Here is a 56249-nt window from a genome sequence, read left to right as displayed (position 1 = left end):
TTGTTTCGCCGGCCGCAAGGGGCAGGTCCCAGGACAGGACAGCCCCGACGAAACGGCCGGCCACCGGCTCGCGGCGGACCGCGGGAGTGAGGCTTGCGGTCACCCGCACCCCCGCTTCGAAAGTGCGGCCCCCGAAGGTGTGCGTGTAGTCGAAGGTGAGGGAGCCGTCGTCGAGCACGGTGAGGCTGCTGGCCGCGGCACTCAGGTCAAAGGTCCTGCCGTCGGTCCGGACCGTGAACTGGTCCGCGAAATCGGTGCCGGCGCGCAGGACCAGGCGGGCGTTCGCGGCCTCCCGGCTGAGGTTCCGGATGGTCAGGGTTTCGGTGAGCCCTGGTGCGTCCAGTTGCTGGGTGCGGACCACAAAGAGGTCGTGGGTCTGGTTCCGCCGCCCGGCCGGGCTCAGGGCGATGTCGCGGCGGTCCGGTTCACGGACGCTGCCGACATCCCAGAAGGTGGACTCGTCGATTTCCAGGATCCAGCGCGACAGCAGCCGGGTGTCCGCCACATACAGGCCCTCCGTTCCCAGCGCCGGCGCGTCGGCGCGGCCCACGCTCCCGTCAGCGGAGCCGCGCATCATGGCTCCGTGGGCCACCAGGACGGAGACTGCGGATGGCGGTGCGACGGCGGTCATGGGGTGCTCCGGTGGTAGGTGGTTTCGAGGGCGAGGGCTGCGGTCCAGCTGAAGCTGCGGGTGCCGTGCGCCTCACCGGTCCAGGGGTTCACGTATTCGGGGAAGTCATGCTCTGCGGCCAGCCGGCCGATGTTGCGGCGCAGGTAGGCCGCCCTTTCGGTGTCACCGTGCTGCTCAAGGGCTTCGGCCACCAGCCAGGACATGTTGAACCAGGCCGGGCCGCGCCAGTAGAGCGCGGGGTTGTGGTCCTCGGCGGTCGCGTCATAGCTGGGTACCAGCAAGGCGCCGTTGCCGAGGAACCGCGGGCCTTTCAGGGTTTCCAGAAGTGCTTCGGCATGGGGCTGGCCGGGCAGGAGCAACGGCACCAATCCGTTGATGGTGGCCCGGGCAACCACGCTGCCGTCGGTGGCGTCCCGTGCGGAGTAGCAGCCCAGTTCCGGGACAAAGAGTCCTTCCATCGCTGCGGTGATCCGGCGGGCACGTTCTGCGTGGATTTCGGCGGGCAGGCCGAGTTCCGTGGCGATGTCCGCCAGCGCCAGCTCGGAGAAGGCCAGGAGCGTGTTGAAGAGGGGGTCCTCCATCAGGAACGGGTAGTCCGGGTCCGCGTCGTCGCAGTTGTGGTCGCGGTAGCGTTCGGCCATCCAGAAGTACTTCCCGTACTCCTTCTGGCTGGGGCGCTCCCCCGGGTCGGCATGCAGCAGGTCGGGCCGCTCCAGCGCTGTTTTGCAGTCATCGGAGATCCGGGTCATCACCGTGTCCCACAGCGGTGAGTTGTCGGTGCCGGACTCCCAGGGGTGCACGATGCAGGCCAGTCCGGAGCCGCCGCGGTCCCGCCGGCCGGTGAGGTAGTGGTGCCAGTGCACGAGCTTGGGATAGTTCCGTTCCAGGAAGGACCGGCGGCGGGATTCTGCCGGGTCTGCCTGGTGGATTTTCCACACGGCCCAGGCGTGGTTGGGCGGCTGGACCAGGCCTGCAGTGTCCACGCGCCGCGGGGCTCCGGGGATGGACCGGGACTGCCAGAACGAGGCGCCGGGGGCATAATCCTGGTCGCGGTGGGGGTCGAAGACGATCTGCGGCAGCCGGCCGTCATCCCATTGCCCGGCAAACAGGGCGTCCATCTCCTGGCCGGCCCGCCGGGGCGAGACCCGGCTCAGACCCACAGCGATGAAGGACGAGTCCCAGCTCCACTGGTGCGGGTAGAGTCCCGCCGCGGGGACGGTGTGGGTGCTGCGCCAGTTCGCCTCCAAAACGGCGGTGGAGCGCGCAGCGATGGAACGGGCGGCGATGGACTTGACTGCCGGGCTGAGGTTGGAGTCCGCGCCAGTCACAGGTACCGCCCCAGCAGGGAGGGCACGCGTGGCAGGACCTCGTCGGCGGGGCCGGACAGCCGCGATTCCAAGGCAACGGTGCCCTGGTAGCCGATGGAGCGCAGGGTGGCGCCGAACAGGGCCCAGTCGATGTGGCCGGCCCCCGGCTCCAGGCGGTTCGAGTCGCTCGCCTGTACGTGGCCGATGTAGTCGGCAGCATCCTGCAGCGCGGCGGCCGGATCACTTTCCTCGATGTTCATGTGGTAGGTGTCCGGCGCCAGGCGGACAGTGTCCAGGCCTACATACTTCAGCAGCCGCACGCCGTCCGCGAGCCGGTTGACCATGTGGTCCTCGTACCGGTTCAGCGGTTCCAGGTAGATCTCCACACCCTCGCTGGCCGCGTGTTCGCCGAGGGCCGTGAAGGCCTCCACCAGCACGGCGGTGTCTTCCTCTTCGGAGCGCGGCGGCACGAACGGAGGCAGCCGCTTCGAGAACATGCCGTACGAGGCGGGCGTCATCACGCCGCGGCCGCCGATCTCAGCCATCACACTGAGCTGGGATTTGAGCTGTACGACGGCATCCTGCCTGAGTTCGTCGTCGAAGGCCCCAACGAAGTGGGACATCTCCACGCAGGCGGTGGGCATCACCACCCCGGCCTTGCGGGCCCGTTTCAGTTCGGGCAGGCGTGCCTCGAACTGAAGGTTCCCGGCGGAGCGCAGCTCGATGCCGTCGAAGCCCCAGGCGAGCGCGTGTTCGAATTTCTCCTCCAGGCTGCCGCCGGGAAGGTGCTGTTCCTGCACCGTGATGAGGGTCATGAAAACTCCAATACAACCTGGAGCGCGGACGCCGGGTCCGTGTCCAGGAGTTCGTAGGCCTTGGCGGAATCCTCCAAGGGGAAGGTGTGGGTGACGAGGGAAGGGGCGTCCACCAGCCCGCTGGCCAGGTGGTCCACCACTGTCTGCTGAAGCCGGGGCACGGTCCATCGTGAACGGAGCCGGTTGGGAACGGACCCGATTTGCGAGGCCAGGAGCTGGACGCGGTTGTGGTGGAACTCCTCGCCGAAGCGGACGCCGGCGGCCTCGCCCTGGTAAAAGCCGGCGGCGATGACGGTGCCGTCCGCTCCGACGGCGCGGGTGGCCTCGTGCAGTGCCCGGTAGTTGCCGCTGAGTTCGATGGCAACGTCGACGCCCGCGCCGCTGGTGATCCGCCGGATGGTGTCGGCCAGTTGCGGGGACGGGTGCAGTGCGTGCGATGCGCCCCATTCGAGGGCCTTGGCGCGCCGGGCTTCAAGACCGTCCACCACAATGACCGTGGCGCCGTTCAGCACGGCGAAGCGGGTGGCCAGCAGTCCGATGACACCTTGGCCGAAGATCGCCACAGTGGATCCGGGGCCGAGGTCTGCGGCCAGCACCGCACTGAGCGCAATGGCCCCGACCCGGACAAAAGCCCCGGCCATGGGGTCCATGCCAGGCGGGAGCACGTGGCCGCGCAGGGATTCCGCAGCGAGGATGCCCTCGTCCCGGTGGCCCCAGATGCCCCAGACAATGTCGCCCGGCTGCACGGCGGGGTCTGATTCCGCGGACCCCGCTGGCTGGCCTGCGGGCGGGGCGATCTCCACCACCTCGCCCACTTCCGAATACCCCCACCCGTCCAGCGGGTAGCCGAGGGATTCGTGGCCTGGCTGGAACAGCCGCGAGGTGGGGTCCCACACAGAGGTCAAGTACGGGTTGGTGCCACGGTAGGCCGTCAGTTCCGTTCCGGCAGAGATGCCGGAGTAGATGGTCCGGACGCGGGCCTGGCCCGGCTCCAGCGGGTCAGCGGGATGGTCAATGATTTCGACGCTGCGGGGAGCGGCGATGCGCAGGAAGCGGGACACTTTGCGGTTGTTCCTTAAGTGTGGGAAGTGCCGGTAAGTATGTGATGCAAACGACATTAGCATAGTCGCTAGCCAACTTGTGTATAGAAGTTATGCAGAATCTGCAGTATGTTCATCACATGCTTCCAGACGCACCAACACCTGTCCTTGAAGTGGGCGGTACGCATGTCACCGCAGCCCTGGTGGAGGGGGGCCACGGGACCGGAATTCCGGGCCCAGGGAGCTGGCGGATCCTGCCGGACAGCATTGTCCGCCGGGATCTTGACGCCCATGCCCCGGCCAGCCGGCTGCTGGATGAGCTCGCCCGGGCCGCCGGGGAGGCCACCGCACGGACGGGCAGGGAGCACACCGGCCGCTGGGGCGCTGCCGTCCCCGGGCCCTTCGACTACCGGCACGGCATCGCCCGCTATGAGGGCGTGGGCAAGTTCGACTCCCTGAACGGGGTGGACGTCGGCGCCGGCCTGGCTGACCGGCTGGGGGACGCCGCCGCCAGCATCACGTTCCTCAATGACGCGGACGCTTTCGGCCTGGGCGAGTTCGCGCTCGGCACCGCCGGGGCGAGCCGCCGCTGCGTGTGCATCACCCTGGGCACGGGCGTCGGGTCGGTGTTCCTGGCGGACGGACTGCCGGTCAAAAGCGGCGCCGACGTCCCGCCGGACGGCAGCTGCTACCTCATCGAATTCCAGGGCAAGCCGCTGGAGGATACCGTCTCGCGGCGCGCCATCCGCCGGGCCTACGCGGCCGCGGCGGCTATCGGTCCCGGCCCGGCCCGCAGCACGTCCGACGGCGGCACGTCGCCCGGGCTGCCGGACGTCCGGGAGATCGCCGCAGCAGCACGGGCGGGCGACCCTGTGGCGGCCGCCGTCGTGCAGCATTCCTTCGGTTCCCTGGGCGACGCCCTGGCCCCGTACCTGAAACGGTTCGGGGCTGACATCCTGATCGTGGGCGGCTCCATGGCCGGGTCGTGGGACCTCGTGGAACCGGCACTGCGGACCGGCCTGGCCAAGGCAGCGCCCGCGCTGGCCGGGCTGCCCATCACCAGGGCCGGCCACGGGGAAGCCGCCGGCCTGGTGGGCGCGGCCTACTGGGCGGGCCGGGCCGCCACGGACCGCCGGTAGTCAACCACCGGGGCCGGCAGCGCCGTTTCGGTGCCGCGGACATACGCCTTCACGGTCGCCAACTGCTGCCCCACCCCGGCACCGTGCGGGCGGATGGTGTACTCACCGACCGACGCGGGGATGATGAACGTCTCTGCATAGCTCACGACGAACGGTTCGAAGCTGCCGTCCGTGCTTTCCACCACGGCCTCGGGCCCCTCCACGAGGTTGAGCACGTTGACGGTGCCATTGGTGGAGTGCTGTACCGCGTCCGTGAACCAGTGCCGGCGGACCTCGATGAACTCCAGTTCGTGCAGGCCCGTGCGTTCCTCCGTCCAGCCGGGGCCGGAGGCCAGCTGCTGGACCTGGTCCACCAGCTGCTCCCGGGCCCATTCGGTGTCCCGGTCCCACTGGATGTTCCGGCTGGCATGCTCCACGTGGATCGGCCGGGGCCGCCCGTCCAGGCCCACCCGGTCCCAGTCCCACATCTTGAACGTAAAGATGTACGGGGTGGCCGAGATTTCCAGGACCATCGAGTTCGCCCCGGAACAGTGCACGGTGCCGGCGGGGATGGAGAAGTGGTCGTGCTTCTTCGCCGGGAACGCGTTGATGTAGTCCTCGGCCGGGAAGTGCGTGCCGCCGTCGGACGCCTTGTTCAGGTCCTTGAGCATGGAGTCCGGGTCCGTGCCGCTCTTCAGCCCCAGGTACACCACCGCGTCCGGGCCGGCATCGAGGAGGTAGTAGCTCTCGTCCTGGGTGTAGTGCATCCCGAAACGGTCCTGGATGTACTCGGTGAGCGGGTGCACCTGCAGGGACAGGTTGCCGCCCTCCATGGTGTCCAGGAAGTCGAAGCGGATAGGAAATTCCGCGCCAAACCGCGCGTACGTCTTTGGCCCGAGCAGTGCCGCGGGCTGGGTGAACACCACGTCCACCGACGGCAATTCCACCACCTGCCCGCCGACGTCCAGCAGGATGCTGTTCTCCTCCGGGACGCAGTCGAAGCACCAGGCGTAGTTGTCGGCGTCGCTGTCCAGGCCGATGACCTTCTTCATCCACTGCCCGCCCCACACACCGGGATCAAAGAACGGCACCACCCGGAACGGTGCCGCGGCGGCGGCCGCCATGCCTTGGTGGAACGCCTCCCCCGTGATCACGGCCCCTTCCCGGATGCTGCGGTTGGTATCCAGGACGTAGTCGACGGCGGGAAACAGGGCCCGCTTGTGCCGGTCCGCCACGCGCCATTCCACGAAGAAGCTGCGCTTGTATTTGCGCAGGTTGTCCTCGCCCGTGTTGCGGCAGCGCCAGTTCGGCGCACCCGCGCGCTGCCGCTGCTGCAGTTCCCAGCGCGCCATGTCCGCCAAAACCAGCGTCCGCACCGGCAGCGGGACCAGCGCCGCACCCCAGCCCACCAGGACTACGGGAGCGTCCGACGCCGACACCTGGCCGGCGAGGTCCGCCATCCTTTGCGCATCGTAGAAGTCGGCGAGGGTGTGGTGGCTGAGGACCCCAAAGACGCGGTCGTCCGTAAGGTTCGCGGCGATCAGGGCATCGATCTCGGCGATGGGCCGGGCCGCAAAGTCCTCCACGTCCAGGATGCGGTGCTGGGGCAGGACCTCCCCGAGAAAGTCCACCAGCCCGGCCAGGTCCACGCCGGGGTAGGTATCAACCACGATGGGCCGCCGCGCGGGTCCATGCGCGGCAATTTGCAGCCACGCCTCCCGCCCGGTCCAGGCCCGGTGGTCGCCGGGGATGGTGACAGTGGGGAACTTGTCGTAGCTGCGGGGAGGAGTGTGGCTCATGGTCTTCCGATCGGTGTACTGCTGTTGCTAACGTGGCACGGGCGCCCACCCGGGGCGTACTGGAGAAAGGCGGCGCCGTGGTTCGGCGGATGGTTTCGTACGGGCATTCCTGGATTGACGGGGACGGCGCTTCCGGCCCGGAAGCGTGCCTCGCCGCCCGGACAGCGGACCTGCTGGGGCTGGAGCTGGACAACCGGGGCGTGGGCGGCAGCAGCAGCACAGGAACGGCCGCCCTGGTCCAGGCCGGCCCGCCACCGGCAGCCAGCCTCTACCTGCTGATGACGGGACTGAACGACCTGCGCCTGGGCGGCGACTCGCCGTCGGCCCTCTCCGGCTACGCCGCGTCGCTGCAGACCATTCTGGACGCCTTCACCCAGGCTTCCCCGGACGCACTGGTGGTGGCGGTTGCGCAGCCGCACCTGCTGGACTTCAGCCTCCACGCGCCGCACAACCGCGGCTCCAACGATCTCGTGGACATCTACAACCGGGAGCTGCGCACGGTGGCGGCCCGTTATCCCCGCGTGGTGGTGGCGGAGCCGGACGGCTGGGATGCCGCGTCCATGCTGGACGAGGACACCGTCCACGCGAACGACGCCGGCCACGCCTGCCTGGCGCAGGCCGCCGCCCGCGCGGCTACTGCTGCATGGCAATGACAAGCCCCGCCCACGTCTGGGGTACGGCGCCCAGGCCGTGCCCGTTATTCGGGTTCCAGTACTCCGCCCAGCCGCTGGCCTCGGCGCCGGCTGCGGTGAGGTCGGCGAGCGCTGCCGCTTCCTGTTCCATGCCCTGGCCCCGAAAGGCCTGCTGGAAGAGGTAGTTCAGCGGCGGCCAGGCCGGCCCCCGCCAGTACATGTCGGGATCGTAGGCCGGGTGCTCCCGGGCCACGTTCGCAGGCCCGAACGGGGCGCCGAACCGGGCAGGGTGGGACAGCTGTGCGAGGGCCGCCCGCGCTTTCCGGGCGTCCGCGGTGACCAGCGCGCCCATAACGCCGTCGCTGATCGGGATGCGGACCGACGGCCCGCCACCGATCACTGCCTGGTCGGACCAGAGCTGTTCGTTCTCGTCCCAGAGGTGCTCGTCCATGGCCATGGCCAGTTCATGGGCGCGCGCGGCCAGTTGGGCGTCGCCGGTCACGGCGGCGAGTTCGCGCATGTTGAAGGCGGTGTAGGCGTTAAATGCTGCGGGACAGGCCACGAAGCTGGTGGACCAGGCGGCGGAGCCGTCCTCAGCAAAGGACACCTCGTTCATCCGTTCCTTGTTCCAGGCGGTCCGGGCAGGCCTGCTGTAGCCCTCCCTGGTCCGGCCGGGGGCGCCCCAGTCGTCCCAGCGGGGCGAATGGTCGTTGCCGGCCTCCCACGGGTGGACCACGTAGATGAGCCCGTCCGTGGTGCGCCGGTTGTCCCAGAGCCAGTCCAGCCCGGCCTTCGCCTTGGCCAGCAATGTTTCCGGGATGTGGATCCCGGCGTCCGTGAGCAGCCTGATGGCGTGCCCGAACATGGGTGGCTGGGTCAGCGAGGAGGTTCCCGGCAACGGGCCAAGCCACGTGTCCGGGCCCGCGCCGCCGTACCGCATGTGCGGCACCATGCCGTTCTCCAGTTGCCCCGCCAGGACGGCGTCGAGTTCCTGCAGCGCCCGCGCGTCTCCGAGCCGGGCCCAGATGATCGCGTGGAAGCAGGAGTCCCACAGCCACAGGTGCGGGTAGGTGCCGGGGTTGGGGACGGAGTAGCCGTACTCCGGACGCCAGTGCGCCTCCAGCAGGTCCCTGACGACGGCGCTCCGGCCGGCAGGCAAAGGAGGCGCGGCCGCGGTGGGCGGCACCTCCCCGAAGCCCTGAGCGGGGGCGGCGGCCGTCGTCGTCGGACGTGGTGCCTGCTCCCCCATCACCCTTTCTCAGCCCCGGCGGTCAAACCCTCGGTGAGGAGGCGCTCGGCGGCGAAGAAAATGACGATGATGGGCAGCGTGAGGATCACCGAGCCGGCCATCAGCACCGTGGTGGGCACCTCAATACTGCCCGCCAGCTGGGACAGGCCCAGGGACACCGTCCAGTTGGGCCGCGTATTTACCAGGAACAGCAGCGCGAACAGGAACTCGTTCCACGCGATCATGAAGACGAACAGGCCGTTGCTGACGATGGCCGGCATGGCCAGTGGCAGGCTGATCCGGCGCAGGACGCCCAGGCGGCTGCAGCCGTCAAGGGCGGCGGCTTCCTCAAGGCTGGTGGGGATGGTGTCGAAGTAGTTGCGGAGCATGTAGATGGTGACCGGGATGACCTGGGCCACGTACACGATCAGCAAAGCTACCAGCTGGCCGCGCAGGCCCACCCGGGTGAAAAAGGTAAACAACGGAATGGCCAGCAGGATGCTGGGGAACAGGTAGACGGCCAGGAACAGGCCGCTGACCTGGCGCCGGCCGAAAAAGTTCAGCCGGCTGATCGCGTAGGAGCCCGGGATGGCGACCAGCAGCGAGATCAGCACCGTGCCCAGGGCCACCAGGGCGCTGTTGCCCATGAACTTCAGGAAGCCGTGGCCGCCCTGGTTTTCCGGGGTCATGATGGCCGTGTAGGCGTTCCAGTTCAGTTCGGCGAACGGGATGGCCAGCGACCCCGGGTCCCGCAGCAGCGATTCCAGCGGCCGGATGGACAGGATGAACATGTAGTAGAAGGGGAACAGCGTCACAAGGAGCAGGCCGATAATGACCACCCAGCGCAGGACGCCGAACACCTTCGTTTCAATGACGTCCCGGGACCACCCGGAGCGCGGTTCACGCCGTTCCGGGGAGGAGGGCCGCCTGGTTTCAACGGGTACCGCCATCAGGAGACCTCCTCTTTCCTGGTGAAGAACTTGATGTAGATGCCGACGAACAGGCCCAGGATCAGGGCCAGCACCAGTGCCTGGGCGGACGCTGCACCGATGTCGCCGCGGGCGGTGAGGAAGTTGTAGACCGTCACGGCCACAACCTCGGTTCCGGCGCCGCCGCCGGTGAGGAGGTAGATGTCGTCGAAGCTGTTGAACGTCCAGATGAAGCGGAGGACGGAAAGCATGGCGATGGTGGGCAGCAGTTGCGGGAGGATGATGTAGAAGAACCGCTGGATGGGGGTGGCGCCGTCAACCCGTGCGGCTTCCTCCAGGCTGTCCGGCACCGCGTGGAGCCGTGCGGTGAGGAAGAGGAAGGCGAACGGGAACGAACGCCAGGCTTCGAACAGGATCACGGCCACCAGCGCCGTGGGGATCTGGAACTGCAGGCCCAGGAGGTTCACGTCCCTGGTGCGCTCACTGAGGAACGGGATGGATTCCTCCCAGCCGAACAACTGTTTGCCCCAGTAGTTGATGACGCCGAACTGGGGGTCCAGCATAGTGGCCCAGGTGAACGTGACGGCGACAATGGGCGCCACGTACGGGAGCAGCATTGACGCGCGGATCAGGGTCCGGCCCTTGAACGGCTTGCGGAGCGCGAGCGAGGCGATCAGGCCCAGGAGGATCGCGCCGGTGGTGCCGAAGATGGAATACGCCAGGGTGGTGCCCAGGGCCTGGAAGAAGCTTCCGGAAAAGACGTTGTCAAAGTTGGCGATGGTGTACGGGCCGAACAGGCCGGCCTGCCGGATGTTGAGGATCCTGACGCGCTGAAAGGCCAGCACGAGGGTCCACAGGATGGGCAGGACCACCATGACCAGCACCAGGACCAGGGTGGGTGAAAGCAGGCCAAGGCCGGCCCTCTGTTCCTCCCTGGCCATGGGGGATTTCTTGGGGCGGCGCCCCGGCAGGCCGGCGGCTGATGCCGCCGGGCCTGCCGGAACGTCCTTTTTCAGGCTCACTGCAACGAATCCTTGATGGACTTCAGGGCCTCGGCGGCCTGCTTGGCTGCCGTTGCGGGGTCGACGCCGCCGGAGGTGACGTCGCTGACGGCCTTTGCGATGGGCAGTTCGCCAAGGGCGGCACCCACCAGGTCGCCCTGGCCCTGGGTGATGCCCCAGCGCTTCAGCTCGTCCGGGCCCTGCTGCAGGACGGAGATAACGTCTTCGGAGTAGAAGTTGCCCAAGGGCTCCTTGCGGTCCACGCCCGCCGGCATGGCCTTCCACTTGTCCGCGTACTCATTGGCGTTGTCGGCGTTGCCGGCGCGGACGGGCAGGCGGCCTTCCGGGGCGATGGAAAGCCAGTCGGCGTAGCCGGTGCTCATGAAGTACTCCACGAACTTACGGGCGGAGTCGGTGGCGGAGTCCTTGGTGATGGTCCAGGAGACCACCTCACCGAACTGCGCGGGCTGGTCGCCGTCCGGGCCCTGGATGCCGGTCACGACGCCGGTGTTCTTGGCCAGGAACGTGGGGTCGGCCACGCACTCGGCGCAGGTGGGCTTGGCGTCGTCGCGCAGGCCTGCCATCTCGTCCAGCAGGAACGTTGACCAGATGGCCATGGCTGCGTCACCGGCGAAATAGGAGGCACGGACGGAGTCCACGTCCTGGGCGCCGGGAACGGAGTAGTCACGGAGCATGTCGCGGTAGAACTCGAGGGCTCCGATGCACTCCGGGCTGTCGAAGGTGATGTCACCGCTGTCGTTGACCATCTCGCAGCCGTTGCCCTGGGCGATGTGCTCGAACGTCTGCTGGGTAAAGGCTTCGCCCGGCTTGTTCGCGGCCACCAGGCCGGCCAGTTCGGGGGTGTCCAGCTTCTGGGCTGCGGCCTTGATGTCGTCGTAGGTCTTCGGCGGGGTGATGCCGGCCTTCTCGAACAGGTCCTTGCGGTAGTACAGCAGCTGCTGCCATGAGGAGTCCGGGACGGACAGCTGCTCGTCGCCCTCGCGGGTCAGTTCAAGCGCCCGGGAAGAGAAGGTGTCCTCACCCAGGGTCTTGACCACCTCGGCGTTGGCACTGCCGTCGACGAGGTCGTTGGCAGCCAGGGTGCGGACCTGCGCCAGGGAGATGGACCCGATGACATCGGGAAGGTCGCCGGCAGCCGCGGAGGACGTCAGGACCTGGTTGAACTGGTCCTCGGGAACTCCCACGAGCTCCACCTGGACGCCGGATTCGGCCGTGAACTTGGCAATGATGTCTTTGGTCTTGGCCACCCTGTCGGGAAGGGTATCGGCGGTCCACACTGTGATGGCTTCGCCTCCGGTTCCGCCCGTGGGTCCGGCGTCAGAGCCTTCATCCTGGGTACAGCCCGCCAGCATGGCCGCGGCCAAGGTTGCGGCGGCAAGCACGGCCATCTGGGACCGGCCTCTGGTTCTCATCACTTCGGTGCTCCTGTCTACGGCGGCGCCGGTGCCGGTGCCGCGGATTCGCGCGCTCAGCCTCCGGTCCCTGCCAGGACCTCTTCGGCCAGGCAAGCGGGTCGGGGCTGGATGCGTTCAGGCAGTGAGCGCAGTCACAGCCGGAACTTGTGCCTAAAGGCTATCCAAATGATGTCTAGCTGTCTAGCATTAGCTGCAGAATCAACTGGCACTAGCCGTGGCAACTTTGTGCCCATCAGGTCGCGGAACACCTAGGATTGCAAGAGTGCCTTTTTGAACGTAGGAGCCGCATATGCACGTGGGACCCGGGGATGTCCTCCACCTGATCAGGACCGGCCAGGCCCGGACGCGCGGTGACATCCAGGAGGAAACGGGCCTGTCCCGCATGACGGTAGCGCAGCGTGTGGATACGCTGCTCCGCGCTGAACTGATTCTCGAAGCGGGCAGCGCAAGGCCTTCAGGCGGCCGCCGGCCGACGGACCTGGTGTTCAACCTCAAGCACTCCTGCACCATCTCAGCGGCGGTGGAGACCAGGTCCAGCCGGGTGGCCCTCACGGACCTCGGCGGAGCCATCCTGGCTGACGAGCACCTGGACATCGCCGTCGAGGATGGCCCGGAGAAGGTGCTGCGGCTCATCACCGAGGCCGGGCAGCGGCTGCTGAAGAAGACGAAGACCCCGGTATCAAGGGTGTCCGGCGTGGGGATCTCGATCCCGGGCCCCGTGGACCCCGAAACGCTGCGGCCCTCGCAGCCGCCCATCATGCCCGGCTGGGACGCCTACCCCATTGTGGAGTTCATCCAGGAGACCTTCCCGGTTCCCGTCCTGGTCGAGAACGACGCCGACGCCATGGCCGTGGGCGAATACAGCGCGGGCTTCACCGGCACTCCGTCGCTGTGCCTGGTGAAGGTTTCCACCGGCATCGGCACGGGGCTCGTTATAGACGGGCGGATTTACCAGGGAGTGGACGGCGGCGCCGGCGACATCGGCCACGTCCGCCACCCGGCCTTTGCGGACCTGCAATGCCAGTGCGGCTCGTTCGGCTGCCTGGCGGCCGGGGCCAGTGGCGGCGCCGTCGCGCGCCAGCTGACGAGCCTGGGCCATCCCAGCACCTCCGGCCGTGACGTCCGCCAACTCCTGCTCGCGGGCAACCTGGACAGCATGCGGCTGACACATGAGGCAGGACGGCGGATCGGGGAGGTCATGGCCACCGTGGTGTGCCTGCTCAATCCGGCGGTCCTGCTGATTGCCGGCGACCTGGCCTCTGCATCACTGATTGGCGGCATCCGGGAAACCCTCTACCCGATGTCCCTCCCCCGGGCAACGCGCCACCTGGACGTCCGGCTGGCCACCCTGGGCGAGGACGCTGCGATCCGCGGCATGTCATCGCTGCTCGTCGGCCAGGTCTTCTCCCCCGCCGCGGTGAACACCCGCCTCGCCTGAAACTTACCCCTTGTACTGACCGGGCATATATGCATCCGGTGACTTCCGCGCGGAAGCCTTGTAGTGTCGGCACCGGACCCCGGATACGAGCACATAGACAAGCAAGGAGCGGACCATGGCAGTCAACGCGGACGAAGCACAGGTGCTGGACCAGTGGAGCAACCGGCTGGCCCAGGCCCTGCAGATACTGGACATCGACGTGGACCACGAACTCCTCCTGGACCTGGCCCGCAAATCTGCCGACAACGTGATCCACGCAGCCGCGCCGGTCACCACGTTCCTGGTGGGCTACGCCGCCGGTCTGGACGCGGGGACCGGGAGCGCCGGAAACCGGGAGGCCGCTGCGGCTGCCGTGGAGAAGGCCGCCCGCGTGGCCTTCCAGCTTTGCGAGGACGGGCCCGAAGGCGGTCCCGCAAGCAAGGGCTGGGCGGACACGGCGCAGTAGCCCGCACAACCGGCGCTTAAGGCCATAACCGGCCCCGGCCCGCACCGGTTATGCGGGCCGGGGCCGGTTATGCCCAAACTAGCTCAACCCTGGGCGGTAGCCTCCTCCTCGAGGACCCGGGCCGGCTCCAGGCGCACAATCACCGCCTTCGACACCGGCGTCTGGCTGCCTTCCGCCACGCTTTCCAGCGGCACCAGCACGTTCGCCTCGGGGTAGTAGGCGGCCGCGCAACCGCGGGCCGACGGGTAGGACACCAACCGGTAGTTCCGCAGGACCCGGTCCACGCCATCGCTGTAGATGCCGTGGATGTCCACGTGCTGCCCGTCCTCAAGCCCCAGTTCCGCCAGGTCCGCAGGGTTCACGAACACCACCTCGCGGCCCTTCTTGATGCCCCGGTACCGGTCGTTGTGGCCGTAGATGGTGGTGTTGAACTGGTCGTGCGAGCGCATCGTCTGCAGGATCAGTGTTCCCGCCGGGCGTTCCACGTGTTCCAGTTCATTGACGGTCAGCATCGCCTTGCCGATGGGGGTATGGAACGTCCGGGAATCGCGGGGGCCGTTGGGCAGCACGAACCCGCCTTCCTGCCGGACCTTACGGTTGTAATCCTCGCAGCCCACCACCACATGCGAGATGTGGTCGCGGATGAGGTCATAGTCCTTCTCGAAACCTGCCCAGTCTGCCGAGGTCCGGTCCCCCACCGTCGCGGCGGCCATCCGGCAGACAATGGCCACCTCGGACAACAGCCCAGGTGCCACTGGTTCCACCGTCCCGTGCGAGGCGTGAACGGCGCAGACGGTGTCCTCCACGGAGACGAACTGCGGCCCGGATTCCTGCCGGTCGATCTCCGTCCGGCCCAGGGTAGGCAGGATCAGGGCCTCCGTTCCGGTGACGCCGTGCGAGTGGTTGAGCTTGGTGGAAATCTGGACCGAGAGCTCGGTCTTCTCCATCGCTTCCTCGGCCGCGCGGGTGTCCGAAATGGCGCCCACAAAGTTGCCGCCGAGCGCGATGAAAGCCTTGATGCCGCCGTCGCGCATGGCCCGGACGGTCTGGACAGCGTCCAGGCCGTGGTCGCGCGGCGGGTCAAACGCGAACTCCTGGCCCAGCGCGTCAAGGAACGCCGGCGGCATCTGCTCCCAGATGCCCATGGTCCGGTCCCCCTGCACGTTGCTGTGTCCGCGGATGGGTGAGGCGCCGGCACCGGGCTTCCCGATGTTGCCGCGCAGCAGGAGCAGGTTGATTATTTCCTTGATGGTGGCCACACCCTTTTTCTGCTGGGTGATGCCCATGGCCCAGGTGATGATCACCTTGTCCGCGGCCAGGTACCGGGCAGCGAGCTCGTCGATCTCCTCGCTCCGCAGCCCCATGGCTTCCAGCACCGCGGCCTCGTCCAACTGCGCCAGGTGCGCCCGCAGTTCCTCAAGGCCGTCGCAGTGCTCCTCAAGGAACTTGTGGTCCAGCACGGTACCGGGGTTCGCCGCCTCGGCCTCGAGTACCCGCTTGGACACTGCCTGCAGCAGCGCCATGTCCCCGCCGATGCGGATCTGCAGGAACTGGTCCGCGAGGTCCGTGCCGCGGCCGATGATGCCCTTGACGCGCTGCGGATTCTTGTACCGCATGAGGCCGGCCTCCGGCAGCGGGTTGACGGCCACGATCTGGCAGCCGGCCTCCTTGGCCTCTTCCAGCGCCGTGAGCATCCGCGGGTGGTTGGTGCCCGGGTTCTGGCCCATGATGATGATCAGGTCGGCCTTCCCGTAGTCGTCGTAGGAGACCGTCGCCTTGCCCACGCCAATGGTCTGCCCCATGCCCCAGCCGGACGATTCATGGCACATGTTGGAACAGTCCGGCAGGTTGTTGGTGCCGTAGGCGCGGATGAACAGCTGGTAGAGGAAGGCGGCCTCGTTGGAGGTCCTGCCGCTGGTGTAGAACGCCGCCTGGTTGGGGTCCGGCAACGACTTCAGCTTGTCCGCAATGATGCTGAAGGCCTGGTCCCAGCTGACTGGCCGGTAGTGGTCCTCCCCCGCTTTCTTGTACACGGGTTCGGTCAGGCGGCCCTGCATGCCGAGCCAGTACTCCGAGCGTTCCCGCAGTTCGCTGACGGGGTGCTGGGCCCAGAACTCCCTGCTGACCACCACCGGCGTGGCTTCCCAGGTGACGGCCTTGGCCCCGTTCTCGCAGAACTCAAACGTCTTGCGGTGGCCAGGATCCGGCCACGCGCAGCTCATGCAGTCGAAGCCGTCCTTCTGGTTCAGGGCCAGCAGGGTCTTCCGGGACCGCTCCACACCCATGTGCTTGAGCGCCGGCTGCATCGAATGGTAGACGCCCGGCACGCCGGCAGCCCATGTCTTGGGGTGGCCGGTCACCTCCAGTTCGGACTCGTCGGCTTCTTCGACCTTCGGGTTCTTGCGCGTCACAGACACTCTCCTCGGCTGGTTCCTGGTCCCCATTGCCACGGCCTCCGCCGGCGGACCAGCTTCCTCCACAGTTGTTTGTCACGTCCGGGAAGTCAAGGGATGGACGACGGCGGCACGCGCCTGGCGTAGGCTGGTTCCCCACGGCTGAAGCAAGCGGCTGTGCGAATTCCTGCGTGCGGAGCTGCCCTTTCATGTCCGACGACCGTTCCCTTGCCGCCCTGGCGGCGTCCTCCTTTTCGCTGCCCGATCTCCGCGACGGCCAGCTCGCCGGCATGCGGGCCCTGGCCTCAGGGCGCGACGTCCTGGCCGTAATGCCTACCGGCTACGGGAAATCCGCCATCTACCAGGTCGCGGCGCTGCACCTGCACCAGCGAACGGGACGCCCCGCCGTCGTGGTGTCACCGCTCATCGCGCTGCAGGAGGACCAGCTGGAAGGGCTGGCCGGGGACCTGGGTGGCCAGTCCGCCGTCGCCATTAACTCCTCCCACAGCGATGCCGAGGTGGCCGCGGCTTGGGAGGCTGTGGAACGGGGGAAGGCCGCTTTTGTGTTCCTTGCCCCGGAGCAGCTGGCCAAGCAGGAGACCGTGGACCGGCTCGCGGCCCTGGACATCTCGCTGTTCGTGGTGGACGAGGCGCACTGTGTCTCCTCCTGGGGCCACGACTTCCGGCCCGACTACCTGGGCCTTGGGGCCGTCCGCGAACGCCTGGGCAACCCGCCGGTAGCGGCCCTCACCGCCACCGCCTCCCCGCCGGTCCGCGACGAGATCGTGGAACGGCTGGAGATGAAGGATCCGCTGGTGCTGGTCCACGGCTTCGACCGGCCCAACATCTTCCTGGACGTGGTCCGCCACCACGAGGACAAGGGCAAGCGCAAAGCCGTGCTGCAGCAGGTGGCCGGCCTGGCACGCGACGGGCACGGGCTCCTGTACGCGGCCACCCGGAAGGACACGGAGAAGTACGCGGCCAAACTCGCCGCCGAAGGACTGCGGACCGAGGCCTACCACGCGGGCCGGGCCGCCGCCGACCGGGAGCGGATCCATGAGCAGTTCCTGGACGACGCACTGGACGTCGTGGTGGCCACCACCGCGTTCGGCATGGGCATCGACAAGCCCAACGTCCGGTTTGTGGTGCACGCCGACATCCCGGAGTCCCTGGACGCCTACTATCAGGAAATCGGGCGTGCCGGACGCGACGGTGAACCGGCCACAGCGGTGCTGCACTACCGGTCCGAGGACCTGGGCCTGCGCAAGTTCTTCACCACCAGTACCCCCGATCCGGAGCGGCTCCTGGCGGTCCTGAAGGTTCTCAAGGCCGCGGGCGGGCCGGTGCCGAAGCCGTCGCTGGCGGAGCTGACCGATTTCCCCGCGCGGCGGGTGACCGGTTTGCTGAACCAGCTGGAGGAGGCGGGCGCCGTCACCAGCGGCAAGCGCGGCTTCCGGCTCACCTCGAAAGCCAAGCTGCCCGCGTTGGTGGACCGCGCCGTCGAACTCGCCGAAGCCCGGCAGCGGGTGGAACAGTCGCGCCTGACCATGATGCGCGCCTATGCGGAGACGGACGGCTGCCGGCGGCAGTTCCTGCTGGGCTACTTCGGCGAGGACCTGCCCGAACCATGCGGGAACTGTGATGCGTGCGCCGCGGCGGACTCACGGCAGGAACCGGCGGGAAAGAAGCACGACGACGGCGGGCAGGCTCCTGCCGGTCCCGCCGACGAGCCGTTCCCGCTGCAGTCCGCGGTGGTCCACAAAGATTGGGGTCCGGGTCTGGTGATGAGGCACGAGGACGACGTCATCACCGTCCTGTTCGAGCAGGAGGGGTACAAGACGTTGTCCCGCGCCGCCGTCGTGGAGAACGAACTGCTGCGCCCCGCATAGGTAAGCATGCTTAGGTAGGCTGGAGGGACAACCCGACGAAAGGCCCGCCGCGTGGAAGTACCGTCAATAGTCTGGACCCTCACCGTCATTGGGATCGTCGGCCTTCTGGCCTTCGACTACTTCTTCCACGTCCGCAAAGCCCACACCCCGTCGCTCAAGGAAGCCGCCACCTGGTCCGCGGTCTATGTGGGCATCGCCCTGCTGTTCGGGCTGGGTGTGCTGTGGTTCGGCGGCCCCACCATGGGGACGGAATACTTTGCCGGCTATGTCACTGAGAAGGCGTTGTCCGTGGACAACCTCTTTGTCTTCCTCATCATCATGGCCAGCTTCCGGGTGCCGCGCGCCGACCAGCAGAAAGTGCTGCTCTTCGGCATCGTCTTTTCGCTGTTCGCCAGGACGGCGTTCATCTTCCTGGGCGCGGCGCTGATCAACAGCTTCGCCTGGGTGTTCTACATCTTCGGCCTGATCCTGCTCATCACCGCCGGCAACCTGCTGCGGCCCAACAGCCACGACGACGAGTCCGAGGGCCTGGTGGTGCGGCTCGCGAAGAAGTTCCTGCCGGCGTCCGAGCACTACGACGGCGACAAGCTGTTCACCGTGGAGAACGGCAAGCGCGTCCTCACCCCGATGCTCCTGGTAATGGTGGCGATCGGCGGCACGGACATCCTGTTCGCGCTGGATTCCATCCCCGCGATCTTCGGCCTGACGCAGAACGTGTACATCGTGTTCACGGCCACCGCGTTCTCGCTGATGGGCCTGCGGCAGCTGTATTTCCTGATCGACGGCCTGCTGGACCGCCTGATCTTCCTGTCCTACGGCCTGGCCGTGATCCTGGGTTTCATCGGCGTGAAGCTGATCCTCCACGCCCTGCACGAGAACACCCTGCCGTTCATCAACGACGGCGAACACGTCAACGTGGTGGAAGTCAGCACAGGGGTATCTTTGAGCGTGATCCTGGGCGTCCTGGTGGTCACGGTCATGGCGTCCATCTTCAGCCCCAAGGGCAAAGCCAAGAACGCTGTTTCGGGTGCCCGGCGGCACGCGACCGAGTACGTGGACCTCAACTACGAAACGGACATGGCCGAGCGGGACAAGATCTTCGCCCGAATGGTCCGCGAGGAGGAGCAGATCCGCAAGCTTCCGGAGAAGTACAAGAAGCTCATCCGCAACGAGACCGAGTTCCTGGACCTTATCCGGCAAGCCCACGCCGAGCATGACAAGGCCCAGGTCCGGGCTGCCGCGACGGAGTCCTGACCCCTATCCCAACTGGGTCGCAGTACTTGTCGTTTTGGGGGCTCAAAACGACAAGTACTGCGACCTACATTGCCAAGCAGCCCACAACAAAGGAGGCGGGAGAAGGCGGGAGGTCCCGCCGTCGTCCACCCGCCCTGTCTTGGGGCTACTGGGACCTCGGGCTACTCGGGAAAGCATGCCTCCAGGGTGCCGTTGTGCAGTTTCGCACCGAACTTGACGAACTGCCCGAAATTGCGCGCATCATCTTCACGGGCAAGGCCTTTGAAGTAGTTCACGTCCAGCATCCCTGCCGACGCCTGGGTGGACACGATGATGCCGACGCAGCTCGAGGCGTCGCTGGCTGCCTGGGCGGGAGCGGCTCCCACCGCGAGGAGGGACAGGCCGGTGAGGCTGATGATGGCGGTACGGCGAAGGTGGACAGTCATGGCTGGAACCTCTTCTGGAGCAAACCGAAATTCTGTCAGCTGCCGCACGCTCCTGCGGCAGCTGTAAGGGCCATTCGTTGCCCAGCCCGCAGACCCAGACCCGGCACCCGCGGATGGAGGGGCGCCGACACTGCGGGTATCTGCCGTCCCGGCCGCCCGCACGAACAGGGTACTGCTGCGGCCTGCCGGCGTCCACGCCCGATTTTCTCCTCCGGAGGCGCAGGGGCGGCGTGGCCGCGGAACCCGATTGTCGGTGCCCCTTGCTACGTTTGAAGCAGGTGAAATCCAGGGCTGGAGGAACCGTCCCCCAGCCCGGCCGTTGATGGGGAGGCCCCGTGTTCCTGCTTGAAGCTGCCAGCGCCGGCGCCGCTCCGGACCTGGTCTTTTCTGCCAGCGACCTGGTGGCCGCCAGCGAGTGCGAATACCGCACGCTCCGGGTCCTGGACGAGAAGCTCGGGCGCAGCCCCAAGGCGGAGTTCCCCGCGGACGAGATGAAGGTCCGGGCGGGCCAGCTCGGCGACAAGCATGAGCAGACGGTCCTGGCCAGCCTCGTCCGAAAGTACGGCGAGTGGGATGCCAGCAGGGGCACCGGCGTCTACTCCCTGGAGCGGGGGCAGAACCTGCGCGGGGAACTGCAGGCAAAGCACGCGGAAACGGAGATGGCACTCCGGTCCGGTGCGGACGCCGTCTTCCAGGCCACCTTCTTCGACGGCGAATTCCTCGGCTACGCCGACTTCCTGGTGAACGAGGCCGCGGGCACCGGCAAGCCCGGCCGCTACGAGGTGTGGGACACCAAGCTCGCCCGGCACGCCAAGGTGGGAGCCCTGCTGCAGCTGGCCGCGTATGGCGACCAGTTGCTCGGCATGGGCCTGGAACCTTCCCCCGTTGTCACCCTCGTGCTGGGCACCAGGGTAGGTGAGGACTGGCTGCGCAGCAGCCATTCGCTTCCCGACCTCCTTCCGGTTTTCCGCGAGCGACGGCGGCGCTTCCGCCAGCTCACAGCCGAGCACCGTGACGCCGGAACCGTGGCGGCGTGGCAGCAGCCGGGAATCGTGCACTGCGGCCGGTGCGACTACTGCGCAGAGCAGGTGCAGGCGCACCGGGATTTGCTGATGGTTGCCGGGATGTCAGTGGTGCAGCGCAAGAAGCTTCGTGCCGCAGGCATCACCACCATCGATCAGCTCGCTGCCATGCCTGAGACTGATGCGCACAACTCCGTGGTCCGGCTGCGGTCCCAGGCGCGGATGCAGCTGGGACTTGACCCTGCGGCGGGGTCCCGGACCTTCACCAGGGACGGCCAGCCGCACACCGTCTCCTACCGCGTGCTGCCGGAGAACTCCATCGGTTCCCTGCCCGCCCCCAGCCCCGGGGACATCTTCTTTGATTTTGAAGGCGACCCGCTGTGGCAGGACCCTGCCACCGGAGCGTGGGGCATTGAGTACCTTTTCGGGGTGGTCGAGGCGCCTGTTGCGGGCGCCCAGGGCGATCCTGTGTTCCGGCCGTTCTGGGCACATTCCCGTTCGGAGGAGCGCAAGGCCTTCCTGGACTTCCTCGACTACGTGGAGAAGCGCCGCGAGCAGTACCCGGACATGCACGTTTACCACTATGCGGCGTATGAGAAGACGGCGCTCCGGAACCTTTCCCTGGCCCACCAGGCCGGCGAGGACACAGTGGACGACTGGCTGCGGCAGGGCCTCCTCGTGGACCTGTATGCCACGGTCCGGCATTCCCTGCGGATCTCCGAGGCGTCGTACTCCATCAAGAAGCTTGAACCGCTATACATGGGCAACAACCTGCGCTCCGGCGATGTGAAGGACGCCGGCGCATCCGTGGTTGCCTACGCCGCCTACTGTGCTGCCCGCGACGACGGCCGGCAGGACGAGGCGGACACAATCCTCGCCTCCATCTCGGACTACAACCGGTACGACTGCCTCTCCACGCTGCGGCTCCGCGACTGGCTGCTGGAGGTAGCGGCGCAGGCCCCCGCCGCGGCCGGTGTCGAGGCGCCGGCGGAAACGGCAGCTGCAGCCGACGCGCCTGGACATGTGGCCGCGGAGCCTCCTGCTGCCGGGCAGCGGCCCGGGGCCCCCGATGAGACCCCTGAAGAGTCCAGGCTTCGCGATTATCTGGCAGGTCTTCCGGACAACCGCCCCTGGACCAACGATGAACGCGCCATCGCCATGGTCGCCGCCGCTACGGGCTACCACCGCCGCGAGCGCAAACAGTTCTGGTGGCAGCATTTCGACCGGGTTGAAGCGCCGCTGGAAAGCTGGGCCGACCAGCGCAACGTGTTTGTCGTCGAGTCCGCTGAAGTGTCCTCCGACTGGGCGCTGGCCAAACCCCGGGAACGGATGCGTACCCGGGTCCTGCGCCTGCGCGGCACCATGACCGAAGGCTCGGACTTCAAGGTGGATTCCAGCTGGTGCCGGCTGTACGACGCTCCCCCGCCAGAGGGCATGGCCGCGCCCAATGCTGCGCCGGGTGCGCGCGCCTACGCATTCGGTACCAAAATCAGCGAGCTCATCCCGGCTCCGGACAATCCGGAGCACACCATCATCACCATCGCCGAACGCGAATCCGGCAAGGTGGCAGCCTACCCACACCTGCCTGTCGCCCTGACCGAGGACCAGCCCTTGGCCACACTGGGCATCGAGGCGGCTATCGCGGAGATCGCCCGCGCTGTCGGCTCGTCCATTCCGTCGCTGCCGGCACAGCCGGGCCTGGATATCCTGCGGAAGCTGCCCCCGCGCTTCCGGACGCTGACCGCTCCGGCAGCGGTCCCGCTCCAGGACGATGGCTCCGCCGATTACGCCGCAGGCATCACAGGCTCCCTTCGGGACCTCGACAATTCCTACCTCGCCGTCCAGGGTCCGCCGGGCACGGGCAAGACGTACGTTGGCGCGCATGTGATCGGCCAGCTGGTGAGTGAGGGCTGGAAAGTAGGCGTCGTGGCCCAGTCGCACAACGTGGTGGAAAACCTGCTGTGCCGGTCCATCGCCGCGGGCGGTGTGGACCCGGAACGGGTCGCCAAGAAGCTCGCCGCGCCGCATGACGTGCCATGGAAAGCAACAGCCGACGGCGACGTCGCCCGTTTGCTTGAATCATCCGGCGGGTGCCTGGTCGGCGGAACAGGGTGGACGATGACCGGCAAGGAAGTTCCGGCCGCCGCCTTGGACCTGCTGGTGATTGATGAAGCGGGACAGTTCTCCCTGGCCAACACGCTCGCCGTCTCCCGTGCCGCAAGGCGGCTGCTCCTGCTCGGCGACCCGCAGCAGCTTCCGCAAGTGACGCAGGGGGCGCACCCTGAGCCGGTCGACGAGTCCGCCCTGGGCTGGCTGGCCGCCGGTCACGCCACGCTGCCTTCCAGCCTGGGCTACTTCCTGGCGGACAGTTGGCGCATGCATCCGGAGCTGTGTGCTGCAGTGTCCCGGCTCAGCTACGAAGGCAAGCTCCGCTCGGCGCCGGCAGCGTCACTGCGCGAACTTGAGAGCCTTCCGCCCGGCGTCGAAACCGTCTTTGTTGACCATAGCGGCAACGCAACCAGCTCCAAAGAGGAAGCCGCCGAAGTTGTCCGGCAGGCGCAGCGGCATCTGGGTTTGAAATGGATTGCCGGACCGGGATGCGATGCCCAACCCCTCGGGCAGGGGGACGTCCTCGTGGTTGCTGCCTATAACGCGCAGGTGCACCTGGTCCGGAAGGCGCTGGAAGAGGCCGGCCTTGCGGATGTCCGGGTGGGAACGGTGGACAAGTTCCAGGGCCAGGAGGCTCCGGTGGTGGTCGTCTCGATGGCCTGCTCCGCCGGTGCCGAGGCGCCGCGCGGGGCTGAATTCCTGTTGAACCGGAACCGGATCAACGTTGCCGTGTCGCGCGGGCAGTGGCGCGCGGTCATTGTCCGCTCACCAGAACTGACCAGCTACATGCCGCATCGACCGGCGGCGCTGGAGGAACTGGGCGCGTTCATCGGCCTCAGCCCTCGGGAGTAGCCACCCCGGACCCGCCGGCCCGGCCGAAGGCCCTGGCAGTGGGAAGCGGCCGAAGGCCCTGGCAGTGGGAAGCGGCCAAAGGCCCTGGCAGTGGGAACCGGCCGAAAGGCCCTGGCAGTGGGAACCGGGTCAGCGCGCGCGGAAGCTGCGGAAACTTCCCTCGGCCGGGGAGAACTCGTGCTCCACCCGGTCCACCCGGCCCGGCGTGCGGTCCGAGTTCAGCCAGTCCAAAAGCTCATGGACCCGTGACTCGGGCCCTTCGGCAACCACGGCGACCGAACCGTCGTCGACGTTCCGGACTTCCCCGGCCAGCCCAAGTTCCTCGGCCTTGCCCATGGTCCAGAACCGGAAGCCCACACCCTGGACCACGCCGAACACGCGCGCGTTCAGCCGGACTTGGTCGGACGAGCCAGCCGGTGACGGTCCTGTGTGGCGTCCCAACGGATAGCCTCCTCGGAAACACCTCCCTCCCCAACTGGGTGGCAGTTGTTGTCGTTTTGACGGTCCAGAACGACAACAACTGCGAGCCAGTTGGGAGGGGATGCCCTAGTTGATGGTGATGTCGCGGGTGGCGTGGTTGTACCGGATGGTGACGGTGCCGCCGGCGTGGTGCAGCTCGTGGTTGGGCCCGTCAAACGTGCCGAACGCACCGTAGTTCTCGTCCCAGGAACGGTTCAGGGCGATTTTGAAGGTGTAGTAGCCGGCCGGCAGTTCGGCGCTCTTCTTCCACAGCTGGTCCAGGAAGTCGAACTCCATCTGCGCTTCGTCGTACTGCGGTGCCCAGTTCTCCGGTGCGCCCAGGATGGTGTTGAAGTCACCGGCGACGGCAACGGCCTCGGGCTGCGGGTGGGTCTCGACGTCCGGACCCTCAAACGGCTCGGCGGCGGAAGCCTCGGCTGCGGCAGTCGCCTTGGCCGGGGTCTTGGTCTTGCGGACGGCCTTGACCACCGGCTCGACGGCTTCCTCCAGCACCTTGGCGGCCTTGCCCACGGCGGCGGCGGCCTTCTTTGCGGGGGCCTTCTTCGCGGCCGGCTTCTTGGCCGGAGCCGTAGCAGCAGCCGGTTCAGCCGGGGCGGTGACCTTGCGGACGAAACCTTCGGGAGCCGTGGGAACCGGAATGTCGGCAGGCACGGGAGCGCCGGCGTCGAGCGCGCTGGCAAAGGACACGGCATCCGGGTAGGCCACCGTGGCACGCATGCCGTCGTCGGTGATGGTCCAGCCGGAGCGGCCCTTGACGAGCCAGCCCGCCTTGACCAGCTTGGCGGTCGCCGTGGTGAGGGTCTTGTGCCCGCGGGGAATGCCACCGCTGAGCAGTTCTGCCTCGTGTTCGTTGAACGGCACCCGTGCTGTTGCCTCTGCGAGGACCTGGCCCGCGTTCAGCGCATCGCCTGACCACACGCCTTCGGTCAGGACATCCAGCACGGTCTTGAGTCGAAGGTAAGTGTTTTCTGCGGTGGACTTGGCCATGTTTCCCCTTTTATGAGAGCGATCCGTCATAGGCATCTTGCCAAGTGCCCGTTAAATCGCGCGACTTTAATTGGTTAACTCTGCGTGTCGTGACCGACTATGAAGCGGATCACTTACTAATTGAAACGAAAGTCTCAGGTACACGGGCTGGCTGCATAACCCTCTGAGCGCCGGCAGCGGTGCCGCCCGGCACTTCCCCGACACGCTTGCGGCACCCAGTTTAGCGGCAGAACCGGACCTCGTTGGGCCGCCCAACCCCGCCTATTCGGCGGGTTCGCCTCCGTTCAGTTCCTCCAGCAGTTCGGCTTTCCGTTCGTCCGACGCGAAGGAGGAATGGATGGAGTTCGCTGCCAGTCGGGCCTTGTCGAAATCGGACAGCTCGAAGACCGCCGACAGTTGCGCGAAGTTGTCATCCACGTAGCCGCCGAAGTACGCCGGGTCATCGGAGTTGACGGAGACGTTCAGCCCGGCCGCGAGCATGGCGGGCAGGGGGTGGTCGGCCAGGGTGTCCACTGCGCGGAGCCGCACGTTGGACAGCGGGCAGACCGTCAGCGGGGTTCGCGCGTTCACCAGCCGCTCCACCAGATCGGGATCGTCCATGCAGCGGATGCCGTGGTCGATCCGTTCCACACCGAGGACATCGAGCGCTTCGGTGATGTACGACGCCGGGCCCTCCTCGCCTGCGTGGGCCGTCAGTCGGAGTCCGGCTTCACGCGCCTTAGCGTAAAGCCGCTCGAACTTGGCGGGGGGGTTGCCGACCTCGGCTGAGTCCAGGCCGATGGCGCCGATGGGTGCGTCCATGGCCAGGAGCCCGTCCAGGACTTCCAGGGCGGAGTCTTCGGGCATGTCTCGCAGGAACGCCGCGATCAGCATGGTGGAGATGCCGAAGTCCTCCTTTGAGGTGGCCAGCACCGACGCAACGCCGTTGACGCAGGTCTCCAGCGAAATGCCGCGGGAGAGGTGTGCCTGCGGGTCCATCATGATTTCGGCGTGCCGGACACCGGCGGCAGCAGCGCGTTCGAGGTAGGCGTGCGTCATCGCCGCGAAATCCTCTTCCGTCTGGAGCACGGCCATGTTGGCGTAGTACAGGTCCAAGAAGGACTGCAGGTCGGTGAACTCATAGCGTTCGCGGAGTTCGTCCAGCCCCGAGTAGGGCAGGGCAATGCCGTTCCGTTCGGCCAGTGCGAAGATCAGCTCGGGCTGCAGGGTTCCCTCGATGTGCAGGTGCAATTCAGCTACCGGGAGGAGCCGGGCAGGGCCGGGAACAGCGGTTTCAGCTGCTTCAGTTTCGGGCACGGCGTGATCAGGCACGGCGTTGCCGCCCGCAAAGTTTTCCATCCGGTCAGGATAATCCTCCACACGGATTCCCGCCGCCCGGCAGGGGCAGGCCTCCCTTCCGCAGGCGCCGCCGGAGGTTCCCCTGCAAGTCCGCCTGCGGCAGATGGCGATTTGATAACGCCCAAGTGATGTCCTAGCGTGAAATGCATGCCCGCCAATGCGGGCGCAGGAATGCCCGGTGCTGCCTCCACCAGAACTGCCCAGCGGCAGCCACCGAAATTGACCTCTACTTGTCAGGGGCGGGCAGTGGCGCGACGATCTCCGGGGACGGAACCAGCGCCGGTGGCCTTCAGGAGCATCACCCACAATGAAAAACACCACCTTCCGTACTGTCGTGCGCCGTGGAGCCACCGTGGCCGCCATTTCAGCAGCCGGCCTGGCGCTTTCCGCCACGGCAGCGAACGCAACCACCAGCACCTCGACCTGGGATGCGCTGGCACAGTGTGAAAGCGGCGGCAACTGGGCCACCAACACCGGAAACGGCTACTCCGGCGGCCTGCAGTTCAGCGCCAGCACGTGGTCCGCGTATGGCGGCACGGGCTCCGCGGCGGACGCCAGCCGCGAGGAGCAGATTGCCGTCGCGGAGCAGGTCCAGGCCTCGCAGGGCTGGGGAGCCTGGCCCTCCTGCGCCGCGCAGCTCGGCTTGAGCGGCGGCGGCACCGGGACGGCGCCCACCCAGAGTGTTCCGGTCCAGAGCGCACCCGTCCAGAGCGCACCCGTCCAGGCCGCGCCCGTGCAGGCCACAGCCCAGCTGCCGGCGGCCAAGCACGCCACTGCCGTGGAACTCAGCGGCGAGACCTATACCCTGCAGGCAGGCGACACGCTGAGCATCGTTGCGGACAAGCTGGGGATCGCGGGCGGCTGGCAGCATCTGGCCGACGCCAACCTGGACACGATTTCCGATCCCAACCTCGTCTTTGAGGGACAGGTCATCCAGCTTCCCGCATAGAAGCAGCCCGGCAGCCGCGGCTGCTTAGGCGCGGCCGCCCAGGCCAGCGAGGGCCCTTGAACAGGTCGACGATAGACAAATTCCGTTGACCAAAAAGCGACGCCGGCAAGCCCCCACAAGGGGCGTGCCGGCGTCGCACTTTAATTCGCGGGAAATCAGCGCACGGCTGGCGTCAGCTGGCCGGCAGTTCGCGGACGATCCGCACCTTCCAGGCCGAATCGTCGCTGGTGTCCAGCAAGGCAACTGTGCCGTGGGCGAGGTTCAAGGCGACCCGCTTCACGGCCAGCAGTTCGAGGTACAGGTGCTCGTTCATCCGGCTCGGGGTGTCGATCACGTACTTCACGGCGTCGCGGACCTTGCGGTAATTGGCGCTCCGCTCCCGGTGCATGTGCAGTTCCAGGGCGGACTTCTGCTGGATCCGCGGTTCGTGGCGGTTCAGCAGGGTGACGGCGGTGTGCACACCGACAACCAGCGCGAGCGAGACCACGTAGATCCACCAGCCGCTGGAAAGCAGGAACAGCGGAAGGTTGCCGATGGCGACGATCGCGATCACTACCCGCAATGCGGCAATCCGGCGCATGGTCTTAGCGACGGCGGCCACACCGTCGCGGAACGAGTGATGTTCCTTGCGCGCGGCATGGGGATCAAGGGTGAACTCGTCAAGGACCAGGATGCCTTTGGCCTCCGGCCCAAGCAGCTGCCCGAACCGGGGCGCGCCCGGGGCAGTGTTTGCGGGGGTCTTTTCAGGTGTTAATGTCATGAGGGAGCTTCCAAAACGCCGGGGTGGTTGCGGAGATCTTAGTGGTTTTAACCAGCGCCCGTATGCACCGGTCCATTATCTGGACACCCGGCGGTGTGTGGTCCCCGGCACTGCAATTGGAACATCCGGCTGCTGCCGTCAGACTGAATAGATGCAAACCTTCCTCCCGTACCCTGATTTCCGGCAGAGCGCCGCAGCACTGGACACCGCCCGGCTCGGCAAGCAGCGGGTCGAGGCGCTGCAGACCCTCCGCGCACTGGTTATTCCCGGGTACGGCTGGCAGACCCACCCTGCCATCCGCATGTGGATGGGTTATGTTCCCGCGTTGACGATGTACGGCCTGGCGATGGTGGACGAGTGGACCAAACGCGGGCATCCTGACAACACGCGCGCCAACATCATGGAGTTCGCGCCCCAGGCTGCACACCCGGATTATGCCTCGAAGATTCCCATGCCGCCCTGGCTCGGAGATGCCGATCTCCACCTGAGCCACCGCTCCAAGCTGGTGCACAAGGAACCCAAGTTTTACACCACCGTCTTCCCTGACGCCGAGCCCGGCATGGACTACGTCTGGCCCGAACCCCGGCACGAGTTCCTGCCGCAGGAACCCGAAGGGGACATTCTGTGGATCCTGCGCGACCCGCATGACGACGTCGACCCCCAGAACCTGGACACCGTGGCTCTTCCGCCGGCCAACGGCGCCATCCCGGCTGCTCCGGAGGGCGACGGCTACACCCCCGTGTACCTGGAGGAAAAGTCCCGCAGGCCCTCGAAGCAACCGCGGAAGGCACCGGCCAAACAGCAGGTCAAGAAGCCCACGCGCAAGCGCCTGGCCCAGGAGGAGGCGTTTTCCACCCTTCCGGGCAAGACCCCGGTGGCAGTCCCGTTTGAGCACGGGACCAAGTTCGCCGTCGGACAGGTGGTGGGCCGGCCCATCACCCTGGAGGACGGCAGGTTCGGCCGCCACTTTACGGTCACGGAAATTATCGACCGGTCAGCTTTCGCCTACCCGGCGCTGCTGCAGGACCCCCGCGTGTTCTTCCCCGTGGAAGCGCCCTAGCCTGTGACGATCCTCCTCGCCGGTTGCGGCGACCTGGGTACCGAAGCCGGACTTCGGTTCGCGGCACAAGGGCAGCGCGTTGTGGGCTGGCGCCGCTCCCCCGCCAAACTTCCGCCCGCCATCGAAGGCGTGGCCGCTGACCTGAGCGCTCCGGGACTGCCGACCGTCCCGGCGGACACGTCCGCCGTCGTGATTGCCGTGGCTGCGGACGCACCCACGGAACCGGCATACCGGGCCGCGTACCTTGGTGGCCTGGCGAACGTCCTCGACGCATTGGAGCGCGACGGCGTGCGGCCGCGGCAGGTGCTTTTTGTCTCCTCGACGGCTGTCTACGGCGACGCCGGCGGCGGCTGGGTGGACGAGGACACTGTCCCTAAACCGGGCGGGTATTCCGGCCGGGTCCTGGTGCAGGCCGAGGAACTCCTGCGGGCGAGGCTGGCGGGAACGGGCACCGCAGCCGTGTCGCTCCGGCTCGGCGGTATTTACGGGCCGGGCAGGACCCGCCTGATCGACCAGGTGCGCAGCGGCGCCGCGGTTGTCCCCGAGGATGTCAGGTACACCAACCGCATCCACCGTGATGACGCCGCGGCCGCCATCGTGTATCTGGTGTCGATGGATGGGGAGCCGGCCCCGGTCTACCTGGGCGTCGATAACGACCCCGCCGACCTTGGCTCCGTGCTGCGCTTCCTTGCGGCTGAGCTGGGGCTGCCGGAGCCGCCAGTCGGCGACGCCGGGCCGGCGCGCGCCGGAAACAAGCGGTGCCGGAACGACCTGCTCCGCGGCACCGGGTTCGCGTTCACGTTCCCCTCCTTCCGCGAGGGCTACCGTGACATCCTGGCCGGGAACGGCGTCCGCCACCCCTGACATGCCGCATGGCCGGAATGCGGGCGTTTAGGCTGGCTGCGGTGGAGTTTTTGGCGCAGCGAGGGGCGGGACGGCATGGATTTTCGGCACATCATTGAGGCCGTGGGCGAGTTCGTGGACTTTGCCGGTGTGGCCGTCATGGTCATCGGCGCCCTCATCTCCGTCCCTTTGGCGTTGCGCGGGTACCGGCCCCGGAAGATCCGCGGGAGCAACGAGGACCTGAGCTTTTACCGGCTTTACCGGCAGTTGCTGGGCAGGTCCATCCTGCTGGGCCTCGAACTGCTGGTGGCCGCCGACATCATCCGTACAGTGGCAGTGACGCCGACGTTTGAGAGTGTGGGAGTCCTGGCGATTATCGTCCTGATCAGGACTTTCCTGAGCTTCTCGCTTGAACTTGAAATCACTGGCCGCTGGCCCTGGCAAAAAGAGTCCCGGGGAGCTTCAGAGCCGGCTGACGCTTCCGCGGGCTGAACTCGCTGAACCGGTAGCTCTGTGGGTTTTCCACATAGGGGTTTTGGGTGGGGTGATTTGTTGGTGGTGGGTGGAAGAGTTGACCCATGGAGGCCATTGGGGATCAGCTTGCGGAGTTCGGCGGGTTCGCCGGTGTGTTTCCGCGGACGCCCCGGCGGGGTGGCCGCCGGTACTATGCGTTCGACGACGGCACGCCCCGCGGGTTTCCGGCCCGCCTTCACCCCGTCCCTGCCAGCGCCCCGGCGGCTGAACGGGACACCCCGACAGTCAGCGGGGCGCCCGGCCCGCCCCTTCGCGGTCAAACAGTGGCGGCGGGCAGCGGCCCCGAAGCCGCCATCACTGGGACCATGCCTGACGTTGCCCGTGATCCCGGCGGCACCGCCTGCCCGTCCCCCACTGCCGCCATCGGCCCACCAGCCGTAGGGGGGACCGGCGTTTTGGATCTCGCCGGGATCAGCGGCTTGGTGGCGGGGTTTGCCGCCGCGGCGCCGGAGGTGCTGGCGTCAGCCGATTATGTCGAAGCCGCCAATTTCGCCGGGCAGGTCGAAGAGATTGCCCGGTCCGTGGAGTATCTGCAGGTCCTCGCCGCTGGCGCCGTGGACCGAACCCGCACGCGCGCGATCACGCATGTGGCAGCAGCCCGCGCCTCCGCTGCCCGGTCCTCAGGCGGCTGGGTCACCGGCTGGACCGCGGACGGAGTCGAAACCCTCAACCAACCCCCGGCGCTGCCCGAAACAGACGCTAACTGGCCCGCACACACCAGCCCTACCCCGGAGCGACCGGCAGTGATTTCCCCGGCCGATGACGGCTGCCGCACCACCGCCGGGTTCCTCCGGCTCCGGCTCCGCATTCCGGTCCGCGAAGCCACCCGCCGCCTGAACCTCGCCCACCAGACACTGCCCGGCACCACCCTCACCGGCGAACCCACCCCACCCCTACGGGAACACCTCGCCACCGCCCTCACCCCCACCCGCGACAGCACCACCAGCAGCATCCCTGCACTGCCGTCAGCGCCGGCGGTGTCCTCCTACGCGGCCACCATCATCACCGCCACCCTCGACCGGCTCCAGCACCACACCACCGCCGAAACCCTGGACCTGATCGAACACCAACTCACCACCACCGCCGCCACCGCAGACCCGGACTTCCTCACCCGCGTCGCCCGCCGCTGGGCCGACACCATCAACGCCGACGGCACCGAACCCACCGAAGAAGCCCTCCGCCACACCCAAGGCGCCTTCATCCGCAAGCCCCGCCACGGCCTGCACCACCTCGAAATCTTCGCCACCAGCGCCCAATACGAACACCTCGCCACCGCCATGAACGCCGCCACCAACCCCCGCACCAGCGACAACACGGCCAACCACAGCAGCAACCACCCCGCCCACGTGACAGACGGACACGACAACGACACCGGCAACGTGACAGACGGCCACGGCAACGACCCTGACCTGGACCGGCGCACCCGGCCCCAGCGACAGCTCGACGGGATCCTCTCCGCCCTCACAGCAGGCCTGACCACCAACCAACTCCCCACCACCGGCGGCAACCGCCCCCAAATCATCGCCACCATCAACTACCAAGACCTCTTCCCCCACACCGGCGCACACACCAGACGGGGACCCGGGACCCATGCACCGCACCCGGAACCCGACACCACACACGAACCCGCCCCTCGGCCCGGCCACCCAAACCGCGCAGGGTCAAGGACAGGCACAGGCACATTCGCGTTCACCGGACCCATCGCCGCCGCCACCCTGCGCAAACTCGCCTGCGACGCCGACATCATCCCCGCCATCCTCGGCACCAACGGAGAAATCCTCGACCTCGGCCGCAAAACCAGACTCTTCACCCCCGCCCAACGCCTCGCCCTCACCGCCCGCGACCAAGGCTGCGCCTTCCCCAACTGCACCGCCCCCGCACCCTGGTGCGAAGCACACCACATCACCTACTGGTCACACGGCGGAGACACCAGCATCAACAACGGCGTCCTGCTCTGCAGCCACCACCACCACCTCATCCACAAAGAACAATGGACCATTACCGTCCAGCACGGCATCCCAACCTTTATCCCGCCGCCCCACATCGACCCCACCCAAAAACCCCAACAAAACCACTACTTCAAACCCCCACCACCACCCCCGGAACCAGGTCAAACCCGCCGGCACGATGATCATGCGCGCCCTCGCATTCGAGGCGTGGAGCCAAAATCCGCCTCCGCACCTGAGACCTTGCGCTTGGGAGTCCGCCGTTGAAGACTCGCTCCTACAGCTCAGGCCGCACACGGGAAGGGACAGCAGTGGATGGTACCCATGCCGCAGCAGCGCTGTGGCCAGCCCCTCCTGAACTGCGTTCTCCGGTTGTCACCAATCAGCGGTGGACTGACGCGGTTTTCCTGCACTGGCGGATACCGGAAGCAGTGGCCGTACGCTACATGCCGTCGGGGGTCGTGCCCGACACCTACGACGGTACGTCGTGGGTGGGCCTTATCGGTTTCCGAATGGAGAACGCGGGTATTGGGCCGGGCCCTGGCATCCCGTACTTCGGCAGCTTCAATGAGGTCAATGTCCGCCTCTACTCCCGGGAAACGGATGGCACCCGGGGCGTCGTCTTTTTGAGCCTGGACGCCACCCGGCTCCCCGTTGTGCTGGCGGCCCGTGCTGCAGGAGTCCCCTACGTCTGGTCACGGATTAGCCAGTATCACGTGGCAAGCCGAGCCGCGGGCGCGGTCGGCACGGGCTACGCAGTCAGGCGGTTCAGACGGGGAGCATCGAGCAGGTTCAGCGCGTTTCCCCGCAATTCTGTGCGTGCGGCAGACCCCTTATCGGTCTTCCTGACGGCACGGTTCGGAATGCACGGCCGCTTTCGAGGACGCACGATCTACGTCCCCAACTCCCATGAGCCGTGGCCACTCTATCCCGCGGAACTCACTGACCTGGACGACAACCTGGTGGGGGCCGCCGGAATTACAGTCAACGGACCACCGGAGTCGGTCCTGTTCTCGCCGGGAGTCCGCGCCCGGTTCGGGCTCCCTCGGGTGGTGCCGAGCGGCGCCCAGGCGTAGGGGGCTTAGGCGTCGCGCCAGCCTTGCCCTTCGTTGAACGTTGCCACGAGGGTGCCGACGCCAGGCTGAAGCGAGTTGGACGGGTCAAAATACAGCGACGCCTCGGAGGCCCGGCTGTGGGTGATCAGCTGCTCCGCTTCGGCCTTCGCCTCCGGAACGGTGGCACCAATGATTCCGGTACGCGCGGGGAGTTCGTTGGTGTGCACCACGTCGGCGTTGGTCTCGCTCAACGGGATGGTCGTGCCGGGGTTGATCTCGTCGTGCGGAAACGCGAACTCGGCATCGTCGGAGGCGGCAGGAATCGTGTACTCCAGGAAATAGCTCATGAACCCACCATTCCAGAAAGCCCCCACGGCCGAAAGCCTGCCATGCCTCCAAGCCGCGAATGGCGTATTCCCACGTCAGGAGCGCGCTCCTATACTTACCGCATGTTGATGTCGCTGTGGTTCGGCGTCATAGCATCCAGCGCACTGATCCTGGGTGCCTTTATCGGTGTCCGCTTTGAACTGCCCAAGCGCCTTTTGGCCATGCTGCTGGCCTTCGCGGCCGGTTCCCTCATCACTGCCCTCGCTTTTGAATTGTTCGAGGATGCGTACGAGCACGGAGGGATCATCCGTGCCGCAGTTGGCCTGATGGTCGGTGCAGTTGTCTTTACCGTCCTGAGCGCATTGCTGGACCGGTGGGCGCAGCCTGGGGAAGAGAAACAGGCCAAACCAGCCGATGAATTCCAGGGCAGCGCCAAGCTGGATACGGACGCGGCCGCCAGCGACAAACGTGCCACCTCCACGTCAACCCGAGGCGCCGCGGGGATGGCACTCCTGGCGGCGGTCACGCTGGACGGTGTTCCCGAGAACGTGGCGCTGGGGATTTCACTTGGCGAAGGTACCGGGGGCCTCGCCTTGCTCGCGGCGATCTTTGTCTCCAACCTGCCCGAAGCCCTGGTCGGTTCTGCCTCCATGCGCAGCCAGGGCCGCTCAACCGGCAGCATCCTCACGCTGTGGGTGGTATGCGCGGTCCTGCTGGTCATCGCTGTTGTGGTCGGCGCCGGTCCGTTGAGTGGAACCGACCCCGAAGCAATTTCGCTGCCTCTCGCCTTCGCCGCCGGCGCCGTTATCGCTTCCCTGGCCGACACCCTGATGCCGGAAGCCTACGAACACGGCGGCCCGGCAGTCGCGCTGAGCACCGCGGCAGGGTTCGTGCTTGCTTTCGTCCTTTCACTGGCCTGACCGGAGCCACCGGGTGCAGGCCAGCCAGCATCCCCTTTGGTCTACTTTGCGAGCCCGGCTTTACGGAGCGCTTCAGCCATTGCCGTGTCCGCGGTCGCAGGCTTCGGGGACGATGCCCTGCCGCCCCTTCCAGCGCCCGCACCGGCATTACCGCCGCCGGCGTTGGCCCTGTTCCCGCCGGACCCACCCGAACCCTGCCTGTCGGTGCCTTGCCGGCCTGCTCCCTGCCTGCCGGACCCGGGCCTTCCTCCGCCGGCACCCCGCTGGCCGGACCCGCCCGTGGTGTGTTCGTCGTCGAGCCTCAACGTGAGGGAGATCCGCTTGCGTTCCGGATCCGCCTCCAACACCTTTACGCGGACGACCTGGCCGGATTTGACCACTTCCCGGGGGTCCGAGACGAAGCGGTTGGCGAGTGCAGACACGTGGACCAGCCCGTCCTGGTGGACTCCCACGTCAACGAACGCGCCAAAAGCCGCAACGTTCGTCACCGTCCCCTCAAGCACCATCCCCGGTTTCAGGTCGGAAATCTTCTCAATGCCTTCCGAGAACGTGGCGGCAGCGAAGGCAGGACGCGGGTCGCGACCCGGCTTGTCCAGTTCCGCCAGGATGTCGGTGACAGTCGGCAGGCCGACCGTATCGTCCACGAAGTCCCGGGGATCCAGCGACGCGGCCGGGGCCGACCCCGCAGCCACCAGGATTTTCCGTGCCACAGCATAGGACTCGGGGTGCACACTGGAGGCATCCAGCGGCTCCGCTCCCCCGGTGATCCGCAGGAAGCCGGCGCACTGTTCGAACGCCTTGGCCCCGAGCCGCGGCACCTTCTTCAGGTCCGACCGGCGGGCAAACGGGCCGTGTTCGTTCCGGTAAGCCACGATGTTTTCGCTCAGCAGGGGCCCGACACCGGCCACACGGCTGAGAAGCGCCGGCGATGCGGTGTTGACGTCGACGCCCACGGCGTTCACACAGTCTTCCACCACCGCATCGAGGCTGCGGTCCAGTTTCGACGCCGTCACATCATGCTGGTACTGGCCCACGCCAATGGATTTGGGGTCAATCTTCACAAGTTCCGCCAACGGGTCCTGCAGCCGCCGGGCGATGGACACCGCACCGCGCAGGGACACGTCCATGCCAGGTAGTTCGGCCGCGGCCAGTGCGGAAGCTGAGTACACGGAGGCGCCGGCCTCGGACACCACCAGCTTCTGCGGCTTCCGGTCCACGTCCGGCAGCCGCTTGATCAGGTCCGCGGCGAGCTTGTCCGTCTCGCGTGAGGCGGTGCCGTTGCCGATGGCCACAAGTTCGACGGCGTGCTGGCGCGCCAACCGTGCCAGCGTCGCCAAAGCTTCGTCCCACTTCCGCGCGGGGGCGTGGGGGTAGACGGTGTCCGTCGCCACGACCTTTCCCGTGCCGTCCACCACCGCAACCTTGACGCCGGTCCGCAGCCCGGGGTCGAGGCCCAGTGTTGCACGGTTTCCGGCGGGGGCTGCGAGCAGCACATCCCGAAGGTTGGCGGCGAACACGCGGACTGCTTCGTCTTCCGCGGCGGCGAACATCCTGCCGCGTAGGTCTGCGGTCAGCCGGGCGAGGACCCTGGACCGCCAGGCCACCTGGGCAGTCTGCATCAACCACGCGTCGGCGGGACGGCCGCGGCTGGCAACCCCGAGGCACTTGGCAACCGCGGCCTCGTAGCGGGCGCGCGCGGCGGCCAGGGCGTCGTCGTCCGCTGGATCCGCTTCGGCGAGGTCAAGCTCAAGAACGCCTTCCTTCTCACCGCGCAGGAGCGCGAGGACCCGGTGGGAGGGCATGCCGGCGGGCGCCTGGGCGAACTCGAAGTAGTCGGCAAACTTCTGGCCCCCCGCTTCCTTGCCTTTTTTCACGCGTGAGACCATTCGGCCCTGGGTCCACAGCCGCTCACGCAGAGTGGCGGCGAGGTCAGGATCCTGGGCAGCCCGCTCAACCAGGATCGCCCGGGCACCGGCGAGCGCTGCGGCCGCATCGCCGATGGCGTGTTCGGTGTTGAGGTACTTCGCGGCTTCCCGTTCCGGGTCGAGGTCGGGCTTCTTGAGCAAGCTGTCGGCGAGGGGCTCGAGGCCAGCTTCCCGTGCGATCTGGGCTTTGGTGCGCCGCTTGGATTTGAAGGGCAGGTAGATGTCCTCAAGCCGGGACTTGGTATCCGCGGCGAGGACCGCTTTCTTGAGTTCGGCGGTCAGCTGGCCCTGAGCCTCAATGGCCTCCAGTACAGCACGACGGCGGTCCGAGAGTTCGCGGAGGTAGCGCAGGCGCTCCTCAAGGTCGCGGAGCTGGCTGTCGTCCAGCGTCCCGGTGGCTTCCTTGCGGTAGCGGGCGATGAACGGGACGGTGGATCCGCCGTCGAGCAGCTCAACTGCGGCCTTCACCTGCCATGCCTTGACGCCGAGTTCAGTGGCGATCTGGGTGAAGATTGCGTCCTCCGGCTGGGGAGCTCCGGGTGGGACAGGGGAAGGTGCTTGCGGCAGTTGAGTCACCAGAACATCTTGCCTTACCCGTCTGCCCGGCTCCACTGCGGTGACGGCCGTTCCTGGCGGGGAACGGAGTTGAGGGTATTCCGCTCCCGCCTGCAAAGTGCTGTAGTGGAGGTGCCGTCACAGGCTCCAAAACTCGAGGAAGAGGCTGCCATGCGGGAACTGCTGGTTGTGTTTCAGGAGGGGTTCGAGGAAGCCAACATCACCCTGACGGTGAACGGCAAGCAGGTGCGGCGGGAGCTCGACGTCTCCACTAATCCGATTCTGGGCATCGCGTCGGAAGTTTCGGTGGAGCTCCCGGCTAAGGGCGCGCAGGTGGGCGTGGAGGTGACGAACCGCGGGCTGAAGGCGATAACCAAGGTCAGCGGCAAGCCCAAGAGCGTCCTCGTTTCCATCGAGGACGGCAGACTGGTGATGCGGGAAGGCACCGGGCGCGAGGCTGTCCTGTAGGTGGCGCCAGTCCGCCGGAAAACGGCCACTAAAAGAGCCCTAGAAAAAGTAAATTCGATGGAGTAGCATCTTCTCACCGCCGGCTTCCAGAGGGGTCCGGCGGGCCACAGTGAATCGTCAGCCGAAAGTCGTCGGATGGCTTTCGGCGGTCGCTGCCGGGACAGCACACCCGCGCAGCCAACGACGGCGGCACCCGAAGCGGGTGCCGCCGTCGCCATGTTTATGGGCTGTCCTTTGTACTGGCGGTGCTTAGCCCTGGTACAGCGGGTAGTCCGTGTAGCCCTTTGCTCCCTCTGCGTAGAAGGTGGAGGGATCGGGCTGGTTCAGCGGCAGGCTCTCCTTCCAGCGGCGGGCCAAGTCCGGGTTGGCGATTGCCGGACGGCCCACCACCACTGCGTCCGCGTGGCCGTCGGCAACCAGGGTGACGGCCTCCTCACGAGTGGTGACGACGCCGAACCCGGTGTTGACCAGGAAGGTGCCGCCAAAGCGGGCGCGCAGGTCCTGCACGAGTTCGCCGGTGGGCTCGTGGTGCAGGATGCTCAGGTAGGCAAGGTTGAGCGGAGCAATGCTGTCCACCAGGACTTCGTATGTGGCCCGCACGTCGGCTGCGTCAGTCTCGGCAATTCCCTGGACGTTGTGCTCCGGCGAGATCCTGATGCCCACCCGGTTGGCCCCGAGTGCTGCCACAACCGCATTGACGGTTTCAATGACGAAGCGTGCACGGTTTTCCGGAGAGCCGCCGTAGCTGTCGGTGCGCTGGTTCGAGTTGGGGGCAAGGAACTCGTGGAGCAGGTAACCGTTGGCCGAGTGCAGTTCCACGCCATCGAAGCCGGCCTCGACCGCGTTCAAGGAGGCGGTGACGAATTCCTGGATGATGAGGGGCAGTTCGTCCGTCTCGAGGGCCCGCGGAACGGGGTACGGCTGCTTGCCGGACGGTGTCCTGACTTCGCCGTCGATAGCGACGGCGCTCGGTGCCACGAGCGGGTGCCCGCCGGTGATGTCCGGATGCGAGACCCGGCCGCCATGCATGATCTGCGCAAACATGCGGCCGCCTTCGGCGTGCACCGCATCCGTGACCTTCTTCCAACCGGCCACCTGTTCCTCGGTGACAATGCCAGGCTGGCCCGGGTAGGAGCGGCCCGCCTGGCTGGGGTAGGTGCCTTCACTAACAATCAGTCCAAGGGAAGCCCGCTGGCGGTAGTGCTCGGCGACGAGCGGACCCGGGACACCTTCCTCGCCCGACCGGAGCCGGGTCAACGGAGCCATGACCAGCCGGTTGGGGAGCTCAAGTTCGCCGAGAGTGAGAGGGGAAAACAGCATGCGCAGATCCTTTCGAGGGCTGAAGACGTACTGTCCGTGCCAACTGGGACGCGCGTGCAACTATTCCTGATGCGACTGGAATCACAACGCGGCGAAGCTCTTGGAGTCCCTAGGGAACGGCCGGTACCCCCGGGCAGCCCTGCCCCTGAGGGTTGGCGTTGCAGTCATCGGCGTAGTTGCGGGTCAGGGACCGCCACACGCTGATCATTTGTGGCGGGGCGCTGAACTGGCCCTGCCCAGGGATGGGCAGCGGAGGACCAGAGTTGACCGAATATGTGCCCTGGAACGACGTAGTCAGCACAACCTGGTAGTCCCCCGTGGCGCCGTAGGCATGGCTGGTCCGCGTTTTCTCGCCCCAGCGGTCCTGCGGAAGCGGACCGCCCATCGACGGTTGCGGGCCGAACACTGTCCCGTCGCCATAGTTCCAGGTGTACTGAACCGGCGTGGCAACAACGTGCACGGCCTGGCCGAACATGGTGATGTCGAACTGCTGTTCGACCGCCTCCGCATAGAAGTTGGTCTCTGCGCCGCGGAGCGTATGCGGGCTTGGTTGCGCCGTTACAGCGCCGGCGTTTATTGGAAGGTTCTGGAATTGGCGCTGGATGTCGGCGGCGATACGCGGCAGCAGATCCTCAGGTTTTGCATCGTAGAGGCAGGTCGGACCGGAATGGTGGGCCCACACCGCACCCGGAACCCCTCGGGGACGTGACAGCCAGATGACCGGAATGCCGTCTTCGCCGTCGGGCCCATTGGTGCACTCGAGTTGGCGGCCCAGGCAGTCGGTGTCGAAGTCTCCCCCGCCCAGGTGGCATTGGAGCTCGTATTTGTACTCGTTCGGGTCGGTATTCGCGGTGTCTGGTTCAACCCTACCTATTTGTCCCGTATCAGGATTGACCATCCAGTTATCTGCGCCCACCCTTACCCCGGTGTCTATAAAACCGCCCCCAATACGTGGTGGCGGCTTCGACTCACCTTCGGCGTAGGCCCCTGAAAAAGGCATTACCGCAAGCATGAGGCAGGAGGCCAGGATAGCTACAACCTTGCCCAAATTTGCCATGGCTAACGAATCAAACCTAGGTCGTTGACCGCCCATTCTGAATCGACAAACTTGATCACCGCTACGCTTCCAGCATTCGTAGCAGCAGTTTTCTCTTGGTATGGGCTCCCATCTTGGTTATGGATAACAAGTTCTTTCTGGAGTACTTGAACAACTACTTGCGTGACTCCATCAGTTGAAGGGCTTGCCGTTGCAACTGGGATTTCTATTTGGCCGCCAGAAATCCACTTACCTTCAGCCCAAGCAGCTCCAATATCGGCAACAAGGCCCTGACAGAAAGCACATCCCGGCTTGGATAGCTTGGATAAGGCATCAGTGTCACCCGTCTCATAGGCATAACTCAGTACCGCGAACCAATGCTTAGTGAATGCCTCTGCGCCCTCTTTCGTCTCCGTCTTCGCGACTTCGGGCAGCACGGGCACGGGGACGTTTTGGGCGGGACCGGATGCGTCGGCCGGCTTGTAGGCAGCGCTGGGAGTCCGCGTCGGGGTAACCGTAGCGCTGGGTGACGCGGACCCTGTCGGCGCCGGGGAAGTGGTACCGGGATCCGTGGGAGCTCCACCTGCACAGCCTGCCAGCATCAACGCGCCGACGACCACAAGAGCCCCGGCACCGGAACGCGCAGCGAGAGACGTGAAGAAGTTCTGTGATGCCATGGGCCGCTAATCCCCCAGTAGTTTTAAGACGGCATACTCCGGACAGTGCCTTAAGGGTAGCCCACGTCACAAGACTGCGATCAAACTTATCCACAGGAAAAGCCGGCGCTTCCAAAAGCACCGGCCTTTCCTTGGTCCAACGGGTCGTCCCCCGTAACCCTACTTCTGGGCCGGCAGCACCAACTCCCCCGTCTTGTCCGTCGACAAGGCGAGCGACGAGACGTACTGGGCACCGCCGTCGGGCGCGTCCTGCGCCGAACGCACCATGTCCGGGCGCTCGAACTCGATCCCGGTCACGTGGCAGAGGAGCTTGGCGTCACTCGGGTTGCCGTCGGCGTCGAACATGGGCAAATCAATCCCGTCGTCGGTACGCCGCAGGTAATAGCGTCCCCGGGTCAGCACTGCCAACAGCGGCGGCAGCACCAAGGCCAGGCCCACCGCGAAGATCGGTGAGTACGGCTGGATGCCCGGACCGAATGCCCCAAAAAACACAGCAATCGAGATCCCGGCTGAGGCCAGCATCGACACGAAACCCACGGGGTTGACCGCGTACAGCATGCCTCGCCGGAACTCGGGCACCTTCGGGGAGATCTTCAGCAGGTACTTGTTGATGGCGATGTCCGATGCCACGGTCACCACCCAGGCCATGGCGCAGTTGGCGTAGAAGCCGAGGATGGTGTTGAGGAAGTCGAACATGTTGGCTTCCATCAGGACGAGCGCGATCAGCAGGTTCACCACCACGAACACCATCCGCCCCGGGTACGTCTTGGTGATCCGCGTGAACGAGTTGGTCCACGCCAGGGACCCCGAGTACGCGTTGGTGACGTTGATCTTGATCTGCGAGATAACCACCAGCACCACCGCCAGCGCCATGGCCAGCCACGCCGGCATCATCTCCCGGTAAACGCCGAGGAACTGGTGCACAGGCTCGTTTGCCGTGGCCGATGCGGCCGGATCCAGGGTGGCGATCAGGTAGATGGCAATGAACAGTCCAACAATCTGCTTGAGGGCGCCAAAAATCACCCAGCCCGGTCCGGCGAGGATCACCGCCCGCCACCAGGCACCCCGGTTGGCGTCGGTGCGCGGAGGCATAAAGCGGAGGTAGTCGATCTGCTCGGCAATCTGCGCCATCAGCGACAGGCACACGCCGGCCGCCAGCATCACCGAAGCCAGGTTCGGCCCGCCGTCCCCGGACGCGCCGGTGTAGGCAAAGAAGCTGTCGATGCTCTCAGGGTGCGACACCAGCAGGTAGCCGACCGGCACCACCATCAGCAGCAGCCACAGCGGTGTGGTCCACACCTGCAGCTTGGCCAGTGTGTTCATCCCGTAAATCACCAGCGGAATGATGATGACGGTCGAGGCAAAATATCCAAGCCACTGCGGGATTCCCAGGCCCACTTCAAGGCCCTGCGCCATGATCGAGCCCTCCAGCGCAAAGAAGATAAAGGTGAAGGTCGCGAAAATAACGTTGGTGACCACTGACCCGTAGTACCCAAAGCCCGAACCGCGGGTGATCAGGTCCAAGTCGATGTTGTAGCGCGCCGCGTAATAGGCGAGTGGAAATCCGGTGGCGAAGATGATGACGGCGGCCACCAGGATGCCAAGGATTGCGTTCACCGTGCCGTAGGAGATGCCGATGTTCGCCCCGATCGAAAAGTCGGCGAGGTACGCAATGCCGCCAAGGGCGCTGGTGGCCACCACCCCGGCACTCCACTTCCGGTAGGAGCGCGGCGCGAACCGCAGCGTGTAGTCCTCAAGGCTTTCCTTCGTGGCGTTCAGTGCCGCGGCGTTGCCTTTTGCCGGCCCTGCAGGAGCGCTTCCGACGACGACGGCTCCCGGCGGTGCGCCCGGGTCCAGCAGTTGCGTGGTCTCTAAGTCGTTGGTCATGGGTGCGTCGCTTTCATCCGGGAAGGTTCCGCCTGCGACGCTATCCAGCGCTAAAGACAGCACCGTCACGGAACTGTTTCCGCGGCGTTAAGTCTTGACAGGGCTTGTCAACAAAACCGGAGGTTGCGGCTTGTGGGTACCTGACAAAACGGCCGGGAAGAGCCGGAACTAGCGTCAGGAAGGAAGTATCAGACACAAGCCGAAGGACCACCCATGACCACCCCACCTTCCCTTTCGGGCCACCCGATCCTGGAAACAGCGCGCCGGCAGGTCCTGGAACAAGGCATCGGCCTCTCCGAGGAACAACTGCTCGAGGTCCTCCGCCTTCCCGACGACGCGCTTCCCGCCGCTTTGGACCTGGCCCACCAGGTCCGGCTCCGCCACTGCGGCGAGGAGGTAGAGGTCGAGGGCATCATCTCCATCAAGACCGGCGGCTGCCCGGAAGACTGCCATTTCTGCAGCCAGTCCGGGCTCTTCGACTCCCCGGTCCGCGGCGTCTGGCTGGACATCCCCGGACTGGTGAAAGCCGCCAAGGAAACGGCAGCCACCGGCGCCACCGAATTCTGCATCGTCGCCGCCGTCCGCGGCCCGGACATCAAACTGATGAACCAGATCAAGTTCGCCATCGACCGGATCAACCAGGAAGTGGACATCAACATCGCCTGCTCCCTGGGCATGCTCACCCGGCAGCAGGTGGACCAGCTCGCCAGCTGGGGTATCCACCGCTACAACCACAACCTGGAAACTGCCCGCAGCTACTTTCCCAAGGTCGTCACCACCCACACCTATGAGGAACGGCTCGAGACCTGCGCCATGGTCAAAGAGGCCGGGATGGAACTCTGCTGCGGGGCCCTCATCGGCATGGGCGAAACACTCGAGCAGCGGGCCGAACTCGCCGCGCAACTCGCTGCGTTGGACCCCCACGAAGTCCCGCTCAACTTCCTGAACCCCCGCCCCGGAACCCCCTTGGAACACCACGGGATCATGGACGGCAAGGACGCCCTGCGCGCCATTGCCGCATTCCGGCTCGCCATGCCCCGCACCGTCCTCCGCTACGCCGGCGGGCGCGAGCTCACCCTCGGCGACCTGGGCACCCGGGAAGGACTCCTGGGCGGGATCAACGCCGTCATCGTTGGCAATTACCTCACCACCCTCGGCCGTCCCGCAGGCGCCGACCTCAGCCTCCTGGTGGACCTCAACATGCCCATCAGGGAACTGCAGAAAACGTTATGAGCGAGGCCCTAACAAAAGCACCCAACGCAACCGCCGCCTACTGCCGCCTCTGCGGCGGCCCCGCAGCGAAGGAAGCGTACGACGGCGGGACGCGGCCGTCGTCGTACGCCCACCTTCGCTGCTCGGAGCGGCTGCACCTGGAGCCTCCCCGCTTTTGTGGCGAGTGCGGGCGGCGGCTGAAAGTACAGGTCACCCCGCTGGGCTGGCGGGCAGCCTGCTCCCGGCACGGTGCCACCACCTCCGCACCTGCAGCACGCTGAAAACACCATCCCAAAGCTCTAGCGCTTTTCTACAAAGCGTAGAAGAATGTGTGCATGATGTTTGAACATGCAGATGAACAGCCCGTCCTCGAACTCACCGAAGAGCAGTCCTGGCAGCTCCTGCAGGGCACCAAACACGGCCGGCTGGTGGTTTCGGTCGCGGGCGAACCGGACATCTTCCCGGTCAACTACGTCACCTCGGACCTCAGGATCTACCTTCGGACCGCGCCCGGGAACAAGCTGGCCCAGCTGACCATCAACTCCACAGTGCTCTTCGAGACGGACGGGATCCTGTCGGACGAGGCATGGTCTGTGGTGCTGCGTGGGACCGCCCGCGTGCTCAGCAAGTCAGCCGAACTGGAAGCTGCGGAGGCCCTCGGACTGAAAACGTGGGTACCGACACTCAAAGACTTCTATGTGGAAATCGTTCCTGCATCGGTCAGCGGCCGCCACTTCGTCTTCGGTGAACAGCCCGAGCGGGAGATCTGACCGCTCCTAGACTTGAAGCATGTCGGACAAGCTCTCACCGGAGCGGCGCAGCTGGAACATGTCCCGGATCAGGGGCAAGAACACCAAGCCCGAGTTGCTGGTGCGGAAGCTGCTGCACGCCAAGGGCTACCGCTACCGGCTGCACGGCAAATCCGGTGCGGCGCGGCTGCCCGGCAACCCTGACCTGGTGTTCGCCGGCCGCCGCAAAGTCATCTTCGTCAACGGGTGCTTCTGGCACTTCCATGACTGCCGGGTTGGCCAGCACGCGCCCAAAGCCAATGCGGACTTCTGGGAGGCGAAACGGTCCCGGACCAGGGAACGCGACGCCGGCCAGCGCCGCCTCCTCGAAGACGCGGGCTGGGAGGTCCTCACCGTGTGGGAGTGCGAACTCAAGGACGGCTCCGCATTGGAGGCCCAGCTGGTGCGGTTCCTGGAAGGCGGACGGCAGGCTTAGTTGCGCCGGGCCACCAACGCAGATCTCAGCGCCGACGCTGACGCATCGCTGCTGTTGATGCGCCAGTCGGTTTCTTTTTGCAGGTGGAACCAAACGAACCCGATCACGTCGGGCTGGGCGGCCAGGTAGGAGACGAGTTCGGTGTTCCATGCAGCCTTGGAACCGCCGAGTTCACTGGACGCCGTCTCGGCAACCAATATTGGACTTCCGGGTGCCAGGGTGCGGAGCTGGGCGATGCCCGGCGCGAACAGGTCCTGCGGCGGAACCCAGCTGCTCCACGTCTGCGACGTCCCCCAGTTGTAGCCGTCCAGCGCCACCACGTCCACATACTCCGCCCCCGGGTAAAGGCCGGCGAGGTCCGTGGAACCCCAGTACGGCACGTTGGGCGACCACACCCACTGGATGTTGTCGGCTCCGGCTGCGGAGACGACGTCGTGCACGTGCTGCCATGCCGGCACATAGTCTCCCGCCTGGTTCCCGTTGACACCTTCGGCCCACGGATACCAGTTGCCGTTCATCTCATGCGCGAACCGGAGCATCACCGGCTGCCCCCATGCCGCGAGCGCCTGGCCCCATTGCGCCAGCCGGGCATCGAAGTCCCCTGCGGCGATCCGGTCCAGCGCGTAGGCAGGCTGGTTGACGCCCCCGCCCCAGGCCCACGGCTCCCAGGTCAGCAGGGGCACGGCACCCCGGGCACGGACGGCATCCAGCTCGGCGAGGGGCGGGGCCTGCAGGAAGTCCTTGTACATCAGGACCATCGACGGGCCCTCCCCCGCCAGGTAGGCCACCTCGTCCAGCTCAGCCGCGGCCATGGCCCCGCCGGCGGTGGCCACCCCGAACCGTAGGGGGTCGTTGCTGATGGATGGTGGCTCCGGCGCCGGCACAGTGGCGGCCTGCACCACGAAGACGGTGGAAGCCTTGACCGAAGATGTCTTGGCTGTAACAGCCACATTCCCGGACGCGGTCGCCGGAATGGTGGCCCCCGTGCTGAACGATCCGGTTGCCGTGGTCCGGAACTGGAAGGTCGCCGCCCCGATGATGACTGTTCCGGTGGCGGAGGCCTTGAAACCGGTCCCCGAAACCGTGATGGCGGAGCCGGCCGGCCCACTGCCCGGGTCCAGTACGATCCGGGCCGCCGCACCGGGCGCTGCGGTCGCTGCCTGCACCCCTGACAGGACCATTCCGGCCGCGACGAGGAGGCCGATCACCAACGTTCTCAGCACTCGAAACATAACGACCCATCTCCAGCTGACGGGCGGCCTGGCCGCGACATATTAGGTGCACCCCGCACTGGCTCAAGTATTGGGGGGATTAACCGCAGTCTTATCAAGAAACCCACAATTCTCCTTTGAAAACCCGTGGCGCCGGGGCATCACACCTACTCTGAGATGAGCAGTCACCCCACCCGTCGAACCCCTCCGGAGTGGATCTTCCTTAGCCGAAAGGAGTGTCATGAGCACCTCAGATGATGCCCCGCGGCCGCTGGTTGACCAGTCCGTGCTGGACCGGCTCCGCGAGGAACTGGAGGAGGACGAGGGGTATTGCAAGGTGTTCGTGGGGAACTTCATCGAGTGCCTGCCGCAACGGATTGGCCGGCTCCGGCTGGCCCTCACAACAGGCGACCTCGAGGGATCAGTGGACGCGGTGCTCAGCCTGAAGACGTCGAGCCAGATGGTGGGCGCGGAACGCCTTGCTTCCCTGGCCATGGACCTCGAAGGTGAGATCCGCACCGAGGTACCGGAGGCAGATGTCGCCGTCGTCCTGCCCAGGCTGGCGGCTGCGTTCCTGCGGCCCATCAACCAGTGCAGCCGGCAGACGATGCACCGGCTGCAGGCTCAGTGCGCCCCGGGGGCCAGCCGGTAGCCGACTCCACGGACCGTCTGCAGCCAGCGCGGCTGCTGCGGCGAATCGCCCAGCTTTTTGCGCAGGTTGCCCATGTGGACCTCGACGGACCGTTCGTCCGCCTCGCTGATGTAGCTGCCGACGTCGTAATCCTCGTCCCGCAGCCGGCGCACCAGGTCCGCCTTGGTCCTGACCGTCCTGCCCGCCTCCAGCAACGCGTGGAGGAGTTCAAACTCGGTGCGGGTCAGGTTCATTTCCTTGCCGTCAACCGTTACTGTCCGGGATGCGTAGCTCAGCTCGAGGCCGTTGTGGCTGTAGTTTCCGCGCTCGGCGTGCCCGTCTGCAGCGGGCTCCGGGGCGACGGGGTCGGCGTCCGGTGCTGACCGGGGCCGCCGCATCATCGCCGCGATGCGGGCGCGCAGTTCGCGGGGGCGGAACGGCTTGGTGAGGTAGTCGTCCGCGCCGGACTCAAGGCCGATCAGGGTGTCCAGTTCCTCTGTGCGGGCCGTGAGCATCACGATGTAGGCGTCGGAGAACTCGCGGATCTGCCGGGACACTTCGAAGCCGTCAATGTCCGGAAGGCCAAGGTCCAGGGTGATGACATCCGGGTTCAGGGTCTTCGCCACAAGGACGCCCTCCGCGCCGCTGCTGGCGACGGTCACCTCAAAGCCGGCCTGCGTCAACACCGTGCGGACCAACTCGCGGATATCGTGGTCATCCTCGATGACCAGCCCAACACGTGCATCACTCATAGCGCCCCCTCAGCAGCCAACGTCAGCAGTATAACTGTCTGCGGATATCCTGCTGGTATGGCCATTCACACGCCCGCGCAAAAGTCTTCCCGCAATGACTAACCCCGCAGAGTGGTCCGCCGGGCGGCTGTTCTTCCGGCGCCCCTTCCACGAGTACACCCTGCGGCACCGCGTGGGTCTGAGCCAGATGCCGCTGTTCGTCACCACGCTGCTGACGGTATTCCTGGTGTGGTCCTTCTTCCCGGGCACCATGGACAACCCGCTCTTTGCCGCCTTTGTGCTGTCCCAGTTGGCCATCATGTGCCTGTGCTATCTGGTCCCGTGGGAGCGACTGCCGTACACGAGCTTCCTTATCCTCCCGCTGCTCGACTTCGTGTCCATCGGGGTCGGCCGGGAAGGCGGGCAGGAGAGCCTTACCGGCATCAGCCTGCTGGCGGTGTTCCCGGTGATCTGGCTGTGCGCGTCCGGCTTCTACCTGCGGGCGGCGTTGTGGCTGTCCTTCCTGGCGCCGCTCGCGATCATCTGGGTGCCGCTGCTGCTCAAGGGCACCTTCACCGCCCAGGACGCCACCCGGTCGCTGCTCCTGCCGGTCATGATGCTGGGCATTGGAGTTTCGGTGAGTGTCCTGACGCAGAGCATGATGCGGCAGCAGCGGGAGCTGGAGGAAAAGGACGCCCAACTGCAGGCGAACCTGCGCACCAGCCAGCGGCAGGAGGCGCTCCTGAATACCGTGCTGGATACCGTCCATGTGGGCGTCCTCGCCGTGGACGCGGACGGCCACGACGTCCTGATGAACCGGAAGCAACGGGCCAACCACCTCCTGGCAAGCCCCAAGGACAACCCCGATCCCAATGAATCCCAGCTCCTGGTCTTCGGGCCCGACCGGAAAACGCTCATCCCGGTGGAGGACCGGCCTGTCCGGCGGGCGGTGCTCGGTGAGACGTTCACGGACTATTTGGTGTGGCTTGGCGAAGGCAGGGACCAGCGCGCCTTCGTGACCACAGCCCGGCCCATGAAGGACGCCGACGGGAAGTTCGCAGGGTCCGTCATCGCCTTCAGCGACGTGACCGACCTTGTCAGCGCGCTGGCCGCGAAGGACGACTTCGTCTCAAGCGTTTCCCACGAATTCCGTACTCCGCTGACGTCCATCCTGGGCTACGTGGAAATCCTCCTGGCCGAGGAGCAGGGCGCGTCCGACCGGGAGATGCTGGAAATCATCCGCCGGAACTCCGAGCGCCTCCTGACCCTGGTATCCGACCTGCTCACCAGCCGCAACGGGCAGCTGATCGTCACCCCGGATGCTGTGGACGTTGCCGAACTGGTCCGCTCCAGCGTCTCCTCGGCGCTGCCAAAGGCCACGGCGTCCGGAGTGGCGCTGGAGGCCGAAACGCCGGACCGGCTGGAGGCGCACGTGGACGGTGCCCGGATCTCCCAGGTCCTGGACAACCTGGTCTCCAACGCCATCAAGTACTCCCCCGACGGCGGGAACGTCCTGGTGAGCCTCGCCCGCGAGGACGGCCATCTGGCCTGCCGAGTCACCGATACCGGCATGGGAATGACTGCCGAGGACGCCTCCGAAGTCTTCGCCAAGTTCTTCCGCACCAGCAGTGTCCGCCGCACCGCCATTCCTGGCGTGGGCCTGGGCCTGCCCATCAGCAAGGCAATTGTCGAGGCCCATGGCGGGACCATCCAGGTGGAGACTGAACTCGGCAAGGGCACCACGTTCACGTTCCGGGTGCCGGTCTAAAGCACCTCGGCCCGGGCCTGCCGGACCACCTCGCCCCATGACTGCCGGGCCAGCTCCCTGATGGAGGCAAGGATTTCCGACGGCGGCGCGGAAAGGTCGAGCGGAAACTCCACGATGTCGATGTCGGTGTTCAGGATCCGGCGGAGCTTGACCTCCCCTGCCCCGGCGTAGACCAGCCAGGCCGTGGGGACCGCCAGGGCCGTGCAGTGCGCCAGCATCTGGTAGTGGTCGGCCGTGAGGGAGGCGCCGGCGTCGGATGCCGCCTTGTACTTGGTGTTGTATGCCACCACGGGACGCCCGCCGAGCATGTGCACCGCGTCGGGCCGGACCTCGAGCCGGTCCGCGTCCCGTACGGCTTCGCTCAGCAATGCGTTGTAGCGCAGCCGCAGCTCCCCCGGGTAGGCTGCCATCGCCTCCCGCAGGGCCGTGCCCACAAAATCCTCGAACACCCGGGCCATGTCCACCACGAACGAGGCGGTCTGCTGTTTCCCCTCGCCCGCCTCCGCCGAGGCGTTGCGCAGGATCAGCTCAGCGAGCCGGAGCACCGCGTGGTACCGAAGGTTCATCCGGCTGGGCTTCCACGGCGGCAGCGGTGCTCCCGCTGGAAGGCGGGTGACGTCGTCGAGCTTTCCCTTCAGCTGGCGCAGCCGGCTCAGCACCTCGGGCCGGACCCGCGGCACCTGGCCCATCCGCTCCAGCGCCGCACGGAGGATCCGGTTTTCGGCGATGTCCTCGGTGAACTCGTCGTAGGAGACCTCAAGGGGTACCAGCATGCCGGGCCGGCGGGAAATCTGGTCGGAAATCCGGATCCGGCCCTTGACCGTCCGCAGCGATTCATCCACCGTGAGGTAGCCCTGCAGGACACCGCGGCCGAGGGCGCGCTCGGCCAGCTGCGCCAGGGACTCCGCCAGCGCACTCCACAGCTCCCGCTCCTCGACGGCGGCCACCGTGTCCGGGCGGAAGCCCTGCTCCCCGGCATAGCTGAGCAGGAACAGGAGCCGGCTCAGGCCCAGCCGGTCCTTGGGTCGGACGTCCAACTGCAGGGTGGGGGTGCGCACCGAACCCACTTTGCCGACGGGTTCGATCCGGTACAGCCCCAGGCCCACCGGGGATGCCTTGGCCAGGCCGCTGGAGTTCAGGAATGCGGCACTGGCAGGGTCCAGCCGTTCCACCATGCCCCGGGACAGTTCGTCCAGGACCAGGTGCCGCACCGTATTGATCCTGCCAGCACCGATCCTGCCAGTACCGATCCTGCCAATGGCGGGGTCAGCGGGCTGCAAGGCGTCCCAGCAGCTGGTCCAGTCCGAAGCGTTCCTCAAGCTGCGCCCGGCTCAGCTGGCCGTGGTAGTGCTCCTCCAGCAGCGGCATCAGCTCGTATTTCCAGATCCGGCGGAGCCCGGCCGGAGTCTGGGCGGCGGGCTTCATGAAGTACGACGGGCCAATCATGAGGTCGCGGTCCCACTCATCGATGGCGCTGTTGAGCGCATCCAGCAGCAGCGCCGGGGTGGCGTCCAACTGGCGGGCCTGCAGGAAGCGCAGCAGGGACCCCTTTACCGGCTCCGTCTGCGGGTGCAGCTCGATGAAGGAGAAGCGGCGGCGGATGGCGGCGTCCATCATGGCGATCGACCGGTCGGCGGTGTTCATGGTGCCGATGATGTACAGGTTGTCCGGCAGCGTGAACGGCTCGTTCGGGCTGTACTGCAGGTAGATCCGGTCGTCGCGGTACTCCAGCAGGAAGTAGAGCTCGCCGAACACCTTGGCCAGGTTGGCGCGGTTCATCTCGTCGATGATCAGGAAGTACGGCTTTTTCTCGTTTCCGGGCTTGGCCGCTTCCTCTGCCAGCCGGCGCAGCGGCCCGGCGACAAGCTTGAAGGACACCTGGCCGTCGTCGGTCTTGTCCGGCCGGTAGCCCTCGAAAAAGTCCTCGTAGGCGTACGAGGGGTGGAACTGCACCAGCTTGACCCGTTCGTCCGTGGTGTCGTCGGCGAGTTCGGCGGCGAGGTGCTTGGCGAGGTAGGTCTTGCCCGTGCCGGGCGGGCCGTACAGGACCAGCTGCCGGTTTTCCTCCAGCAGGTCTGCGATCTCCTGCAGCGGCTCGAGTTCCATATGCAGCGAGTCCGCGAATTCGCGGGTCAGCGGCTTGAATCCCTCCTGCACTGGAGGAACGACGGCGGCGCCTTCAGTGTCGGCGTCGGGTTCCGTTTCCGCTTCGGCCGGCAGGAGGGCCTGCAGCGCCTGGGCAACGCGGGTCACGTCCACCACGATGCCCGCAGTGGCCAGCTGGCGCTGCACGTGCCGGGGCAGGCTGGCGGTGGGGTGGCCCTCGTCGAACCAGCGGACCTTGCGGCGCAGCCTGCGGTTGTCGTCGTTGTAGTCGGGTTCGCCGAGCACGCCGCCCAGGCGGACAGAACCGGCGTGCTGGTACAGGACCAGGTCGCCCGGTTTCATAACCGTCAGGAACGCGAAAACGGCGGTCTTGGTGTCCTCACGCTCCACATAGCCAAGGTGCTTGTAGTCCTCGTCCACCGCGTGCTGCACCACCCCGGCCGTGACGCCCGGTGTCAGCAGGCGGAGGTGTTCGACGTCGAGCGTCACCTTTTCCTCGTCCTGCCAGGCGGTGAGCAGTTCAGTGTTGTCCCCGTGGGTCCGGAGCAGCCAGGCCCGGTGCCCGGGGTCCCCCACCTTGCGCCACTGGCTGACCAGCTGACGGGAGTACCAGTCGATGCGCTGGCCGGCCTGCTCGTCCAGGTGCAGGCGGATGCGGTGGATGTCCGCGGTGATGTCCTCTTCGCTGTCGCCCTTCGCGCCGCCCACCAGGGAGGCGAAGGCATCGCGGATTTCCCGGCGCTCCACGTCGGCCACAACGGGTTCGAAGTAGCTGGGCCAGGCCAGGAACTCGATGCTGCGCCGGATGGCGGGCTGGTCGCCCGGGGTGGCAGCGGCGAGGCGGTGGAACTGAAGCGGATCCTGGAGGGCTCCGGTGATGACGGCCGGCGGCTGCTGGTCCACGTGCTGCACGAAGCGGCACAGCCAGGTCAGGTGGTCCCAGATGGTCCAGTTGAATTCCGCCGTCCGGTCCCGGATGACGCCGTGGTCCGTCATGCCCTGGTACAGCTCCTCGGGCAATTCCAGTGGAGGTTCCAGCCAGGACGCGGCCTCGGCCACCCGGGCGCGCTTGACCTTCAGGGACTTTACCTCGTGGGCCAGCGGCAGGGACTGCAGGAACAGCAGTTCGACGGCGAGCTGCTTGGCTTCGCGGGACGCACCCTCCAGGTTCTGCCGGAGGTTGGTCATCATGGGCGCCTTGGGGTCCGGAGTTCCGCGTTCCAGCCTGCCCGCCAGCTCGGCCGCGGCCTCCGACGTCCAGGTCAGGGTCCGGCCGTCGAGGGCCGACGGTTTTCCCTGCAGGCCCGGCCCCAGGACGAACCACGCCGCATCCTCGATCTCCCGTGAGATGCCGTGGGCGCGGGTGATGGCAGCAGCGGAGGCGGGGGTCATGGACTTAAATTTACAGGGTCAAGCTGGGCGGCTGCTCCAAACCAGGCCCGGTGCACCCAGCGTGAAGCCGCGCCCGCCACTGTAGCCCTGGACGCTTTACGGCGCTCCGGTCCCCCGCTTGCGGCCGAAAATGAAATATCCCATGGGGCCGATGAAGTTGATGAAGGACGCTGCCCTCCACGCCCCCTTTGGTCCGTTGATCAGCGCTGCCGGCCGCTTGGAGATGTCCCGCTGCGCTGCCACCAGCAGCGACATCTGGACGATGCCCACCAGGATGGTGCCGACCTTGGCCGACGGCGACATTTCCTTCCAGGTCTTCTTCCTCCTGGCGGCGCGGGGCTTGTTCTTGGCCATCTGGCTTCCTTTCGCTCGTGGTGGTGGTTCAAGTCCAATCGGTCTGCTGGCGTCTTGTCCAGAGCCTTAGTGCCTGCCCTTCACCTGCTCAGTGCTTGGCGTGATGTGCGTAGGGCGCCATCCGGTCTTTCTGCTCCGGCGTGAGCCGCTGTACCCGGCCTGTCGCCTCATCCACGAAGGCCAGGTGGCTGCTGGCCCTCACGCAGTCCTCGCCGGTGACGGGGTCCTGGATGAGGTAATGGATGTCGAAGCTCGCTCCCTTGACCGCGCCGATCCACACCTGCACGACAGCGGGAACGTTGCGGTACTCGAGGGTCCGGATGTACCGGATCTTGTGGTCGACCACCAACGCCATGGTGCCGTCCGGGACGGCGTTGAAGAGGGAGACCTGCGGCTCGATCCCCGGCAGCCCGGCCCCCTTCGGCGGCCCGAAGGCGCCGATGCGGGCCTCTTCCAGCATCCGGACGATCTGGACGTTGTTGATGTGCCCGTACGCATCCATGTCGCCCCAGCGCATGGGAACCAGGACCTCGATCCGCTGGTGCCCTGCCTCCTCGCTGGTGTCCTGCGCGCTAACGTCCTGCACCCTGTTTTCCTGCATAAGTCCATCCTGCACGCTCAACTGCGCACCGCCGTCGAGTCATCCACCGGCACGTCCCCGGCGTCCGCGCCCGCGAACTGGGACATGTAGAGCCGATGATAGGCGCCGCCGGCAGCCAGCAGGACCTTGTGGCTGCCCTGCTCCACAATCCTGCCGTCCTCCATCACCAGGATGGTGTCGGCGTCGCGGATAGTGGAAAGCCGGTGCGCAATCACGAAGCTGGTGCGGTCCGTCCGGAGCGCGGCCATGGCTTTCTGCACCAGCAGTTCGGTGCGGGTGTCTACGGAACTCGTGGCCTCGTCCAGGATCAGCAGCGAGGGGTCGGCCACGAAGGCCCGGGCGATGGTGATCAGCTGCTTCTCGCCGGCGCTGACGTTGTTGCCCTCCTCATCGATGATGGTGTTGTAGCCCTCGGGCAGGGCACGCACGAACCGGTCCACGAACGTGGCCTTCGCGGCCGCCATCACCTGTTCCTCGGTGGCGTCCAGGTTGCCGTACCGGATGTTGTCGTAAATCGACCCGCCGAACAGCCAGGCGTCCTGCAGCACCATCCCCACCTTGGACCGCAGTTCGGACCGGCTGAGATGGGTGATATCCACGCCGTCCACGGTGATGGAACCTGAGTCGAGCTCGTAGAAGCGCATCACCAGGTTCACCAGCGTTGTCTTGCCGGCACCGGTGGGACCAACGATCGCCACCGTGTTGCCGGGTTCGGCCGTGAACGACAGGTCCTCGATCAGCTTCCGGTCCTCCGTGTAGCTGAAGGTGACGTTCCGGAACTCGACATGGCCGTCGGTCCTGGCTGGCAGATGTTCGGTGGCGGTGTCCTGCTCCTGCTCCTCGGCGTCGAGGAATTCAAAGACCCGCTCGGCGGACGCCACGCCGGACTGGAGCATGTTGGCCATGCCGGCCATCTGGCCCAGCGGCTGGGTCAACTCGCGGGAGTACTGGATGAAGGCGGTCGCGTCACCCAGCGACATGGAGCCGGAGGCCACCCGCAGGCCGCCCACGACGGCGATGCCGACGTAGCTGAGGTAGGAGACGAACTGCATCACCGGGAAGATGATGCCGGAAACGAACTGCGCCCCGAAGCTGGCCTTGTACAGCGCTTCATTGCGTTCTTCGAAGCGCTCCAGCATGTCGGCCTCCCGGCCGAAGACCCTTACAAGGTCGTGCCCCGAGAACGATTCTTCGATCTGGCCGTTAAGGGCGCCGGTGTTCTTCCACTGCGCCGCGAACAGCTTTTGGCTCCGCACGCCGATCATGCCCGCGGCCACCCCGGCCAGGGGCAGGGAGAGGAGTGCGATCAGGGCAAGCTGCCAGGACACGATGAACATCATGATCACGATGCCCAGCACTGTCAGGACGGAGTTGACCAGCTGCGCGAAGGCCTGCTGCAGCGCCTGCTGGATGTTGTCGACGTCGTTGGTGACGCGGGACAGGACGTCCCCGCGCTGGCGGGTGTCGAAGTAGTTCAGCGGCAGCCGGTTCAGCTTGCGTTCAGTATCGTCGCGGAGCTTCCGGATCACCTTCATGACGATCCGGTTCAGCACATAGCCCTGCAGCCACAGGAAGATGTTGGCCACGAAGTACATCAGCAGGACGACGGCGATGAGCTGGGTCAGCCTGCCGAAGTCGATGCCGGTCCCGGGCACAAGCTCCATCCGCGACACCATGTCCGCGAAGTTGTCATGCCCCTGCTGGCGCAGGCCCTCGACGAACTGGTCCTTGCTGACCCCGGCGGGAAGCTGCTTGCCCACGACGCCGGCGAAGATCACGTCCATGGCCTGGCCCAGGATCTTCGGGGCGATGACGTTCAGGACGACGGCGACCACCACCATGGCAACCACCGCGTAAATGCCCAGCGCTTCCGGCCGCAGGAGGCCCATCAGCCGCTTGGCCGACGGCCAGAAGTGCTCGGCCTTCTTTGCGGGCATTCCGCCGAACATGTCGCCGTCGGCTTCCGAGGGGGTGTACTCCTCCTCGATGAAGTCGTCATCCGCCGGTGCTGTGGCTTCCGCCGTGGAAACGGAGTCCTTCTTGCGGGGGCTCATGCCATTTCCTCCACGCTCAGCTGGGATTCGACAATTTCCTGGTAAGTGGGTGAGGTTTCCAGGAGTTCCTCGTGGGTGCCGCGGTCCACGATCCTGCCGTTGTCCAGCACCAGGATCTGGTCGGCCTCCGTGATG

General features: G+C 66.5%; 50 protein-coding genes (2 of these 50 running past the window's edge). 21 read left to right on the top strand and 29 right to left on the bottom strand.

Annotated features, from left to right (window positions below; translation table 11 throughout):
- The 4 genes in view from ACYQ1Z_RS05620 to ACYQ1Z_RS05605 are tightly spaced (each overlapping or abutting the next) and all read right to left on the bottom strand, a layout consistent with a single transcriptional unit that may run on beyond the window.
- A protein-coding gene (locus tag ACYQ1Z_RS05620; protein WP_459791512.1) for a glycogen debranching N-terminal domain-containing protein crosses the window boundary here: on the bottom strand, positions 1–631 show its start. It extends 1385 nt beyond the left edge of the window; the window shows 631 of its 2016 coding nt (coding positions 1–631); it begins with the start codon at positions 629–631; its stop codon lies off the left edge, out of view.
- Positions 628–1959 (bottom strand): MGH1-like glycoside hydrolase domain-containing protein, encoded by a 1332-nt coding sequence (locus ACYQ1Z_RS05615; protein ID WP_459791511.1) that lies wholly within the window; start codon positions 1957–1959, stop codon positions 628–630. Before ACYQ1Z_RS05615 ends, ACYQ1Z_RS05620 begins: the two co-directional genes overlap by 4 nt.
- Positions 1956–2753 (bottom strand): sugar phosphate isomerase/epimerase family protein, encoded by a 798-nt coding sequence (locus ACYQ1Z_RS05610; protein WP_459791510.1) that lies wholly within the window; start codon positions 2751–2753, stop codon positions 1956–1958. The genes ACYQ1Z_RS05615 and ACYQ1Z_RS05610 overlap by 4 nt, the downstream gene beginning before the upstream one ends.
- The gene (locus tag ACYQ1Z_RS05605; protein ID WP_459791509.1) at positions 2750–3814 is read right to left on the bottom strand and encodes a zinc-dependent alcohol dehydrogenase; all 1065 of its coding nucleotides are present in this window, start codon (positions 3812–3814) and stop codon (positions 2750–2752) included. The genes ACYQ1Z_RS05610 and ACYQ1Z_RS05605 overlap by 4 nt, the downstream gene beginning before the upstream one ends.
- A gap of 119 nt (positions 3815–3933) precedes the next feature.
- On the opposite strand from ACYQ1Z_RS05605, the gene ACYQ1Z_RS05600 reads away from it, so the two are divergent.
- On the top strand, positions 3934–4932 hold the full coding sequence (locus tag ACYQ1Z_RS05600; protein WP_459791508.1) for an ROK family protein: 999 nt from the start codon (positions 3934–3936) through the stop codon (positions 4930–4932).
- Here the strand turns inward: ACYQ1Z_RS05600 and ACYQ1Z_RS05595 are convergent.
- Entirely contained in the window at positions 4896–6710 is a 1815-nt protein-coding gene (locus tag ACYQ1Z_RS05595) for a class I mannose-6-phosphate isomerase (protein WP_459791507.1), read from the bottom strand. The genes ACYQ1Z_RS05600 and ACYQ1Z_RS05595 overlap by 37 nt on opposite strands.
- A gap of 89 nt (positions 6711–6799) precedes the next feature.
- On the opposite strand from ACYQ1Z_RS05595, the gene ACYQ1Z_RS05590 reads away from it, so the two are divergent.
- Complete coding sequence (locus ACYQ1Z_RS05590) at positions 6800–7363, top strand: SGNH/GDSL hydrolase family protein (RefSeq protein WP_459791506.1); 564 nt, start codon at positions 6800–6802, stop codon at positions 7361–7363.
- Here the strand turns inward: ACYQ1Z_RS05590 and ACYQ1Z_RS05585 are convergent.
- Genes ACYQ1Z_RS05585 through ACYQ1Z_RS05570 form a run of 4 tightly spaced genes read right to left on the bottom strand, consistent with a single transcriptional unit; the run spans position 7344 to position 11933 of the window.
- Positions 7344–8591, bottom strand: a complete 1248-nt coding sequence (locus tag ACYQ1Z_RS05585; RefSeq protein WP_459791505.1) for an MGH1-like glycoside hydrolase domain-containing protein — start codon at positions 8589–8591, stop codon at positions 7344–7346. The two genes, ACYQ1Z_RS05590 and ACYQ1Z_RS05585, sit on opposite strands and share 20 nt — an antisense overlap.
- Complete coding sequence (locus ACYQ1Z_RS05580) at positions 8591–9520, bottom strand: carbohydrate ABC transporter permease (RefSeq protein WP_459791504.1); 930 nt, start codon at positions 9518–9520, stop codon at positions 8591–8593. Before ACYQ1Z_RS05580 ends, ACYQ1Z_RS05585 begins: the two co-directional genes overlap by 1 nt.
- Positions 9520–10521 carry a carbohydrate ABC transporter permease gene (locus ACYQ1Z_RS05575; RefSeq protein ID WP_459791503.1) on the bottom strand — a complete coding sequence of 334 codons (1002 nt, stop codon included), beginning with the start codon at positions 10519–10521 and terminating at the stop codon, positions 9520–9522. The genes ACYQ1Z_RS05580 and ACYQ1Z_RS05575 overlap by 1 nt, the downstream gene beginning before the upstream one ends.
- Complete coding sequence (locus ACYQ1Z_RS05570) at positions 10518–11933, bottom strand: ABC transporter substrate-binding protein (RefSeq protein ID WP_459791546.1); 1416 nt, start codon at positions 11931–11933, stop codon at positions 10518–10520. The genes ACYQ1Z_RS05575 and ACYQ1Z_RS05570 overlap by 4 nt, the downstream gene beginning before the upstream one ends.
- Positions 11934–12225: 292 nt before the next feature.
- Here ACYQ1Z_RS05570 and ACYQ1Z_RS05565 point away from each other — a divergent pair, with 292 nt between their 5' ends.
- Together ACYQ1Z_RS05565 and ACYQ1Z_RS05560 are read left to right on the top strand one after the other, a co-directional pair.
- Positions 12226–13374: an ROK family transcriptional regulator gene (locus tag ACYQ1Z_RS05565; protein ID WP_459791502.1), complete on the top strand. Its 1149-nt coding sequence runs from the start codon at positions 12226–12228 to the stop codon at positions 13372–13374.
- A gap of 115 nt (positions 13375–13489) precedes the next feature.
- A complete protein-coding gene (locus ACYQ1Z_RS05560) occupies positions 13490–13819 on the top strand; it encodes a DUF6457 domain-containing protein (protein ID WP_459791501.1) in 330 nt (109 codons plus the stop codon).
- Positions 13820–13902: 83 nt separating this feature from the next.
- Here the strand turns inward: ACYQ1Z_RS05560 and ACYQ1Z_RS05555 are convergent, their stop codons facing one another.
- A complete protein-coding gene (locus ACYQ1Z_RS05555; protein ID WP_459791500.1) occupies positions 13903–16230 on the bottom strand; it encodes an FdhF/YdeP family oxidoreductase in 2328 nt (775 codons plus the stop codon).
- Positions 16231–16421: 191 nt separating this feature from the next.
- On the opposite strand from ACYQ1Z_RS05555, the gene ACYQ1Z_RS05550 reads away from it, so the two are divergent.
- Positions 16422–18101, top strand: a complete 1680-nt coding sequence (locus tag ACYQ1Z_RS05550) for a RecQ family ATP-dependent DNA helicase (RefSeq protein WP_459791499.1) — start codon at positions 16422–16424, stop codon at positions 18099–18101.
- 51 nt (positions 18102–18152) lie between these two features.
- The gene (locus tag ACYQ1Z_RS05545; protein ID WP_459791498.1) at positions 18153–19355 is read left to right on the top strand and encodes a TerC family protein; all 1203 of its coding nucleotides are present in this window, start codon (positions 18153–18155) and stop codon (positions 19353–19355) included.
- 161 nt (positions 19356–19516) lie between these two features.
- Here ACYQ1Z_RS05545 and ACYQ1Z_RS05540 read toward each other — a convergent pair whose 3' ends face one another.
- Positions 19517–19780 (bottom strand): hypothetical protein, encoded by a 264-nt coding sequence (locus tag ACYQ1Z_RS05540; protein ID WP_459791497.1) that lies wholly within the window; start codon positions 19778–19780, stop codon positions 19517–19519.
- Between the two features lie 335 nt (positions 19781–20115).
- On the opposite strand from ACYQ1Z_RS05540, the gene ACYQ1Z_RS05535 reads away from it, so the two are divergent.
- The gene (locus tag ACYQ1Z_RS05535; protein ID WP_459791496.1) at positions 20116–23763 is read left to right on the top strand and encodes a TM0106 family RecB-like putative nuclease; all 3648 of its coding nucleotides are present in this window, start codon (positions 20116–20118) and stop codon (positions 23761–23763) included.
- A 129-nt stretch (positions 23764–23892) separates the two neighbouring features.
- Here the strand turns inward: ACYQ1Z_RS05535 and ACYQ1Z_RS05530 are convergent, their stop codons facing one another.
- The 3 genes from ACYQ1Z_RS05530 to ACYQ1Z_RS05520 all read right to left on the bottom strand — a co-directional run bounded on the left by ACYQ1Z_RS05530 (position 23893) and on the right by ACYQ1Z_RS05520 (position 26568).
- Positions 23893–24204, bottom strand: coding sequence for an acylphosphatase (locus ACYQ1Z_RS05530; protein ID WP_459791495.1), 312 nt, complete (start codon positions 24202–24204; stop codon positions 23893–23895).
- A gap of 105 nt (positions 24205–24309) precedes the next feature.
- Positions 24310–25230, bottom strand: a complete 921-nt coding sequence (locus ACYQ1Z_RS05525; RefSeq protein WP_459791494.1) for a pullulanase X25 domain-containing protein — start codon at positions 25228–25230, stop codon at positions 24310–24312.
- A 261-nt stretch (positions 25231–25491) separates the two neighbouring features.
- A complete protein-coding gene (locus ACYQ1Z_RS05520) occupies positions 25492–26568 on the bottom strand; it encodes an adenosine deaminase (protein WP_459791493.1) in 1077 nt (358 codons plus the stop codon).
- A gap of 307 nt (positions 26569–26875) precedes the next feature.
- On the opposite strand from ACYQ1Z_RS05520, the gene ACYQ1Z_RS05515 reads away from it, so the two are divergent.
- Positions 26876–27517, top strand: a complete 642-nt coding sequence (locus tag ACYQ1Z_RS05515) for a transglycosylase family protein (RefSeq protein ID WP_459791492.1) — start codon at positions 26876–26878, stop codon at positions 27515–27517.
- 172 nt (positions 27518–27689) lie between these two features.
- On the opposite strand, the gene ACYQ1Z_RS05510 is transcribed toward ACYQ1Z_RS05515, so the two are convergent.
- A complete protein-coding gene (locus tag ACYQ1Z_RS05510; RefSeq protein WP_459791491.1) occupies positions 27690–28277 on the bottom strand; it encodes a hypothetical protein in 588 nt (195 codons plus the stop codon).
- Positions 28278–28428: 151 nt separating this feature from the next.
- On the opposite strand from ACYQ1Z_RS05510, the gene ACYQ1Z_RS05505 reads away from it, so the two are divergent.
- The 5 genes from ACYQ1Z_RS05505 to ACYQ1Z_RS05485 all read left to right on the top strand — a co-directional run bounded on the left by ACYQ1Z_RS05505 (position 28429) and on the right by ACYQ1Z_RS05485 (position 33736).
- The gene (locus ACYQ1Z_RS05505; RefSeq protein ID WP_459791490.1) at positions 28429–29337 is read left to right on the top strand and encodes an MSMEG_6728 family protein; all 909 of its coding nucleotides are present in this window, start codon (positions 28429–28431) and stop codon (positions 29335–29337) included.
- A 3-nt stretch (positions 29338–29340) separates the two neighbouring features.
- On the top strand, positions 29341–30201 hold the full coding sequence (locus tag ACYQ1Z_RS05500) for an NAD-dependent epimerase/dehydratase family protein (protein ID WP_459791489.1): 861 nt from the start codon (positions 29341–29343) through the stop codon (positions 30199–30201).
- A 75-nt stretch (positions 30202–30276) separates the two neighbouring features.
- A complete protein-coding gene (locus ACYQ1Z_RS05495) occupies positions 30277–30672 on the top strand; it encodes a DUF1622 domain-containing protein (protein WP_459791488.1) in 396 nt (131 codons plus the stop codon).
- A gap of 86 nt (positions 30673–30758) precedes the next feature.
- The gene (locus tag ACYQ1Z_RS05490; RefSeq protein WP_459791487.1) at positions 30759–32927 is read left to right on the top strand and encodes an HNH endonuclease signature motif containing protein; all 2169 of its coding nucleotides are present in this window, start codon (positions 30759–30761) and stop codon (positions 32925–32927) included.
- A gap of 71 nt (positions 32928–32998) precedes the next feature.
- Complete coding sequence (locus ACYQ1Z_RS05485; RefSeq protein ID WP_459791545.1) at positions 32999–33736, top strand: YqjF family protein; 738 nt, start codon at positions 32999–33001, stop codon at positions 33734–33736.
- 5 nt (positions 33737–33741) lie between these two features.
- On the opposite strand, the gene ACYQ1Z_RS05480 is transcribed toward ACYQ1Z_RS05485, so the two are convergent.
- A complete protein-coding gene (locus ACYQ1Z_RS05480) occupies positions 33742–34062 on the bottom strand; it encodes a hypothetical protein (protein ID WP_459791486.1) in 321 nt (106 codons plus the stop codon).
- A 102-nt stretch (positions 34063–34164) separates the two neighbouring features.
- On the opposite strand from ACYQ1Z_RS05480, the gene ACYQ1Z_RS05475 reads away from it, so the two are divergent.
- Positions 34165–34962: a ZIP family metal transporter gene (locus ACYQ1Z_RS05475; RefSeq protein WP_459791485.1), complete on the top strand. Its 798-nt coding sequence runs from the start codon at positions 34165–34167 to the stop codon at positions 34960–34962.
- Positions 34963–35003: 41 nt separating this feature from the next.
- Here the strand turns inward: ACYQ1Z_RS05475 and ACYQ1Z_RS05470 are convergent, their stop codons facing one another.
- A complete protein-coding gene (locus ACYQ1Z_RS05470; RefSeq protein WP_459791484.1) occupies positions 35004–37463 on the bottom strand; it encodes a Tex family protein in 2460 nt (819 codons plus the stop codon).
- 150 nt (positions 37464–37613) lie between these two features.
- On the opposite strand from ACYQ1Z_RS05470, the gene ACYQ1Z_RS05465 reads away from it, so the two are divergent.
- Complete coding sequence (locus ACYQ1Z_RS05465) at positions 37614–37910, top strand: hypothetical protein (RefSeq protein ID WP_459791544.1); 297 nt, start codon at positions 37614–37616, stop codon at positions 37908–37910.
- Positions 37911–38159: 249 nt separating this feature from the next.
- Here the strand turns inward: ACYQ1Z_RS05465 and ACYQ1Z_RS05460 are convergent, their stop codons facing one another.
- The 4 genes from ACYQ1Z_RS05460 to ACYQ1Z_RS05445 form a co-directional block, all read right to left on the bottom strand.
- Complete coding sequence (locus ACYQ1Z_RS05460; RefSeq protein ID WP_459791483.1) at positions 38160–39230, bottom strand: alkene reductase; 1071 nt, start codon at positions 39228–39230, stop codon at positions 38160–38162.
- A 109-nt stretch (positions 39231–39339) separates the two neighbouring features.
- Positions 39340–40230 (bottom strand): hypothetical protein, encoded by an 891-nt coding sequence (locus tag ACYQ1Z_RS05455; protein ID WP_459791482.1) that lies wholly within the window; start codon positions 40228–40230, stop codon positions 39340–39342.
- Between the two features lie 59 nt (positions 40231–40289).
- Positions 40290–40868, bottom strand: coding sequence for a DUF6318 family protein (locus ACYQ1Z_RS05450; RefSeq protein ID WP_459791543.1), 579 nt, complete (start codon positions 40866–40868; stop codon positions 40290–40292).
- 234 nt (positions 40869–41102) lie between these two features.
- On the bottom strand, positions 41103–42830 hold the full coding sequence (locus ACYQ1Z_RS05445; RefSeq protein WP_459791481.1) for a purine-cytosine permease family protein: 1728 nt from the start codon (positions 42828–42830) through the stop codon (positions 41103–41105).
- 213 nt (positions 42831–43043) lie between these two features.
- Between ACYQ1Z_RS05445 and bioB the strand changes: the two genes are divergently transcribed.
- The 4 genes from bioB to ACYQ1Z_RS05425 are packed head-to-tail and all read left to right on the top strand — an operon-like array spanning position 43044 to position 45266.
- Positions 43044–44063 carry a biotin synthase BioB gene (gene bioB, locus ACYQ1Z_RS05440; protein ID WP_459791480.1) on the top strand — a complete coding sequence of 340 codons (1020 nt, stop codon included), beginning with the start codon at positions 43044–43046 and terminating at the stop codon, positions 44061–44063.
- Positions 44060–44323 (top strand): biotin synthase auxiliary protein BsaP, encoded by a 264-nt coding sequence (bsaP, locus tag ACYQ1Z_RS05435; RefSeq protein WP_459791479.1) that lies wholly within the window; start codon positions 44060–44062, stop codon positions 44321–44323. The genes bioB and bsaP overlap by 4 nt, the downstream gene beginning before the upstream one ends.
- A 54-nt stretch (positions 44324–44377) precedes the next feature.
- Positions 44378–44812 carry a pyridoxamine 5'-phosphate oxidase family protein gene (locus tag ACYQ1Z_RS05430; protein WP_459791478.1) on the top strand — a complete coding sequence of 145 codons (435 nt, stop codon included), beginning with the start codon at positions 44378–44380 and terminating at the stop codon, positions 44810–44812.
- A 19-nt stretch (positions 44813–44831) separates the two neighbouring features.
- Entirely contained in the window at positions 44832–45266 is a 435-nt protein-coding gene (locus ACYQ1Z_RS05425) for a very short patch repair endonuclease (RefSeq protein WP_459791477.1), read from the top strand.
- Here ACYQ1Z_RS05425 and ACYQ1Z_RS05420 read toward each other — a convergent pair.
- The gene (locus ACYQ1Z_RS05420; RefSeq protein ID WP_459791476.1) at positions 45263–46498 is read right to left on the bottom strand and encodes a glycosyl hydrolase; all 1236 of its coding nucleotides are present in this window, start codon (positions 46496–46498) and stop codon (positions 45263–45265) included. The two genes, ACYQ1Z_RS05425 and ACYQ1Z_RS05420, sit on opposite strands and share 4 nt — an antisense overlap.
- A gap of 220 nt (positions 46499–46718) precedes the next feature.
- Here ACYQ1Z_RS05420 and ACYQ1Z_RS05415 point away from each other — a divergent pair, with 220 nt between their 5' ends.
- On the top strand, positions 46719–47129 hold the full coding sequence (locus tag ACYQ1Z_RS05415) for an Hpt domain-containing protein (protein WP_459791475.1): 411 nt from the start codon (positions 46719–46721) through the stop codon (positions 47127–47129).
- Here ACYQ1Z_RS05415 and ACYQ1Z_RS05410 read toward each other — a convergent pair.
- Positions 47102–47860 carry a response regulator transcription factor gene (locus ACYQ1Z_RS05410; RefSeq protein ID WP_459791474.1) on the bottom strand — a complete coding sequence of 253 codons (759 nt, stop codon included), beginning with the start codon at positions 47858–47860 and terminating at the stop codon, positions 47102–47104. The two genes, ACYQ1Z_RS05415 and ACYQ1Z_RS05410, sit on opposite strands and share 28 nt — an antisense overlap.
- Positions 47861–47954: 94 nt before the next feature.
- Between ACYQ1Z_RS05410 and ACYQ1Z_RS05405 the strand changes: the two genes are divergently transcribed.
- Positions 47955–49607 carry a sensor histidine kinase gene (locus ACYQ1Z_RS05405; RefSeq protein WP_459791473.1) on the top strand — a complete coding sequence of 551 codons (1653 nt, stop codon included), beginning with the start codon at positions 47955–47957 and terminating at the stop codon, positions 49605–49607.
- On the opposite strand, the gene ACYQ1Z_RS05400 is transcribed toward ACYQ1Z_RS05405, so the two are convergent.
- From ACYQ1Z_RS05400 to ACYQ1Z_RS05375, 6 genes are all read right to left on the bottom strand, one after another.
- On the bottom strand, positions 49604–50782 hold the full coding sequence (locus ACYQ1Z_RS05400; protein WP_459791542.1) for a 5-methylcytosine restriction system specificity protein McrC: 1179 nt from the start codon (positions 50780–50782) through the stop codon (positions 49604–49606). The genes ACYQ1Z_RS05405 and ACYQ1Z_RS05400 overlap by 4 nt on opposite strands.
- Positions 50783–50873: 91 nt before the next feature.
- Complete coding sequence (locus ACYQ1Z_RS05395; protein ID WP_459791472.1) at positions 50874–53105, bottom strand: McrB family protein; 2232 nt, start codon at positions 53103–53105, stop codon at positions 50874–50876.
- A gap of 96 nt (positions 53106–53201) precedes the next feature.
- Entirely contained in the window at positions 53202–53459 is a 258-nt protein-coding gene (locus ACYQ1Z_RS05390; protein WP_459791471.1) for a hypothetical protein, read from the bottom strand.
- 88 nt (positions 53460–53547) lie between these two features.
- Positions 53548–53976: an acyl-CoA thioesterase gene (locus ACYQ1Z_RS05385; protein WP_459791541.1), complete on the bottom strand. Its 429-nt coding sequence runs from the start codon at positions 53974–53976 to the stop codon at positions 53548–53550.
- 101 nt (positions 53977–54077) lie between these two features.
- Positions 54078–56114, bottom strand: coding sequence for an ABC transporter ATP-binding protein (locus ACYQ1Z_RS05380; protein WP_459791470.1), 2037 nt, complete (start codon positions 56112–56114; stop codon positions 54078–54080).
- Positions 56111–56249, bottom strand: partial view of an ABC transporter ATP-binding protein gene (locus tag ACYQ1Z_RS05375; RefSeq protein WP_459791469.1) — the 3' end only. 1595 nt of this gene lie beyond the right edge of the window; only the last 139 of its 1734 coding nucleotides appear in the window; its start codon lies beyond the right edge, outside the window; its stop codon occupies positions 56111–56113. Before ACYQ1Z_RS05375 ends, ACYQ1Z_RS05380 begins: the two co-directional genes overlap by 4 nt.

The organism is Arthrobacter sp. AD-310 (assembly GCF_054656615.1).
Note: the sequence above shows the minus strand (reverse complement) of the source record. Positions and strands in the feature narration are given on the sequence as shown.

Coding starts and splice junctions, on each gene's coding strand:
- ACYQ1Z_RS05610 (WP_459791510.1), bottom strand. CDS start 2,753: ATGACCCTCATCACGGTGCAGGAACAGCACCTTCCCGGCGGCAGCCTG.
- ACYQ1Z_RS05600 (WP_459791508.1), top strand. CDS start 3,934: ATGCTTCCAGACGCACCAACACCTGTCCTTGAAGTGGGCGGTACGCAT.
- ACYQ1Z_RS05595 (WP_459791507.1), bottom strand. CDS start 6,710: ATGAGCCACACTCCTCCCCGCAGCTACGACAAGTTCCCCACTGTCACC.
- ACYQ1Z_RS05590 (WP_459791506.1), top strand. CDS start 6,800: ATGGTTTCGTACGGGCATTCCTGGATTGACGGGGACGGCGCTTCCGGC.
- ACYQ1Z_RS05585 (WP_459791505.1), bottom strand. CDS start 8,591: ATGGGGGAGCAGGCACCACGTCCGACGACGACGGCCGCCGCCCCCGCT.
- ACYQ1Z_RS05580 (WP_459791504.1), bottom strand. CDS start 9,520: ATGGCGGTACCCGTTGAAACCAGGCGGCCCTCCTCCCCGGAACGGCGT.
- ACYQ1Z_RS05570 (WP_459791546.1), bottom strand. CDS start 11,933: ATGAGAACCAGAGGCCGGTCCCAGATGGCCGTGCTTGCCGCCGCAACC.
- ACYQ1Z_RS05565 (WP_459791502.1), top strand. CDS start 12,226: ATGCACGTGGGACCCGGGGATGTCCTCCACCTGATCAGGACCGGCCAG.
- ACYQ1Z_RS05560 (WP_459791501.1), top strand. CDS start 13,490: ATGGCAGTCAACGCGGACGAAGCACAGGTGCTGGACCAGTGGAGCAAC.
- ACYQ1Z_RS05550 (WP_459791499.1), top strand. CDS start 16,422: ATGTCCGACGACCGTTCCCTTGCCGCCCTGGCGGCGTCCTCCTTTTCG.
- ACYQ1Z_RS05540 (WP_459791497.1), bottom strand. CDS start 19,780: ATGACTGTCCACCTTCGCCGTACCGCCATCATCAGCCTCACCGGCCTG.
- ACYQ1Z_RS05525 (WP_459791494.1), bottom strand. CDS start 25,230: ATGGCCAAGTCCACCGCAGAAAACACTTACCTTCGACTCAAGACCGTG.
- ACYQ1Z_RS05520 (WP_459791493.1), bottom strand. CDS start 26,568: ATGGAAAACTTTGCGGGCGGCAACGCCGTGCCTGATCACGCCGTGCCC.
- ACYQ1Z_RS05515 (WP_459791492.1), top strand. CDS start 26,876: ATGAAAAACACCACCTTCCGTACTGTCGTGCGCCGTGGAGCCACCGTG.
- ACYQ1Z_RS05510 (WP_459791491.1), bottom strand. CDS start 28,277: ATGACATTAACACCTGAAAAGACCCCCGCAAACACTGCCCCGGGCGCG.
- ACYQ1Z_RS05505 (WP_459791490.1), top strand. CDS start 28,429: ATGCAAACCTTCCTCCCGTACCCTGATTTCCGGCAGAGCGCCGCAGCA.
- ACYQ1Z_RS05495 (WP_459791488.1), top strand. CDS start 30,277: ATGGATTTTCGGCACATCATTGAGGCCGTGGGCGAGTTCGTGGACTTT.
- ACYQ1Z_RS05490 (WP_459791487.1), top strand. CDS start 30,759: ATGGAGGCCATTGGGGATCAGCTTGCGGAGTTCGGCGGGTTCGCCGGT.
- ACYQ1Z_RS05480 (WP_459791486.1), bottom strand. CDS start 34,062: ATGAGCTATTTCCTGGAGTACACGATTCCTGCCGCCTCCGACGATGCC.
- ACYQ1Z_RS05475 (WP_459791485.1), top strand. CDS start 34,165: ATGTTGATGTCGCTGTGGTTCGGCGTCATAGCATCCAGCGCACTGATC.
- ACYQ1Z_RS05465 (WP_459791544.1), top strand. CDS start 37,614: ATGCGGGAACTGCTGGTTGTGTTTCAGGAGGGGTTCGAGGAAGCCAAC.
- ACYQ1Z_RS05460 (WP_459791483.1), bottom strand. CDS start 39,230: ATGCTGTTTTCCCCTCTCACTCTCGGCGAACTTGAGCTCCCCAACCGG.
- ACYQ1Z_RS05455 (WP_459791482.1), bottom strand. CDS start 40,230: ATGCCTTTTTCAGGGGCCTACGCCGAAGGTGAGTCGAAGCCGCCACCA.
- ACYQ1Z_RS05450 (WP_459791543.1), bottom strand. CDS start 40,868: ATGCTGGCAGGCTGTGCAGGTGGAGCTCCCACGGATCCCGGTACCACT.
- ACYQ1Z_RS05445 (WP_459791481.1), bottom strand. CDS start 42,830: ATGACCAACGACTTAGAGACCACGCAACTGCTGGACCCGGGCGCACCG.
- bioB (WP_459791480.1), top strand. CDS start 43,044: ATGACCACCCCACCTTCCCTTTCGGGCCACCCGATCCTGGAAACAGCG.
- bsaP (WP_459791479.1), top strand. CDS start 44,060: ATGAGCGAGGCCCTAACAAAAGCACCCAACGCAACCGCCGCCTACTGC.
- ACYQ1Z_RS05430 (WP_459791478.1), top strand. CDS start 44,378: ATGATGTTTGAACATGCAGATGAACAGCCCGTCCTCGAACTCACCGAA.
- ACYQ1Z_RS05425 (WP_459791477.1), top strand. CDS start 44,832: ATGTCGGACAAGCTCTCACCGGAGCGGCGCAGCTGGAACATGTCCCGG.
- ACYQ1Z_RS05420 (WP_459791476.1), bottom strand. CDS start 46,498: ATGTTTCGAGTGCTGAGAACGTTGGTGATCGGCCTCCTCGTCGCGGCC.
- ACYQ1Z_RS05415 (WP_459791475.1), top strand. CDS start 46,719: ATGAGCACCTCAGATGATGCCCCGCGGCCGCTGGTTGACCAGTCCGTG.
- ACYQ1Z_RS05410 (WP_459791474.1), bottom strand. CDS start 47,860: ATGAGTGATGCACGTGTTGGGCTGGTCATCGAGGATGACCACGATATC.
- ACYQ1Z_RS05405 (WP_459791473.1), top strand. CDS start 47,955: ATGACTAACCCCGCAGAGTGGTCCGCCGGGCGGCTGTTCTTCCGGCGC.
- ACYQ1Z_RS05400 (WP_459791542.1), bottom strand. CDS start 50,782: ATGGTGGAACGGCTGGACCCTGCCAGTGCCGCATTCCTGAACTCCAGC.
- ACYQ1Z_RS05395 (WP_459791472.1), bottom strand. CDS start 53,105: ATGACCCCCGCCTCCGCTGCTGCCATCACCCGCGCCCACGGCATCTCA.
- ACYQ1Z_RS05390 (WP_459791471.1), bottom strand. CDS start 53,459: ATGGCCAAGAACAAGCCCCGCGCCGCCAGGAGGAAGAAGACCTGGAAG.
- ACYQ1Z_RS05385 (WP_459791541.1), bottom strand. CDS start 53,976: ATGCGCTGGGGCGACATGGATGCGTACGGGCACATCAACAACGTCCAG.
- ACYQ1Z_RS05380 (WP_459791470.1), bottom strand. CDS start 56,114: ATGAGCCCCCGCAAGAAGGACTCCGTTTCCACGGCGGAAGCCACAGCA.